At 70.7% G+C, this 43,383-nt stretch carries 43 protein-coding genes; 29 read left to right on the forward strand and 14 right to left on the reverse strand.

Translation table 11 applies throughout. From position 1 onward, the window contains the following. Positions 1-385: 385 nt before the first annotated feature. The 4 genes from HB662_RS28230 to HB662_RS28245 all read right to left on the reverse strand — a co-directional run bounded on the left by HB662_RS28230 (position 386) and on the right by HB662_RS28245 (position 4,216). The gene (locus tag HB662_RS28230; protein WP_245185978.1) at positions 386-1,357 is read right to left on the reverse strand and encodes a Bug family tripartite tricarboxylate transporter substrate binding protein; all 972 of its coding nucleotides are present in this window, start codon (positions 1,355-1,357) and stop codon (positions 386-388) included. Between the two features lie 112 nt (positions 1,358-1,469). Further along, entirely contained in the window at positions 1,470-2,441 is a 972-nt protein-coding gene (locus HB662_RS28235; protein WP_245185979.1) for a tripartite tricarboxylate transporter substrate binding protein, read from the reverse strand. Between the two features lie 88 nt (positions 2,442-2,529). Further along, positions 2,530-3,675 (reverse strand): MFS transporter, encoded by a 1,146-nt coding sequence (locus tag HB662_RS28240; protein ID WP_168055328.1) that lies wholly within the window; start codon positions 3,673-3,675, stop codon positions 2,530-2,532. Positions 3,676-3,772: 97 nt separating this feature from the next. Further along, positions 3,773-4,216, reverse strand: coding sequence for a hypothetical protein (locus HB662_RS28245; RefSeq protein ID WP_168055330.1), 444 nt, complete (start codon positions 4,214-4,216; stop codon positions 3,773-3,775). A gap of 312 nt (positions 4,217-4,528) precedes the next feature. On the opposite strand from HB662_RS28245, the gene HB662_RS28250 reads away from it, so the two are divergent. Then, positions 4,529-5,203 carry a trypsin-like peptidase domain-containing protein gene (locus tag HB662_RS28250; RefSeq protein WP_168055332.1) on the forward strand — a complete coding sequence of 225 codons (675 nt, stop codon included), beginning with the start codon at positions 4,529-4,531 and terminating at the stop codon, positions 5,201-5,203. A 245-nt stretch (positions 5,204-5,448) separates the two neighbouring features. Continuing rightward, on the forward strand, positions 5,449-5,901 hold the full coding sequence (locus tag HB662_RS28255) for a septal ring lytic transglycosylase RlpA family protein (RefSeq protein ID WP_245185981.1): 453 nt from the start codon (positions 5,449-5,451) through the stop codon (positions 5,899-5,901). A 12-nt stretch (positions 5,902-5,913) separates the two neighbouring features. Here HB662_RS28255 and HB662_RS28260 read toward each other — a convergent pair whose 3' ends face one another. Further along, positions 5,914-6,153 (reverse strand): DUF1127 domain-containing protein, encoded by a 240-nt coding sequence (locus HB662_RS28260; RefSeq protein ID WP_168055334.1) that lies wholly within the window; start codon positions 6,151-6,153, stop codon positions 5,914-5,916. 109 nt (positions 6,154-6,262) lie between these two features. Between HB662_RS28260 and HB662_RS28265 the strand changes: the two genes are divergently transcribed. Beyond that, positions 6,263-7,213, forward strand: coding sequence for a LysR family transcriptional regulator (locus tag HB662_RS28265; protein ID WP_245185982.1), 951 nt, complete (start codon positions 6,263-6,265; stop codon positions 7,211-7,213). Positions 7,214-7,228: 15 nt separating this feature from the next. Here HB662_RS28265 and HB662_RS28270 read toward each other — a convergent pair whose 3' ends face one another. From HB662_RS28270 to HB662_RS28290, 5 genes are all read right to left on the reverse strand, one after another. Next, a complete protein-coding gene (locus HB662_RS28270) occupies positions 7,229-7,834 on the reverse strand; it encodes a DUF882 domain-containing protein (protein WP_168055336.1) in 606 nt (201 codons plus the stop codon). Beyond that, positions 7,834-9,405: a L,D-transpeptidase family protein gene (locus HB662_RS28275; protein ID WP_168055338.1), complete on the reverse strand. Its 1,572-nt coding sequence runs from the start codon at positions 9,403-9,405 to the stop codon at positions 7,834-7,836. Before HB662_RS28275 ends, HB662_RS28270 begins: the two co-directional genes overlap by 1 nt. A gap of 104 nt (positions 9,406-9,509) precedes the next feature. Then, a complete protein-coding gene (locus HB662_RS28280; protein ID WP_342449606.1) occupies positions 9,510-10,259 on the reverse strand; it encodes an SDR family oxidoreductase in 750 nt (249 codons plus the stop codon). 44 nt (positions 10,260-10,303) lie between these two features. Next, positions 10,304-10,546, reverse strand: a complete 243-nt coding sequence (locus HB662_RS28285; protein WP_168055340.1) for a hypothetical protein — start codon at positions 10,544-10,546, stop codon at positions 10,304-10,306. Between the two features lie 48 nt (positions 10,547-10,594). Then, complete coding sequence (locus HB662_RS28290) at positions 10,595-10,840, reverse strand: hypothetical protein (protein WP_168055342.1); 246 nt, start codon at positions 10,838-10,840, stop codon at positions 10,595-10,597. 178 nt (positions 10,841-11,018) lie between these two features. Here HB662_RS28290 and HB662_RS28295 point away from each other — a divergent pair, with 178 nt between their 5' ends. From HB662_RS28295 to HB662_RS28310, 4 genes are read left to right on the forward strand one after another with little or no spacing between them, the layout of a single operon-like run. Beyond that, complete coding sequence (locus HB662_RS28295) at positions 11,019-12,125, forward strand: Ldh family oxidoreductase (protein ID WP_168055344.1); 1,107 nt, start codon at positions 11,019-11,021, stop codon at positions 12,123-12,125. Between the two features lie 12 nt (positions 12,126-12,137). Next, on the forward strand, positions 12,138-13,031 hold the full coding sequence (locus HB662_RS28300) for an isocitrate lyase/PEP mutase family protein (RefSeq protein WP_168055346.1): 894 nt from the start codon (positions 12,138-12,140) through the stop codon (positions 13,029-13,031). Next, complete coding sequence (locus HB662_RS28305) at positions 13,031-13,762, forward strand: haloacid dehalogenase type II (protein ID WP_168055348.1); 732 nt, start codon at positions 13,031-13,033, stop codon at positions 13,760-13,762. Before HB662_RS28300 ends, HB662_RS28305 begins: the two co-directional genes overlap by 1 nt. Before the next feature lie 48 nt (positions 13,763-13,810). After that, positions 13,811-15,001: a class I SAM-dependent methyltransferase gene (locus HB662_RS28310; RefSeq protein ID WP_168055350.1), complete on the forward strand. Its 1,191-nt coding sequence runs from the start codon at positions 13,811-13,813 to the stop codon at positions 14,999-15,001. A 130-nt stretch (positions 15,002-15,131) separates the two neighbouring features. Here the strand turns inward: HB662_RS28310 and HB662_RS28315 are convergent, their stop codons facing one another. Next, the gene (locus HB662_RS28315) at positions 15,132-15,962 is read right to left on the reverse strand and encodes a ChaN family lipoprotein (RefSeq protein ID WP_168055352.1); all 831 of its coding nucleotides are present in this window, start codon (positions 15,960-15,962) and stop codon (positions 15,132-15,134) included. 96 nt (positions 15,963-16,058) lie between these two features. Then, the gene (locus HB662_RS28320) at positions 16,059-17,051 is read right to left on the reverse strand and encodes a Bug family tripartite tricarboxylate transporter substrate binding protein (protein ID WP_245185983.1); all 993 of its coding nucleotides are present in this window, start codon (positions 17,049-17,051) and stop codon (positions 16,059-16,061) included. 108 nt (positions 17,052-17,159) lie between these two features. On the opposite strand from HB662_RS28320, the gene HB662_RS28325 reads away from it, so the two are divergent. From HB662_RS28325 to HB662_RS28355, 7 genes are all read left to right on the forward strand, one after another. After that, complete coding sequence (locus HB662_RS28325) at positions 17,160-17,879, forward strand: DUF1028 domain-containing protein (RefSeq protein ID WP_168055354.1); 720 nt, start codon at positions 17,160-17,162, stop codon at positions 17,877-17,879. A gap of 10 nt (positions 17,880-17,889) precedes the next feature. Next, positions 17,890-19,101 carry an MFS transporter gene (locus HB662_RS28330; protein ID WP_168055356.1) on the forward strand — a complete coding sequence of 404 codons (1,212 nt, stop codon included), beginning with the start codon at positions 17,890-17,892 and terminating at the stop codon, positions 19,099-19,101. Between the two features lie 30 nt (positions 19,102-19,131). Beyond that, complete coding sequence (locus HB662_RS28335; RefSeq protein WP_168055358.1) at positions 19,132-20,097, forward strand: Gfo/Idh/MocA family protein; 966 nt, start codon at positions 19,132-19,134, stop codon at positions 20,095-20,097. Then, a complete protein-coding gene (locus tag HB662_RS28340) occupies positions 20,087-20,734 on the forward strand; it encodes a histidine phosphatase family protein (RefSeq protein WP_168055360.1) in 648 nt (215 codons plus the stop codon). The genes HB662_RS28335 and HB662_RS28340 overlap by 11 nt, the downstream gene beginning before the upstream one ends. Before the next feature lie 147 nt (positions 20,735-20,881). Beyond that, the gene (locus HB662_RS28345) at positions 20,882-21,958 is read left to right on the forward strand and encodes a sensor histidine kinase (protein WP_168055362.1); all 1,077 of its coding nucleotides are present in this window, start codon (positions 20,882-20,884) and stop codon (positions 21,956-21,958) included. A gap of 27 nt (positions 21,959-21,985) precedes the next feature. Beyond that, positions 21,986-22,657, forward strand: coding sequence for a class I SAM-dependent methyltransferase (locus HB662_RS28350; RefSeq protein ID WP_168055364.1), 672 nt, complete (start codon positions 21,986-21,988; stop codon positions 22,655-22,657). A gap of 63 nt (positions 22,658-22,720) precedes the next feature. Next, positions 22,721-23,614, forward strand: coding sequence for an aminoglycoside phosphotransferase family protein (locus HB662_RS28355; RefSeq protein WP_168055366.1), 894 nt, complete (start codon positions 22,721-22,723; stop codon positions 23,612-23,614). On the opposite strand, the gene pobA is transcribed toward HB662_RS28355, so the two are convergent. Next, entirely contained in the window at positions 23,602-24,786 is a 1,185-nt protein-coding gene (pobA, locus tag HB662_RS28360) for a 4-hydroxybenzoate 3-monooxygenase (protein ID WP_168055368.1), read from the reverse strand. The two genes, HB662_RS28355 and pobA, sit on opposite strands and share 13 nt — an antisense overlap. 285 nt (positions 24,787-25,071) lie before the next feature. Here pobA and HB662_RS28365 point away from each other — a divergent pair, with 285 nt between their 5' ends. The 14 genes from HB662_RS28365 to HB662_RS28430 all read left to right on the forward strand — a co-directional run bounded on the left by HB662_RS28365 (position 25,072) and on the right by HB662_RS28430 (position 41,524). Then, positions 25,072-26,427 carry an esterase-like activity of phytase family protein gene (locus HB662_RS28365; protein WP_168055370.1) on the forward strand — a complete coding sequence of 452 codons (1,356 nt, stop codon included), beginning with the start codon at positions 25,072-25,074 and terminating at the stop codon, positions 26,425-26,427. 30 nt (positions 26,428-26,457) lie between these two features. After that, positions 26,458-27,372, forward strand: a complete 915-nt coding sequence (gene phnD, locus HB662_RS28370; RefSeq protein WP_168055372.1) for a phosphate/phosphite/phosphonate ABC transporter substrate-binding protein — start codon at positions 26,458-26,460, stop codon at positions 27,370-27,372. 32 nt (positions 27,373-27,404) lie between these two features. Continuing rightward, positions 27,405-28,256, forward strand: coding sequence for a phosphonate ABC transporter, permease protein PhnE (gene phnE, locus HB662_RS28375; protein WP_342449607.1), 852 nt, complete (start codon positions 27,405-27,407; stop codon positions 28,254-28,256). Then, positions 28,253-29,017, forward strand: coding sequence for a phosphonate ABC transporter, permease protein PhnE (phnE, locus tag HB662_RS28380; RefSeq protein ID WP_245185984.1), 765 nt, complete (start codon positions 28,253-28,255; stop codon positions 29,015-29,017). Before phnE (HB662_RS28375) ends, phnE (HB662_RS28380) begins: the two co-directional genes overlap by 4 nt. Beyond that, on the forward strand, positions 29,014-29,673 hold the full coding sequence (locus tag HB662_RS28385; protein WP_168055376.1) for an LbetaH domain-containing protein: 660 nt from the start codon (positions 29,014-29,016) through the stop codon (positions 29,671-29,673). Before phnE (HB662_RS28380) ends, HB662_RS28385 begins: the two co-directional genes overlap by 4 nt. A gap of 68 nt (positions 29,674-29,741) precedes the next feature. After that, on the forward strand, positions 29,742-31,298 hold the full coding sequence (gene pehA / locus HB662_RS28390) for a phosphoric/sulfuric ester hydrolase PehA (protein WP_168055378.1): 1,557 nt from the start codon (positions 29,742-29,744) through the stop codon (positions 31,296-31,298). A gap of 11 nt (positions 31,299-31,309) precedes the next feature. Further along, a complete protein-coding gene (locus HB662_RS28395) occupies positions 31,310-32,932 on the forward strand; it encodes an ABC transporter substrate-binding protein (RefSeq protein ID WP_168055380.1) in 1,623 nt (540 codons plus the stop codon). 2 nt (positions 32,933-32,934) lie between these two features. Beyond that, the gene (locus HB662_RS28400) at positions 32,935-34,518 is read left to right on the forward strand and encodes an ABC transporter substrate-binding protein (RefSeq protein WP_168055382.1); all 1,584 of its coding nucleotides are present in this window, start codon (positions 32,935-32,937) and stop codon (positions 34,516-34,518) included. Between the two features lie 4 nt (positions 34,519-34,522). Beyond that, a complete protein-coding gene (locus HB662_RS28405; RefSeq protein WP_168055384.1) occupies positions 34,523-36,091 on the forward strand; it encodes an ABC transporter substrate-binding protein in 1,569 nt (522 codons plus the stop codon). A 2-nt stretch (positions 36,092-36,093) separates the two neighbouring features. After that, a complete protein-coding gene (locus HB662_RS28410; protein WP_168055386.1) occupies positions 36,094-37,713 on the forward strand; it encodes an ABC transporter substrate-binding protein in 1,620 nt (539 codons plus the stop codon). After that, a complete protein-coding gene (locus HB662_RS28415) occupies positions 37,710-38,693 on the forward strand; it encodes an ABC transporter ATP-binding protein (RefSeq protein ID WP_168055388.1) in 984 nt (327 codons plus the stop codon). The genes HB662_RS28410 and HB662_RS28415 overlap by 4 nt, the downstream gene beginning before the upstream one ends. Continuing rightward, complete coding sequence (locus HB662_RS28420) at positions 38,690-39,700, forward strand: ABC transporter ATP-binding protein (RefSeq protein WP_168055390.1); 1,011 nt, start codon at positions 38,690-38,692, stop codon at positions 39,698-39,700. The genes HB662_RS28415 and HB662_RS28420 overlap by 4 nt, the downstream gene beginning before the upstream one ends. Before the next feature lies 1 nt (position 39,701). Further along, positions 39,702-40,643 (forward strand): ABC transporter permease, encoded by a 942-nt coding sequence (locus HB662_RS28425; protein WP_168055392.1) that lies wholly within the window; start codon positions 39,702-39,704, stop codon positions 40,641-40,643. A 2-nt stretch (positions 40,644-40,645) separates the two neighbouring features. Beyond that, positions 40,646-41,524, forward strand: a complete 879-nt coding sequence (locus HB662_RS28430) for an ABC transporter permease (protein WP_168055394.1) — start codon at positions 40,646-40,648, stop codon at positions 41,522-41,524. A 6-nt stretch (positions 41,525-41,530) separates the two neighbouring features. Here HB662_RS28430 and HB662_RS28435 read toward each other — a convergent pair whose 3' ends face one another. Next, positions 41,531-41,740 (reverse strand): hypothetical protein, encoded by a 210-nt coding sequence (locus HB662_RS28435; RefSeq protein ID WP_168055396.1) that lies wholly within the window; start codon positions 41,738-41,740, stop codon positions 41,531-41,533. Between the two features lie 120 nt (positions 41,741-41,860). On the opposite strand from HB662_RS28435, the gene HB662_RS28440 reads away from it, so the two are divergent. After that, on the forward strand, positions 41,861-43,285 hold the full coding sequence (locus tag HB662_RS28440; RefSeq protein ID WP_168055398.1) for an alkaline phosphatase family protein: 1,425 nt from the start codon (positions 41,861-41,863) through the stop codon (positions 43,283-43,285). Positions 43,286-43,383 lie beyond the last annotated feature (98 nt).

Consider the following 43,383-nt stretch of genomic DNA (forward strand, 5'->3'; position numbering starts at 1 on the left):
TTCCCCCCGCAAACCCGCAACCCACCTTCGTGAGCCACAGCGCAAGAGCCAAAGAGCAAACCAAATACTCTTCCCTCAACAGATATACAGCTTGAAAGAACGGTGGGACCGATGGGCCGGCACCCCGTGGGGCGCCAGCTTCTTTGTCCCGTCTACCTCCGCCTTGGCGGGCCGATGAACTTAGCGAGTGTCTCGCTTCGTTTCAAGTGGCTGCCTCGTCGTCGGTGGGCGCTTTCTAATGTCGGGGTGGCCTCCTGTCAAATGCCCCCTCCAGCCCCCTGCCCCACCCCGGAAACCCAGGTCCCGCCTCGCTCCGGCACGCAAAAGGGGCGGCCCCGGCGGGCCGCCCCTGTCATCGAAGCGCATTTTTTCCGAGGAAAAAGTTTCAGCTGTCGACGCGGATGTTGTTGTCGCGGATCACCGCCCCCCACCGCTCGATCTCCGCCGCCACGAAGGTCCGCGCCTCCGCCGGCGTGGAGGCCACGATGTCGCAGCCCTGCTCCTCGATACGGGACTTCACCGCCGGCTCGTTCAGAACCTGCTTCAGCGCGGCGTGCATGCGGTCCACGATCGGCTGCGGCGTGCCCGCCCGGCCGAAGAAGCCCCACCAGGTCGGCGCCTCGAAATTGCCGAAGCCCTGCTGCGCGAAGCTCTGCGTGCCCGGCACGTGCCGCGTCTCCCCGCGCGTCGTCACGCCGAGCGGCCGCAGCGTGCCGGCCCGGATATGCTGGGAGACGATGACCACATTGGTCATGAACAGCGGAATCTCGCCTGCAACCGCCGCGGTCACGGCGGGTCCGCCGCCACGGTAGGGCACATGGGTCAGCTTGAAGCCGTTCTGCTGCTGCAGCAGCGTGGTGGCGATATGCGCCAGCCCGCCGACGCCGGATGTCGCGTAGTTCAGCCGCTCCGGGTCCTGCTTCGCGGCCTCCATCACCTCCCGGAAATTGCGGAAGGGGGTGTCCTTGTGTGCCGTCATCACCAGCGGGCCGGTGGCGACCAGGCTGACCGGGACCAGATCCTCCATGGTCTTGTAGTTCAGCCGCAGCAGGGTCTGGTTCGGCGCCTCATTGTCATAGGCCAGCATCCAGGCGCTGCCATCCGCCGGCGCCCGGGCCATTTCGGAGGCGCCGATCGAGCCCGAGGCACCGCCGCGGTTCTCGATCACCACCGACTGCCCGAGCACGGCCGCGAGCCGCGGCTGGAACAGGCGGGCAACCGTGTCCGTGGACCCGCCCGGCGCCCAGGGCACGATCAGCCGGATCGGCCGGTCCGGCCAGCTTCCCTGGGCACGCAGAACCGTCGGCGCTGCCAGGCCCAGGGCCGCCAGGGTCATCACTTTGCGACGCTGCATCATGTGCAGGACTCCTCCCGTTATTCGTTTCCGAGCCAAACTAGAAGCGCCGGCCCCGCTTCGCCAAGCCCGCACTTCGATCCCACCCTCAGCCGCCAGATGGCCGGGTGGCGCATCAGCTATCCGCGCGGATGTTGTTGTCGCGGATCACGGCGCCCCATTTCTCGATCTCGGCGCGCACGAAGGCCTCGGTTTCCGCCGGGGTGGAGCCGACGATGTCGGCGCCCTGCTCCGCCATCCGCGCCTGCACATTGGCCTCCGCCAGCACCTGCTTCACCGCCTGCTGCATGCGGCTCACGATCGGCGCCGGGATCCCTGCCGGGCCGACCAGCAGCCAGTAGGTCAGCGCCTCGAAATCCGGGAAGCCCTGCCGGGTGAAGGGCACCACGCCGGGCAGGTAGCGACTGTCGGTCTTCTGGGTCAGGCCCAGCGGCCGCAGCGCGCCGGCGCGGATATGCGGCAGGATGATCACGATATTGGACATGAACAACGGCACGTGGCCGGCCAGCGCGTCCTGCAGCGCCGGGCCGCCGCCACGGTAGGGCACGTGTTCCAGCCGGAAGTCGCCGCGCTGCTGCAGCAGTACCGTGGCGATGTGGGCGCCGCTGCCGACCCCGGTGGTGGCGTAGTTCAGCGTCTGCGGCCGCGCCCGCGCGGCCTCCACCATCTGGCCGAAATTCTGGAACGGGGTGGAGGGGTGGGTCACCAACGCATAGGGACAGGTGCCGACCAGCGTGCAGAAGGAAAATGCCTGCATCACCCGGTAGGGAAGCTGCATCAGCGTCTCGTTGGTGGCCAGGGTGTCGTTTGCCAGCAGCCAGGTGTAGCCATCCGGCGCCGCCCGAGCTGTCTCGGACGACCCGACGGAGCCCGAGGCCCCTGCCCGGTTCTCCACCACCACCGGCCGGCCCAGCAATTCGGTCAGCTTCGGTTGCAGGATCCGCGCCACGGTGTCGTTCGACCCGCCGGGCGGATAGGGCACGATGATGCGGATCGGCCGGTCCGGCCAGGACCCCTGCGCGCGGCCGATGGACGGCATGGCGAGCAGCGCTGCGGTCGGTGCGGCCAGCAAGGTGCGACGTTGCATCGCTTATTGTCTCCGTTTCCCTGGCGCATTGCGGCATGCCAGGGCGCGCCGATCAAGCGGTGATCCGTAGGCCCGCCATAGCCAAGGCCTATCGCGGCGCCCGGAAGGCGCGCAGCGCCAGCGCCGCCCCGGCCAGTGCCAGCATGGCGCCGGCAAGGCCGGTCCAGGCCAGCCCCACGGCCGCGATCACCACGCCGCCATAGGCCGCGCCGCTGCCCTGCCCGGCCAGGATGAAGGCGCCATTCAGCGCCAGCGCCACCGAGCGGTCCTGCGGTGCCAGCCCCATCAGCCGTGCCTGCACCAGCGGCGCCAGCGCGAACAGGGAGGCGGAGCCGGCGAAGACCAGCAGGCTAAGCGGTGCCACATGCCAAAGCGCCGGCGATTGCGCCAGCAGTGCCGAATAGCCGAGCAGTGCCAGCGTCAGCACCAGGAACAGCGCCACCGGCACCCGCGCCCCGCCGTCATCCGCCAGCCGGCCACCCAGGCCGATGCCGAGCAGGCTGCCGAGTCCCACGAAGACCTGGACGGCGCCGATCCCGGACCCCTCGATCCGCGTGGTCGCCGTGACGATCGGCCCGAGATAGGCGGCGATGCAGAACAGCCCGGCGAAGGCCAGCAGGCTGGTGCCCAGCACCGCGATGATATCGGGCCGCAGCGCCATCCGCAGCGAGCCGGCGCCGCCGCGATCCGTGCTCGGCAGGCGCGGCAACCCCAGCCAGACCGCCATCGCCGCCACCGCCGCCAGGCTGCCGGAGAAGACGAAGGTGGCGCGCCAGCCCAGCGCGCCGCCGATCGCGGTGCCGAGCGGAATGCCGAAGGAGAAGGCGAGGGTCAGCCCGGCCATCACCGTCGCGATCGCCCGCCCACGCTGCGCCGCCGGCACCAGCATCGATGCCGCGACCGCAGGCAGCACCAGTGCCGCGGCCAGCGCCGTCACCACGCGGAGCGCCAAAGCGGTGGCGAAATCCGGCACGGCCGCGGTGGCCAGGTTGAGCAGCGCGATCAGCCCGAGGCCCACCGCCAGCAGCAGCCGCCGATCCACCCGCGCGGTCAGCGCCGCGATCGGCGGGCCGGCGATGGCGAAGGTCAGCGCATAGCTGGCGGCGAGCTGCCCGGCCGTGGCCAGGCTTACCCCCAGATCCTCCGCCATGCGGGCGATCAGGCCGGTGAAGGCGTAGGCGCCGGTCGCGGCCGCGAATTGTGCGCCCGTCAGCAGCCAGACTCGGCGATCCATCCTCACCCCCGCACCCGCCTTGCGCGGCGCGCCGCGGTGACCCCGCCCTATATATGTGCGGGAACCATATGTGCAGGGACGGCCGCTTCAGGCCGGCTCAGTGGGACCAGGGATCGCCCAGCCGAAGCCCGGCCCGGCGAAAGGCGCAGCCGAGCGCGATGGAGGCCCCGGTGGCGGCATAGGCCTGGTAGGGCGGAAGCCGCCGCAACAGGCAGGCCAGCGCTTCCCGCCGCGGCCCGCGCTGGGCGCAGGCGACGGCCAGCAGCAGGGCCGGCTCCTCCCCCACCAGCCGGGGGCACAGCGGGCAGCCCAGCGTCAGCGGGTGCTGGGCCAGGGTACGGAGCAGCGCGTCCAGCGGTTCCGCCGCGCCCATCGCATCCTCCGTCGCCAGCAGCCGTCGCACCGCCAGCAGGGCCGGCTGGCCCTGCCGGGCGGCGGCGGCCCAGGCACGTGCGGAATCGATCAGCAGCCTTTCGGCAACCGGCAGCGCATCCGCTTCCGCGCCGGTCCAGGGCCAATTGGGAAGGCCGGTTGTCGCCATGGAATCGCTCCTGCCTGATGCGCCATCGCTACCGCAGTTGCGAGTCATTCGCAAACACTACTGCAGGGGCGGCGCGATTCAGGAAGCGGAAACCCCGCGCGGGGCAGCCTGCCGGCACATGCGGTCCAGGATGTTCCCATGCGATCCACGCGCCAGCCGCGCCCGCCACGCCCGCCACGCGCGCCACGCGCGCCCCGAGCGCCCCGAGCGCCCCGAGCGCCCCGAGCGCCCCGAGCGCCACGCCTTCCACGCCTGCCGGCCCTCTGCGCCGAGGCCGCGCGGCTCCTCGGCTTCCTGTCGGCTGGCCTGGTTGTGGGCCTTCTCCTCGGCGCCTGTACCCGGCTACCGGCAGAGGAGGCACGCGGTGGCCCCGCCGCCGCCGCCGCCAGCTTCGGCTTCGCGGCGCTGTCCAGCCATGGCGTTCCGCTCGGCTCCGCCGTGGCGGTGGCGCCGGATCGGCTGCTGACCAACGCCCACGTCCTGCCGGAAGGCCTGACCACCCTGCAGGCACAGCGCGGCGATGCCGCGGTGACGGTCACGGCCCTGGTGCTGGCCCGCAGCCCGGCGCTGGATCTGGCGGTGCTGCGGGTCTCGCCCGGTGTGTTCAAACCGGTGCCGCGGCAGGCGGCCGCCCCGGCGACCGGCCAGCGCATCTGGGCCATCGGCGCGCCCTCGGCTGGTCCGGCGCTGGCAGAGGGGGTGGTTGAGCAGCCAGACGCCGTGCTGGCCGGCCGCGGCCCGGGCTTCATCGCGCGAATCGGCGCGCTGATGGGCTACTCGGGTGGCGCGGCCCTGGATGCTCAGGGCCGTCTCCGGGGCCTGGTGACCGCCCAGCTGGGTGCCGGAAGTTCTCCCGCGCTGGCCGCACTGACCGGATTGGATCCCGCAGTGTTTTCACCTTCGCGTGACCAGCGTAAGGTTTTCGTCCTATCCATTGACGCCGCGATACGCGAATCCAACCGGATCGCCCCGCCTGGCCTACCCTGATGCACTCCGTGCTTGACCCACCAGCCTAGCTGCGGCCCTTACAGACGGCCGCCCCCCCAAAGCCGGCGGAACTACCACCGCGACGCACCCCCCGGCGCGCCGCCTCTTCGCCAAAGGCACACGCAACCTCGGGTTCCTGCCCGGGGCGTGCCACCGGTTCGACCGCCGGCCTCGCCCGGACACAGCTCGGACCGCGTGCCAACGAGGCCGCTCCTGACTCCGGGTGGCGTGAAGGAGGATATGGATTGCCAAACCTGCCCATGCGGCGCCTCGCGCTGCTGGCCTGCCTGGCCCTTGCTGCCGCTGCCCCGCTGCCGAGCGTCGCGAATGATTTCGCGCCCCAGCGCGGCATTGCTTCCTATTACCACCCCACCTACTTCACCGGCCGCCCTATGGCCAACGGAGATCGTTTCGATCCCAGGTCAAACTCCGCCGCGCACCGCACCCTGCCCTTCGGCACCCTGGTCGAGGTGACGAATCTACGGAACGGGCGGACGCGCACCGTGGTGATCGAGGATCGTGGCCCCTTCATCGACGGCCGGATCATCGACCTCTCGCCGCGCATCGCCGAGGAACTCGGCATGCGCGACGCCGGGCTTGCCCGGGTGGAGGTGCGGCCGATCAGCCAGGCCGACCTGCTGATGGAGGCCTATAACAGCCGCCAGCCGATGATCGAGGTCGCCGAACAGATGGATTGAGGCCCCCGGGCCTCACATCCCGCGCGGACCGGTATCCCACGGCGCGCGCGCCGCTTCGGTCAGCGCATCGCAGCGGCTGATGCCGATATCCTTCAGCATCCGCTCATCCATCTCCGCCAATTGCCGGCGGGTGGTGATGACGCGCAACGTGACGGCGAGCCAGTCCAGCCAGCCACGGGCGGCCGGCGCGCGCCGCGCGACAGGGTGAAGGTTCCGCCGCACGCCATCGGGCGAGAGCAAGAAACCGGACATCGGGGCATTCCTTCTGCTGGTCGATCTGCCGCCAGCATCGGTTGCGCGCCACCATCAGTAAAACGAGTTATATTGACGGAGCGCATCATGGTCCTTGATGATGCTCCGCATGGCACCGATGGCCCCCCGGGCGCTTGCCCTCGACCCCGACCTGCTGCGCGCCTTCGTGCTGATCGCCGAGGGCGGGTCCTTCACCCGGGCGGCGGATCGCCTGGGCCGCACGCAATCCGCCGTTTCCATGCAGATCCGCCGGCTTGAGGATCTGCTGGGCCAGCCGCTGCTGGTCCGCACGCACCGGGGCGTGCAGACCACGCCGCAGGGCGGCTGGCTGCTGGAACGCGCTCGCGACCTGCTGCTGCTGAACGACGAGATCATCGGCAATTTCCGCGCCCCGCCGATGGTCGGCAATGTGCGGCTCGGCACGCCGGATGACTATGCGCTGAACTGGCTGCCCAACATCCTGGCCCGCTTCGCCGAGGCGCATCCGGCGGTGGAGCTGGACGTCACCTGCCTGAATTCGGACGTGCTGGTGGACAAGTTCCGCGACGGGCAGCTCGACCTGACCCTGGTCAGCGAGGGGCAGGAACCGCCGGGCGTGCAGGCGCAGCGCATCTGGCGCGGGCCGCTGCGCTGGGTCGGCAGCCCGACGCATGGCCTGCACCGGCGCGATCCCCTGCCCCTGGCCCTGTCCCGCCCGAATGAGAACCCCGCCCGCCCCGACCACGCCTGCGCCTGGCGCAGCGCGGCGCTGGAGGCACTTCAGGAAGCCGGGCGGCCGGCGCGCGTCACCTATAATTCCGCGACGCAGACCGGCTGCTTCACCGTGGCGCTCGCGGGCCTGGCGCTGACCGTCAGCACGCCTACCACGCTGCCGCTGGGCCTGGCCTGGATGGGTGAGGCGGAGGGCCTGCCGCCCTTGCCGGACATGGGCATCCTGCTGCTGCGCCAGCCGGCGGCGCGCGGCGTGCCGGCCGTCGATGCGCTGGCGGAGCACATCACCGAGGGCTTCCGGCGCGCGACGGATGGCAACCTGGCGCTGACCGGGACGATCGCGGCCTGACCGGGCCGCGCCCGCCTACCAGCGCCGGACCGGACCGCAATCCAGGTGAACGAAGCCGTCCCGCTGATACAGACCGACGCCGCCCAGCCGCATATCCGCTGCGAGCCGCGCGAGCTGCATGGAGTTGCGCCCGGGCAGGCGGCAATCCGCTGCCATGCCCGACATGTGCAGGGAGACGCGGGAGACGCGGGTGCTGCGGCGGGCGTTGCCGGCATTGGTCTCCGGCGTGCGGTAGCCGCTGACCACCTCGAAGCTCTCGTCGCTGTCCATCTGGCGCGCCACGGTGGACATCACGTCGAACAGGCGCGGGTCCATCGGCGTGGTTTCCGCCCGCGACAGGTCGCGGAACACGAAGTCCAGCCGGCGCAGCGCCTCCCGGTCGTACCGGCCATCGCGGAAATAGACGCCGGAGAAGCTGTCATTGGTCACCTGGCGCCGCACCCGCAGGCTACGCGTGGCACCCTGCGCCAGCACCGGGCCTGCCGCCACGGCACCGGCGCCGGCCAGCACCGCCGCCAGCAACCCGCGCCGCGGCACCGCATGCTCAGGCACCAGCGCCTCCGGCCCGCAGCAGGGGCAGGCGCCGGACCACAGGCCGCCATGGCCAAAGGAGCGCCGCATCAGCGCGCCACCTGACGTGCGAGCCCCGCCACCAGGGGCCGGGGTGCCGTTGCCATGGCGCGGGCATAGGCCGCATCGAGGCGGTAGATGTCCGGCCGGATCCGCACCCGGCCACCCGCTTCCACCATAACCGTGTTGTAGTGCAGCCGGACGGGTAGGCTGCGGCCCAGCGAGATCACGCTGGTGGACCGGCTGGCCAGAGCCCGCTCGGCGCGCGGCAGGTTCCAGCCCGGGGTGTTTTCCAGCAGCACCGCCATCAGCTGGTTCGGCTCCGCCAGGCGAATGCAGCCCGAGGAGAAGGCGCGGTCCGGCCGGCGGAACAGGTGCCGGTCGGGCGTGTCGTGCAGGAAGATGTCCTCGTTGTTCGGCATGATGAACTTCAGCCGCCCGAGCGCCGAGGAATCGCCCGCATCCTGCCGCACGAAATAGGGGAAGCGGCGACCGTTGATGCTGGACCAGTCGATGGTCCGCGGGTCGATCTCCATCCGCTCCCCACCAACCACGGTGAAGACGCGGAAGCCGCGTTCCATCATCGCCTGGGGGTCGCGGCGGAAGCGCGGCAGCAGGTCTTCCCGCGCATTGCGCTCCGGCACGCCCCAGGGCGGGTTGAACTGCAGGGCGGTCAGCCGCACCGCCATCATCGGCGTGGCGCGGTCCGGCCGGCCGACGATGACGGCCATGGAGAGGATCTCGCGGTCGCCTTCCATCACCTGCAGGCGGTAGTCGGGGACATTCACCTCCACCCGGCGCTCGGCGGGCGGCGGGGCTGCGGCGCGGCGCATGTCCAGCGCGACGCGGAGCTGGTCCACCCGCGCGGTCAGCGGCCGATTCAGCAGGCCGATGGTTATGCGGCCGACGCGGCCATCCACCTGCAGCCCGTTGTCGCCCTGCCAGCGGCGCACCGCCTCCTCAAGCACCGGGTCGTACAGCGCGCCGGCATCCGGGGCGGCGGCCAGCACCGGGTCCTCCACCGCGATCCGGGCGCGCAGCAGCGGCACCCGCAGGGGGTCGACCATGCCCGGGTCGATCGTCGTCTCGCCCGGGATCGGCGAGAAGGGCGTCGCCGCGATCTGCCGCTGGCGCGCCAGTTCCGCCTTCAGCGCCGCCGCACCCTGCGGCCGAAGCGCCGCGCGATCGATCAAGGCCGCCGGGTCGGGCGTGGTCGCGAGTTCGGTGAGCCAGGCCTGCACATCGAGGGCGGAATGGTCGCGCCGCAGGTCCGGCCGGCCCGGCATGTCGCGCACCCGGCCCAGCAGCAGGTCCGACAGCGCGGCGGCGGACGCCGCATGCAGCCCCGTGCGATAGCTGGCGGGGTCGCTGGCGGCCAGGGCGCTGTCCGGGATGCCGTAGTGGCGCGGGTCCAGCCCGTCCTCCTCCAGCCGCAGCAGGCGGTCCACCAGGCGCAGCAGCGCATCGGTCGCCGGCAGAGGCGCGAAGCCGGGCGCGGCACCCTGCTGCGCCGCGACCGGCAGGTTGATGGGCTGGACGCCACGTGGGGCGACCTGGGCTGACGCCGGGGCTGCGACCAGGGCGAGGGCTGCGGCGAGGAGCGGCCGGCGTTCGATCTGCATGGGCCTGAAATACCGAAGCGGGCCCCGGGTTGCAAACACCTCGTTGGTTTCAGCCATTTCGCGACAACACTTTAACTGATCCCTCCGGAACTAATCCCTCTGGATCAACGTCCACCCCCCACCGGCAGCACCGCCCCGGTGACATAGGCGCTGGCCGGCGACAGCAGGAACAGGATGGTCTCCGCCACCTCCTCCGGCGTGCCCATGCGGCGCAGCGGGATGTTCGGCACGATGCGGTCGATACGCTCCGGAATGCCGGCGCTGGCGTGGATGTCCGTGTCGATCATGCCGGGGGCCACGGCGTTGACGCGGATACCCTCCCCGGCCAGTTCCCGCGCCAGCCCCAGCACCAGGCTGTCCACCGCCCCCTTGCTCGCGGCGTAATGCACGAATTCGAAGGCCGAGCCGATCTGCGCGGCGCGGGAGGAAACGGCGACGATGCCGCCGCCCTGCCCACCGCGCCCCGTCGCCATCCGCGCCGCCGCATGCCGGCAGGCGCTGGCGAGACCGAGCACATTCACCCGGAACACCTCCGCCCAGGTCTCGTCGGTGGAGGCAAGGAAGTCGGAGGCCGGGCCGGTGATGCCGGCATTGGCTACCAGCGCATCCAGCCGCCCGAAGCGGCGATCCAGCGCCGCGAAGGCACGCGCGGTGGCGACCGCATCGCCGGCATCCGCCTGCACCAGTTCGACCGCCGCGCCGGCTTCCCGGCAGGCCGCGGCGGTGGCCTGCGCCGCATCCTCTCCGCCGCGCCAGGTCAGCAGCAGGTCATGTCCGCGCGCCGCCGCAAGCCGCGCCACCGCGGCGCCGATACCGCGCCCGGCGCCCGTCACCAGCATCACTGGCCTGCTCACATTCCCCACTCCCCGCTTCTGGTGCCGCCACCAGAGCGCGAAGCTCAGCCAAGCGCCAGATACAGCAACCAGGCGATCAGCGCCGCCAGCCCGAGAACGACCGCGCCGGAGCCCATGACGGCCAGACCCTCGCCACGGCGCTCACCTTCCTCCGGCTTCGCGATGGGGCGGGAGGGCGGCATGGCGACGCGCGGCGTGAAGGGATCGGGGCGCGAGGGCGGCAGCGCCCGATCCACAGGCTGCATCCTCGGGCGTTCAGGCGCGATCGGGTAGGGCTGGTCAGACATGGACTGGCTCCTTGCCGGGGGATCCCCATGGCAAGGTCAACGCGCCGTTCAGCCCGAAGTGAGCAGCCAGCCGAGTAAAAGAATGCCCGCGGCGGCCACCGCCATACCCTTCAGCGTCGCCCAGACCTCGGACCGGCTGCCGGCCGTCTCCGCTTCCTCCGGCAGGTAGTTCGGGCGCTGCGGCAATTCGGCATGGGCGAAGGGATCGCGCCGCGGCGGCGCGGCCGGAAGAAGCCGCGCGACGCCCGCCCGGTCGCCGCCCTGCGTCGCTTCCGTGGAATGTCGTCCGGACATGTCGGGTGCCTCCGCTGCCGTTTCGAACAGGTGCGGACCACGCTATCAGGCACGCAGGGCGCGGCACAATCATGTTGATTCTAATACAAAATCCGCGCCGCCGCCTGACCCCAGATTGACGGCCCGCCCGCACCGGTGCACCCCTTGCGGCCTTGGGAATACGGAAACGACGAAGACCATGCGGGCAAGTGCGGACAGCGTGCGGGCACAGATCCTTGCCATCCTGGATGCCTGGGGCATGCCGGGGGACCTTGCGGCGGAAACCGCGGAGGTGATGCTGGATACCGACCTCGCCGGCGTGGACAGCCACGGCATCGGCATGCTGGCGAGCTATGAGGGCATGCGCCATGTCGGCCAGGTGAAGCTGGATGCGCGGCCGCGGATCGAACGCGATTCCGGCGCGGTGGCCCTGGTGGATGGCGGCGCCGGGCTGGGCCATCCGGCGGCCGCCTTCGCCATGCGGCTGGCGATCCAGCGCGCGAAGCAGCACGGCATCGGCGCCGTCGCCGTGCGCAACAGCCACCATTTCGGCGCGGCCGGCTGGTATGTGAAGCTGGCCGCGAAATCCGGCTGCATCGGCCTGGTGACCAGCGGCACGCGCACCATGGCGATGGTGCCGACGCATGGCGCCGTTCCGGTGCTCGGCACCAACCCCATCGCCTTCGCCGCCCCCGGCCAGCGCCAGCCGCCGGTGGTGCTGGACATGGCGACCACCACGGCGGCGGCCAACAAGGTTCGCGCCAAGGCGCTGCGCAACAAGCCGATCCCGGCCGGCTGGGTGATGGACGGCGCCGGCAACCCGGTGACCGACGGCGCCGCCGCCGTGGCGCAGGTGTTCGAGAAGCCGGAGGGCGGCCTCTCCCCGGTCGGCGGCACGCCGGACATGGCCAGCCACAAGGGCTACGGCCTGGCGCTAATGGCGCATATCCTGGGCGCGACGCTGTCCGGCGCCTCCTTCTCGCCGATCCGGGTGCGGACGCAGCGGCCGGAGGATCCGGACGATATCGGCCATTTCATGCTGGCGATCGACCCCACCGCCTTCCGGCCGGCGGGCGATTTCGAGCAGGATCTGGACCAGGCTGTGGATGTGCTGCGCGCCACCCCGCCGGCCGACCCGGCGCAGCCGGTGCTGGTGCCGGGCGACCCGGAACGCGCGGAACATGCCGACCGCAGCGCGCATGGCATTCCGATCCCGGCCGGGTTGGAAGCGCAGATCCGCGCCATCGCCGAACGTGCCAATGTGCCTTTCCTGCTGAAGACCGCCCCCGCTTCTGCAAACGCCTGAAGGAACCGACCCATGCCGCATCCCTCGCTCCGCCAGGCGCTCGCCGCCGATGAGTTCATCCTCGCCCCGGGCGTGTTCGACATGATCTCGGCCAAGGTCGCCGATGGCATGGGGTTCAAGGCGCTGTATGCCACCGGCTTCGGCGTCACCGCGTCCCATCTCGGGCTGCCGGATGCGGGGATTGCCACCTACACCGACATGGTCTCCCGCATGGGCACCATTGCGCGCGGCTGCACGACGCCGGTGATCGCGGATGCCGATACCGGCTATGGCGGCCTGCTGAACGTGCGCCACGCGGTGCGCGGCTATGAGGATGCGGGCGTCACCGCCATCCAGATCGAAGACCAGGAAGTGCCGAAGAAATGCGGCCACACGCCCGGCCGCAAGGTGATCCCGGCGGAGGAGATGGCGCTGAAGATCCGCGTCGCCGTCGAGGCCCGCCGCAGCGAGGATTTCCTGATCATCGCCCGCACCGACAGCCGCACCAGCCTCGGCCTTGAGGAAGCGATCCGCCGCGGCAAGATCTTTGCCGAGGCCGGCGCCGACGTGATCTTCATCGAAAGCCCCGAGAGCGAGGCTGAGATGGCCGAGGTCGGCCGGCAGATCAAGAAGCCGCTGTTTGCCAACATGGTGGAAGGCGGATGCACGCCGATCGTCCCGGCGGACCGGCTGCACGCCATGGGCTACCGCATCGCCATCTACCCGGCGGTGGGCTTCCTGACCGTCGCCGCCGCGCTGACCAAGGCCTATGGCCAGCTCAAGGCCGATGGCCATTCCAACAACATGGGCGTCAACGACGCCTACAGCTTTGCCCGGATGTGCGAGCTGATGGGCTTCCCCGATGTCTGGGCCTTCGACAAGAAGTGGGCCGAGGAAGCCGGCAACCTGCCGAAGGCTGCCGAGTGATGGCGGCGCAACCGCACGGCATCCAGGCGCTGCTGTTCGACGTCTTCGGCACAGTCGTCGATTGGCGATCCTCCATCGCGCGGGATGCCGCGCCCTTCCTCGCCCGGCACCTGCCGGGCCTGGAGGGCGCGGCCTTCGCCGCTGCCTGGCGCCGCCGCTACCAGCCGGCGATGGAGGCGGTGCGGACGGGCGCACGGCCCTTCACCAAGCTCGACATCCTGCACCGGGAGAACCTGGAGGGGGTGCTGCGCGATCACGGGCTGGACCCCGCCAGCCTGCCGGAAGCGGAGCTGGATGGGCTGAACCGCCTCTGGCACCGGCTGGACCCCTGGCCGGACAGCGTGGCGGGGCTGCACCGGTTGAAGGCGCGCTTCATCATCGCGCCGCTGTCGAACGGCAATATCGCGCTGCTGCTGAACATGGCCAAGCGCGCCGGCCTGCCCTGGGATGCGATCCTCGGCGCCGAAGCCTCCCAGGCCTACAAGCCGAACCGGGAGGCCTATCTGCGGACGGCGGATATCCTCGGCCTGCCGCCGGAGGCCTGCATGCTGGTGGCCGCCCATAATGGCGACCTGGCGGCGGCAAGGCGCTGCGGCTTCCGCACCGCCTTCATCGCCCGGCCCACCGAATACGGGCCGGAGCAGGCGAAGGACCTGGCGGCGGAGCAGGATTGGGACTTCGTCGCGCCGAGCTTCCCGGCGCTGGCCGACCAGCTCGGTTGCCCCGCTTGAAGCGCCCCGCTTAACTGGCGCCGCATCGCAGCAGGCGCCCGAGACCGCATGTCCTTTCCGCATGACGACACCGCCTGGGCCGAGACCGCCCAGTTCCTGCGTGGCCGCCTGACGCCGGCGGATAGGGTGGTGGCACCCGACCCGTTCCGCTGGGCGATCCCGCGCGCCGAGCCCTTCGCCGCCGCCACGGGCCGGGCGCCGGCGGATTTCGCCTGGGTCGTAGCCCACAAGGGCGAGTTGGACCGTATCCCGCGCGGCTTCCTCGATGCGCTGCCGCGGGACGCCGTGCCGGTCTTCGCCAACCCGGTCTTCGTCGTCTTCGCCCGCACCGCCAGCCCGGGCCTGCCGGACCTGACCGAAACGGACCATTTTCGCGCCTTCGAGGCCAACCGCCTCGCCCTGCCGCCGGAGCCTGAGCCCGAACCGGCGGCTGTGCCCGAACCGCCGCCGGCCGTGGCCGAGGCCCCGGCGCGCCCGCTGCCCGCTGCCCGGCCGCCCAGCCCACCGCGCCCGCCCCGGTCGCCGCCCCGCATCAGCGAGATGCCACCGCGCCCCTGGCTGTTGCCCGGCGGCACGCCCGGCCCGGCGCGGGAGGCAGCCTTCCAGGCGGAGTTGGACCGGCTGGTGGCCGAGTATCTCGGCGAGGCGCGGGAGGAGGTGGTGCTCGATATCGCCTGCGGTCCCGGCCGCCTGGGCGGGCTGCTGCCCGGCGCCGCCCGCATCACCGGCACCGACCAGTCGCAGGCGGCGCTGGATGCGGCGGCGATCCGCCATGGCGGCGACCAGCGCTTCGATTTCATCCGCATGGACGCCGCCCGGCTGAGCTTTCCGGAGGCGAGCTTCGACACCGCCCTGCTGCTGGACAGCCTGGAGATGCTGCCCGACCCCGCCGCCGCCCTGGCCGAGGCCGCCCGCGTGCTGGCGCGCGGTGGCCGGCTGATGCTCTCGGCGATGAACCGCGACAGCCTGGCGCTCCGCGCGCGGCGCCGGCTGGGTGGGGAGGTGCCGCCGCTCGGCTTCACGCTGGCGGAGGTCACCGGGATGCTGCGTGCCGTCGGGCTGACGGTGACGCGCAGCGATGGCTGCTTCCTGTCGCCCGGCTGGGCCCTGCCCGGCGCCGCCCCCGGCCTGGCGGCGCTGGAGGAGGATCCGGAATTCATCGAGGCCGCCCGCCGCCTCGGCCGCCGGGCGGGGCCGGAGGATTCGCTGGCCTTCGTGCTGCTGGCGCGGAAGGGTTAGGCCTCCACTGCGGGGGAGAAAATCGGGTGAGCCGGGCGTGTAAGGCTCCGAGCGCTTCCCAATTTGCACAGCCCCCCTCACCCAAACCCTCTCCCCCCTTGCGGGTGGAGAGGGCTTCGTCAGTGGCGTGTCAGGCCTTCGGCGCCCGCGCCACAGGCTCCTCCGGCCGGTCCAGCCGGAACACCGCCTCCGCGATGCCGGCCATCTCCGCCGGGTCCAGCGCCGCCGCCTCGCTCGGTGCCAGCACCGCGACATCGGTGATGCCGAGGTCGCGGAGCTGGTGCGGCGTGCCATGGCCGTAGTCCAGGTGGCCGCGGCCGATGATGCCGACGACCTGCGGCGGCGGTCCCTCCGCCACGGCGATATGGCGCGCGATGTTGCAGGCGAAGGCGCGGTCCCAGACCTGCTGGGCGCGCAGGAAGCGGTCCGTGATGTCGGACTCGGCGCGGCCGGTCAGCCGGGCGATATATGCACGATGGCCCTCGGTCGGCGGCGCGGACGGGGTCAGGCCGTCCCGCTCCGCCTCCGGCACCGAGTCCCAACCTTCCTTGCCGACGCGGGTGACCAGCGGGCGGTGGCAGTTCAGCGCCAGCATGGGCACCGCCTGCTGCCGGCAGAAATGGAACAGCGGCAGGTAGATCTCGGGCGGGAAGCCCCACACCGTCTCCCACTCCACTTCGCGCAGGAAGTCCGCGGTGCGCAGTTCGCCCGCCACCCATCGGTCCAGCACCGGCTGGACGCGGCGCGGAAACATCTCGAACCCCACCGCGAGGTTCGGGCGCAGCAGGTGCAGGCAGGTGGTGACCTGCAACTGCCAGCGGTGGATTTCCGCCACATCATGCGTCTCGCCCAGCAGCACCGCCTGGCGGGTGGCCAGGCTGCGCATCAGGCCGGGTGCATCGAGCAGCGCGCCGGTGGAAGGGTCCATCCATCGGGCGCGGGGATGCGGAATGGCGGTCATGCGGTGCCTCGATTCAATGCGAATGATTCTCATTCACATGAAGCGGCGCCACGCGGAAGCCCCCCGCCGCGCCGGGCGGCGGGGGGCTGAGGCGCCTCAGCCGCTGGCGATGCCGCCCTGGCGGATGATCGGCGTCCAGCGCGCCACCTCCCGCGCGATGTGGGCGGCGAAATCGGCGGGGGAGCCGCCGACCACCGTGCCGGCCTGCGTGTCGAAGATGCGCTGCTTCACATCCGGCATGGCGGCGATGCGGCCGAACACCTGGTTGATCTCCCGCGCCAGCCCGGCATCCATGCCGGCGGGCGCGACGATGCCGTGCCAGACCGCCACCTCGAAGCCCGGCATCACGGTGGAGATGGCGGGCGTGTTCGGCAGCAGCGGCGTGCCGGCGGCATTGCCCACCGCGATCGCCTTTGCATTGCCCTGGCGGATCTGCCCGATGCCGGAGGAGACGGTGGGGAAGCCGAATTGCGCGTCGCCACGGATCAGCGCCGTCACCATCTCGGCGCCCGATCGGTAGGGCACATGCACCATGCTGATGCCGGCTTCCTTCAGGAACAGCGCCATGAACAGGTGGCTGCCATTGCCGTTGCCGGCGGAAGAATAGGTGAAGCCATCCGGCCGCGCCTTCGCCTGCTCGATCACCTGCTGCACCGTGGTGGCGGTGACGGTCGGATGCGCCATCAGCACCGCCGGCAGGTTCACCAAGTGGATGATCGGGGTGAAGGCGGTGGGCGGCTCGTAGCTCAGGCTCGGGATCAGTTCCTTGCCGATGGCGTTGGCGCCGACATCGGCCATCATCAGCGTCAGCCCATCCGGCTTCTCCCGCGCCACGGCCGCGCCGGCGATGGTGCCGCCGGCGCCGGGGCGGTTCTCCACCACCAGGGTCTGCCCGCCGGTCACTTCGGGGAATTTCGCCGCGACGGTGCGCGACAGCGTGTCGATCGCGCCGCCGGCGCCGAAGGGCACGATCAGGCGGATCGGCCGGTCCGGCCAGCCGGACTGGGCGCGGGCGATGGCCGGCGCGGCAAGCAGCCCGATGCTCGCCAGAACGTGGCGGCGCAGCAGATTGATCGACTTGATCGACATATTTCATTCCTCCCTTGAGACGTTGCGACCAAAATGACCCAGCAAGGGCTGGCGCGCAATCACGGAAGGACATGTAGTGTGGCCCGCCTCGTGAGTCGGATGCTTGCCATGACCTGGTCCATCGTCGCCCATGACCCGGAGACCGGCGCCTTTGCCGTGGCCGTAACCACATGCGCCTTCGCCGTCGGGGCCTCATGCCCCTTCGTCCGATCCGGTGTCGGCGCCGTCTCCACCCAATCCATGACCAATCGCTACCTCGGCCCGGTGGTGCTGGATGGCATGGCGCGTGGCCTGTCGCCCGCCGTCGCGATCGAGAGCGCCATGGCGGGGGATGAGGGGCGCGGGCTGCGCCAGATCCATGCGGTGGACCGGCATGGCCGCAGTGCCGCCTATACCGGCGGGAACTGCGTGGAATGGTGCGGCGACGTCACCTCCGCCCATGTCTCCTTCGCCGGCAACATGCTGGCCGGCCCGGCGGTGCTGGCGGACACCTACGCCGCCTTCGTCACCAACCCGGACCTGAAGCTGGCCGAGCGGATGCTGGCGGCGCTGGATGCCGGGGAGGCTGCGGGCGGCGACCGGCGGGGCCGGCAATCCGCGGCGCTGGTGCTGACCACGACTGAGGATTTCCCGGACCTTTCGCTGCGCGTGGATGACCACCCGCTGCCGCTGGTGGAACTGCGCCGGCTGTATGGCGTGTGGCTGCGCGAACGTGCGCCCGGGCTGCGCGACCAGCCTTCGCGCGCGCGGCCCGCCGGGCTGATCGACCTCGACACCATCGAGGCGCGCTGGATGGCAAAGGGGCTCGACCTGCGGCTGCGGCGGTGATCCGCGGGCGATGCTGAAACCCTGGGTCGCGGCACTTTCCGCCACGCTGCTGATGCAGACCGTCGGCACCTTCCTCAACCAGTCGCTACCGGTTGTGGCGCCGCTGATGACGGCGGATCTGGGGCTGCGGCCGGAGACGATCGGCAACTTCGCCAGCGTCAACACGCTCGGCGCCATCCTGTTCCTGCTGTTCGGCACGCCGCTGGTGGCACGTTTCGGGCCGCTGCGGATGCTCCAGGCGGGCGCGGTGCTGGGCTGCCTGGCGCTGCTGACGGCGGCCGCCGGAATTGTCTGGCTGCTGCCCTTCGCGGCGCTGCTGATGGGCATCGGCTATGGCCCGACAGGGCCGGCCGGTAGCCGCATCCTCCAGGCCACCGCGCCGCCGCGGCACCGCGTGCTGATCTTTTCCGTCAAGCAGGCCGGCGCGCCGGCCGGCGGGGCGCTGGCCGGGCTGGTGGCGGCGCCGATGGCGGCGGCCTTCGGCTGGCAGGTGGCACTGCTCACCGGCATCGGCGTTGCGCTGGTCTGCGCCGTGCTGATCCAGCCGCTGCGTCCGCAACTGGATGCGGAGCGGGAGCCGGCGCGGCCACTGCGCGACGCCTTTTCCCCCCGCCGCCTGGCCGCGCCGGTAAATGCGCTGCGGATGCATCGCGTGCTGCCGCCGCTGACCCTGCAGGCCTTCGCCTTCGCCGCGTTGCAGGGCAGCCTGTTCGCCTTCACCGTCACCTGGCTGGTGCAGGAGCACGGCTTCAGCCTGACCAGCGCCGGCAGCCTGTTCGCCGCGATGCAGGTGGCCGGCGTGGTCGGGCGGCTGGCGCTCGGCTGGGCGGCGGATCGCATCGGCGATGCCACGCGCAGCCTGGCGGTGCATGGGCTGGTGGCGGCGGGCCTGTCCGCGCTCTGGGTCAGCTTCGGGCCGGGCGCGCATTGGGCCCTGGCCCTGGCGCTGGCGATCGGCGCCGGCTTCACCGCCGCGAGCTGGAACGGCATCTTCCTGGCCGAGGTCGCCCGCGTGGCGCCGCCGGACCGTGTGGCGGAAGCATCCTCCGGCGCCATCCTGCTGTGCTTCCTGGGCTATCTAACGGCGCCGAGCGCCTTCGCCTGGACCGTCACCGGCACCGGAAGCTGGACCCTGCCCTACTACGTCGCCTGCGGCCTGTTGGCCGTGGTATCCCTGGTGGTGCTGGCGCTGCGGGCTGGACGCGACGCGGACAGGGGCTAAATCAGCCCATCAGTCGTAAAGGGGGTCCGCATGGCGGTCGCGTTGGGCATCGTCGGCTTCGGCATCATGGGGGAACGCCTGCTGCGCGCGGCACTGAACCATGACCAGGCGGAGATCCGCCCCGTGGCGGTGTGGGACCCGAGCCCCGAAGCGGCCGCCAGGCTGGCCGCCATCGCGCCCGGCCTGCCGATGCTGGACAGTCCGGCGGCGGTGATCGCGGCCTGCGAGGCGCTGTACATCGCCTCCCCGCCCAGCTCTCACCTGGAGCACGCCGGCGCCGCCTTCGCCGCCGGCCGCGCCGCCTTCCTGGAGAAGCCGCTGGCCGCGGACCTTGTGGCGGCGCGCAGCTTCGTGGATGCGGCGGAGGACAGCCATGCCCGCGCCGCGGTGAACTTCCCCATGGCCTCCTCCCCCGCCGTGGCGCAGCTTCGCGCCTGGCGCGAGGGGCTGGGCGCGCCGCGGGCGCTGACCATCCACGCCGAATTCGCCACCTGGCCGCGCGGCTGGCAGCACGCCGCCGCCGGCTGGCTGGCGAAGCGCGCGGAGGGCGGCTTCACGCGGGAGGTGCTGTCCCACTTCCTGTTCCTGACCCGCCGCCAGCTCGGCAAGCTGGTGCTGCTGGAGCGGTCCGCCGAATTCCCCGAAGGCGACGGGGCGGAGACGGCGGTGCATGCCCGGCTGCTGGCCGGCGACACGCAGGTCACCCTCTCCGGCCAGGTCGGCGGCACCGATCGCGACGAGGGCAATGAATGGCGGCTGGAGGCCGAGGCCGGCAGCATCCGGCTGCGCGACTGGTCGCTGGCGGAGCGGCTGGAGGCCGACGGTACCTTCCGCCCGGCGCCGGATGCGCTGCCGAATGAAAAGATGCGCCCGATGGTGCTGCGCGGCCAGCTGTCCAAGCTCGCCGCCCTGACCCGCGGCGAACCCCAGGACCTCGCCACGTTGCGGGAGGCGCTGGAGGTGCAGGAGGTGGTGGAGGGCATCCTTGGCGCCTGACCGCCGCACGCTTCTCCTCGCGCTGCTGGCCCTCCCCGCCGCGGCGCAGACCCGCCTGCAGCCGCACACGGACCACAGCGCCGAGGGCGCGGCGCTGGTGGCGCGGCTGCGGCAGGGCGGGCTGGTGCTGTTCTTCCGCCACGCCGACACGCGCGGCGAGCCCTGCGACCGCAGCTACCGCCTCGGCGACCGCCCCGGCCAGCGCAACCTGTCGCCGGAGGGCCGCGCGCAATCGCTGCGCATCGGCGCGAGGCTGGCCGAGCTCGGCATCCCGGTGACGCGGCCGGTGCTGGCCGGGCCGGTGTTCCGGGCGCGGGACACGGCGGAGCTGGCCTTCGGCGCGGCGGATGTGACGGTCACCGACAGCCTGCTGGCGGATGACTATGCCGGCGGGCGGCTGGGCTGGGTGCTGGCGGAACATCGCCGCCTGTTCGCCGCCCCCGTGCCGCCCGGCACCAACAGGATCCTGGTCGGCCACCGCACGCCGGCCATCATGGTCGCCGGGCCGCAGGTCGGTGGCCGCGCCTTCCCGGAGGGTGCCGCGCTGGTGCTGGCACCGCGAGGCGCGGAATTCGAGGCGCTCGGCATATTGGATATGGTGCCCCTGCCCGGCGGCGGGTTCCACGAGTGCGGATGAACGGCGAATGACGAAGTTCTGACGAGACCGCGCAGGAAACCGCAGGCGGGGCTGGATGCTTGGTCTGGCATGTCCTTGACGGCCCACGCAGACACACACGACCTCCTCGCGCAACAGACAGCGCTCGCTCGCTTCGGCGAGTTCGCCTTGCGCGCCGATGACCTCGACCAGATCCTGCACGAGGCCTGCCGGCTGGTAGCCGAGGCGCTGGGCACCGAGCTGGCCAAGGTGGTCGCGCTCGGCGCCGATGGCCGGACGCTGACGGTACGCGCCGGCATCGGCTGGCGCGACGAGGTGGACGGCGTCACCACGGACATCACATGCGGGCCGGAAGGCCTGGCGCTGCGCAGCGGGGCGGCTGTGGTCTCGCCCAACCTGGCACAGGAGCAGCGCTTCGATGTGCCGGACTTCGTCCGCGAACATGGCTGCCAGGCCACCGTCTGCGTCGTGATCGTCGGCGTCGACGGCACGGCGCCCTATGGCGTGCTGCAGGTGGACAGCCGCCGGCCGCAGGCCTTCGGCGAACAGGACGTCGCCTTCCTGCAGAGCTACGCCAACCTTCTCGCCGCCGCCGTCGGGCGGCTGCGCGCCAATGCCCGGCTGCGGCGCAAGGCCGACGACAATGAAAGGCTGCTGCGCGAATTGCAGCACCGGGTGAAGAACAACCTGCAGGTCATTGTGGCCATCCTGGACCTGCAGTCGCGCCAGCTGCGGACCCCGGAAAGCCGTGCGGCGATGCGCGGCGTCGCCAGGCGGGTGGAGGCGCTGCGCCTGCTGCACGACAAGCTGCACCTGTCCGGGGAAGTGGATGAACTCGACCTCGGCGAGTACCTGGCGCAGCTCAGCGCCGGCCTGCTCAGCTTCCATGAGGGCAGCACGGCGCGCGTGCAATTGGCGCTGGAGGTGGAGCCCGGGCTGGTGGTGTCGCCGGACCAGGCAGCGCCGCTCGGCCTCGCGGTGAATGAGTTCATCACCAATAGCCTGAAGCATGCCTTCGGCGACCGGGTCGGCCGCATCGGCCTGACGCTTGCCGCCGCGCCGGCGCAACGTGCCCTGCTGCGGCTTTGGGACGATGGCCGCGGGCTGCCCGAGCCGCGGCCGAAGAACGGCACCGGCATGCGGATGATCGAGAGCTTCGGCCGCCAGCTCGGCTCGGCCGTGCACTGGTCCTCCGACGGGACCGGCACGCGACTGGAGATGACGATCCGCCTGCGCGGCACCTGAGGCGAGCGGATGGAAGGGGGAGCGGGCATGGACATGGACCCGGCATCGCACGCGGCCTGGCTCGGCGAGCCTGGGCGGATCTTCGACATCGACCAGGTGCAAGGCCTGGCCGCCGCGCTATCCTCGGCCGAATATGCACAGGCCCATATGCAGGGCGCTCCGCGTTTCGCCGACAAGGACGCGCTGCTGCGCCACGCGGCCGGCCTGGCCCCGGCGGAAGGGCTCGTGCTGGAATTCGGCGTCTTCGCCGGCCGCAGCATCAACCTGCTCGCGGAATGCCTGCCCGGTCGCCCGATCCACGGCTTCGATTCCTTCGAGGGCCTGCCCGAGGGCTGGCGCCCCGGCTTCGGCCCCGGCGCCTTCGCCCTGCCCGCCCCGCCGGAGGTCCCGCCGGGCGTGGAGCTGGTGGTCGGCTGGTTCGACCGTACCCTACCCGGCTTCCTGGACGACCACCCCGGCCCGGCCGCGCTGCTGCATGTGGATTGCGACCTGTATTCCTCGACCCAGACCGTGCTGGCCCAGCTTCGGGACCGCATCGGCGCGGGCACGATCCTGGTCTTCGACGAGTACTTCAACTACCCGGGCTGGCAGCAGCACGAGCATCGCGCCTTCCGGGAATTCGCCGCCGGCGGCCGCGCCTATGAATATGTCGGGCTGGTGCCGTCGGACCAGCAGGTGGCGGTGCGGATGCTGCGCTAGCCGGCCGGCGCAACCCAAGCTTCACGCCAGGGCAGGCGGGCGGGCTTGCTACAGGCGGCCGCGATGTCACCGAACACCCCCAGCCTGTGCGATGCGGCCCTGGCCCGCCGCCTGGTCCAGACCCAGTTCCCGCAATGGGGTGGCCTGCCGGTGCGCCCGGTGGCGGAAGGCGGGCAGAACAACCTGACCTTCCGCCTGGGCGCGCATCTGCTGATCCGCCTGCCGAGCGCGGAGCGCTACGTGGCGCAGGTGGCCAAGGAACAGGCCTGGCTGCCGCGCCTCGCCCCGCACCTGCCGCTGCCGATCCCCCGGCCGATCGCCTTGGGCGCGCCCGGGGACGGCTTTCGCTGGCCGTGGTCGATCTATGACTGGATCATCGGCGATGTCGCCCGCCCGGAACGCATCCGCGACCCGCAGGGCCTGGCCGAGGATCTGGCCGGCTTCCTGCTGGCGTTGCAGGCGATCGACCCGACGGACGGCCCGGCCGCGGGGGCACACAACTTCCATCGTGGCGGGGCGCTGGCCGTCTATGATGCGGAAACGCGCGCGGCGATCGCCGGACTGGGCGACGAGATCGATGCCCCGGCGGCCCTGGCGATCTGGGACGCCGCGCTGGCCTCCGCCTGGGACGCACCGCCGGTCTGGATCCATGGCGATGTGGCGCCGGGCAACCTGCTGCTGCGCGCGGGGCGGCTCTGCGCCGTGATCGATTTCGGCAATATGGGCGTCGGCGACCCGGCCTGCGACCTGGTTCCGGCCTGGACCATGTTCGACCCGCCGGCCCGCCAGCGCTTCCGCAACAGCCTGGCCCTGGACCCCGGCACCTGGGACCGGGCGCGCGGCTGGGCGCTGTGGAAGGCGCTGATCACCTGGCGGGCGCCGGACCCGGCTGGGCCGGCGGCGCGGCGCGTGGTGGCGGCGCTGCTGGCGGAGCGGGGCTGCGGCTACACCTCGTAGGGCAGGCCCACATAATTCTCCGCCAGCGTCGTCATCGCCGCGCGGCTGGTGGAAACATAGTCCAGCTCCGCCACCTGCACCCGGTGCTCGAAGAGGTCGGCGCCGTCGAAGCGGTGCAGCATGGAGGTCATCCACCAGGAGAAGCGCTGGCCCTTCCAGATGCGGCGCAGGCAGATCTCCGAATACTGCTCCAGCAGCGCCGCGTCGTTCTTCGCGAAGAAGCGCTCCAGCCCGCGGGCCAGGACGCGGATATCGGCGATGGCCAGGTTCATGCCCTTGGCGCCGGTCGGCGGCACGATGTGGGCGGCGTCGCCCGCCAGGAACAGGCGGCCATGGCGCATCGGCTCCACCACATAGCTCCGCATGGCGGTGACGCCCTTCTGGAAGATTTTCCCTTCTTGCAATTCCTCCCCGCAGCCCAGGCGCTTGTGCAATTCGGCCCAGATCCGGTCATCGGGCCAAAGCGCCAGGTCTTCATCCGGCGCGCATTGCAGATACAGCCGGCTGATCGTCTCCGACCGCATGGTGGCGAGGGCAAAACCGTCCTGGTGGCGTGCGTAGATCAGCTCCTCCGACACCGGCTTCGAATGCGCCAGGATGCCGAGCCAGGCGAAGGGGTAGATGCGGTCATAGACCCGGATGATGTCCTCCGGGATGGCGCCGCGGCAGATGCCGTGGAAGCCGTCGCAGCCGCCGATGAAGACGCAATCCAGCAGCTGCGCCTGGCCTTCATGGGTGAAGCTGATGCGCGGGCTGTCGCTGGTCACGTCATGCACGGCGACATCGGCCACCTCGAACAGGATCGGCGGGTTGCCCCAACGGGTGCCGGCGGCCAGGCGCGCGGCGATCAGGTCCTTCACCACTTCCTGCTGCCCGTAGATGGTGACCACCTTGCCGGTGAGGTCGGTCAGCGGGATACGGTGGCCGGCGCCGTCGAAGCGCAGCTCGATGCCATGATGCGCCAGGCCCTGGCGGTGCAGGCGCTCCGCCACCCCGGCCTCGGTCAGGGTATCGACGCTGCCCTGTTCCAGCAGCCCGGCCCGCACCCGTTCCTCGACATAGGCGCGGGACCGCGCCTCCAGCACCACGCTGTCGATGCCGGCCAGATGCAGCAGGTGGGACAGCAGCAGCCCCGCGGGGCCCGCGCCGATGATGCCAACCTGGGTCCTCATGGTCTGGTCTCCCCCCCCTGATCCGCCGCCTGGCCGAATGCTGTCCCGGGCGGCTTCGCAATGGCCGCGCGGCCCGATTGTTCTATCGCATAACGATCCTGCTGTCGCCCGCGCCCGGCAAGCCTCGAACCGCTTAGAAAACCGACCTTCCGCCGCCCCCTCCGGATGACCTGGGCAGCGATCCGTCCGGCATCACGCACCGTCCCCACACCGTCACCCCGGCGTCAAGCGAGTGTCACACGCGATGGCTAAAGCCGCTGCACGTGCCAGCAGGGAGTTTCGCCCATGCGCCGCCTGATCCTCGCCACAGCCCTTGCCTTCAGCCTGCCCGCCAGCGCCGATGAGCGCTTCGAGGCCACGCTTGCCGGCCATGCGCTGATGCCGGCCGCGACCATGGTGCTGCCGCCGGCCGATGCGCCGCGCCAGCTTCTGGTCTCCGGCCGCTTCGTGGGCCCCGGCAACCAGCGCGTCGATGCCATCGGCAGCCTGCCGGGCATGACGGGAACCGGCCGCCCCACCGGCATCGCCCGGCCGCTGGTCGGCCAGCCCTACCAGGGCATTTCCGGCATCAAGCCGGTGCCCGGCGCCGCGGGCGAGTACTGGCTGATCGCCGACAACGGCTTCGGCAACCGCCGCAACAGCGGCGATGCCATGCTGATGATCCACCGCGTGCGGCCCGACTGGCGCTCCGGCCAGGTGGCGCTCCTGGAGACCATCTTCCTCTCCGACCCCGAGCGCCAGGTGCCCTTCCGCATTGCCAATGAGACGACCGAGGCGCGCTACCTGACCGGCCACGACTTCGATCCGGAGAGCCTGCAGCCGGTCGGCGACGGCTTCTGGATCGGCGATGAATTCGGCCCCTTCCTGATCCATCTCGACCGCCAGGGCCGCGTCCGCCGCGTGGTGGAGACCCGGCTGGAGGGCGAGGTGATCCGGTCCCCGGACCATCCATCGCTGCAGGTCCCGGCCAGCCCCACCGCCGGCGTGCCCTTCCGCGTCCGCCGCTCCGGCGGCTTCGAAGGCATGGCGCTGTCGCCGGATGGCAGCCACCTCTACCCGATGATCGAGCAGCCCCTGTTCACCGCCGCCGGCCAGCCCGAAGGCGCCTTCATCCGCATCCTGGAATTCAACCTGGCACGCGGCGAATGGACCGGCCGCAGCCTGCGCTTCCAGCTTGCGCCGGGCGCCGTCGCGATCGGCGACTTCAACTTCATCGACGCGAACCGCGCCATGGTGATCGAGCGCGACGGCGGCGAGGGTGACGCCGCTTTGGCCTGCCCGCAGGGCCAGCGGCGCCCCGACTGCTTCGCCAATCCGGCGCGGGTGAAGCGGGTGACGCTGATCGACCTCAGCCAGACGGATGCCGAGGGCTTCGTGCGCAAGATCGGCCATCTCGACCTGCTGGCGATCCGCGATCCGGAGGGCCTGGCACGCCAGCATGGCGACCGCGCGCCGGATGCGCCGCGCGACCGCTTCAGCTTCCCCTTCGTCACCATCGAGAGCGTGGCGCGGGTGGATGACGAGCACATCGTCATGGCGAATGACAACAACCTGCCGGGCAGCGCCGGGCGGTTCCTGACGCGCGCGGACGACAACGAGATGATCCTGCTGCGCGTCCCCGAATTCCTGCAGGCCCGCTGAACGCGGCCCACGCCAATAAGGAAGATCCTCATGATCACACGTCGTACCACCCTGCTCGCCACCGGCGCTGTGCTGGCCGCGCCGCCGCTTGCCCGCGCCCAGTCCGGCTGGCGGGCGCAGTTCCGTGAGCTGCGCTACGGCATCATCTCCTCGGAGAACGAGCGCGATGCCATCGCGCGGCTGCAGGGCCTCGCCGCCCATGCCGAGCGCAAGCTGGGCGTGCCGATGCGCATCACCCGCGGCACGGACTACGCCGCCGTGGTGGAAGCGCTGCGCGCCAACCAGCTGGAATTCGCCCATCTCGGCCCGGCCGCCTATGCGCTGGCGCGCCGCGCCATGGGCGAACGCGTGGTGCCGCTGCTGCGCCACCGCGGGCGCGACGGCGCCGAAGGCTACTACTCCGTCATCTTCGTCAAGGCGGATAGCAGCGTCCAGTCGCTGGCCGACCTGCGCGGCCGGTCCTTCGCCTTCGCCGATCCGAACTCCGCCTCCGGCTTCGCCGCGCCGAGCTACTTCCTGCGCAAGGAAGGCGTGGAGCCGAGCACCTATTTCAGCCGTACCGGCTTCTCCGGCAACCATGAGCAGTCGGTGATCGCGGTGCTGAACGGCACCTACGATGCCGCCGCAACCTTCTGGAACAACGAGACCGCAGGCAACATCCAGCGCATGACGGAAAAGGGCATGATCCAGCCCGGCACCACGCGCATCATCTGGCGCAGCCCACTGATCCCGAACTCCCCCACCGTGACCCGCGCCGAGGTGCCGGAGGATCTGCGCCGTGACTTCGTCGCCATGATGAAGGCGCTGCCGACCGAGGCGCCCGAGGTGCTGCGCCAGCTCAGCACCAACACCGCCGGCTTCGCCGATGCGCGCAACGAGGATTATCTCGACGTCATCGCGATGACCGAGGACAACCAGAGCCGCCGCCGCGAGCGCCGGTCCTGAGCAGCGCACCGCACGCGCCCGGCAGCCCGGCGGTGGCGCTGGCCACCGCGGACTGGGCCGCGCGGTCACGGGCGCGCAGCCTTCGGGCGCTGGCCGGCACGCTGGTCTTCCTGGCCGCCATCGCCGTAGCCGGCCAGGTGGGCCAGGTAGATTTCGGCCGGCTGCTGGCCGGGCTGCCGATGGCCGCCGATTATATCGGCCGAACCCTGCCGGTGCTGCGCGCGGAGACCCTGGGTGCCGACATCGCCGAATGGTTCTGGGGTTTCGACCTGTGGGTCGGCCTGCTGCTGGACACCATCCTCATCGGCTATACCGGCACCGTGCTCGGCGGGGCCGCCGGGCTGCTGCTGTCCTTCCCCGCGGCGACAACGCTGGCGCCGCGCTGGGCGGTGGAGCTTTCCCGCCGCGTGCTGGAATTCGCGCGCACCGTGCCGACGCTCGTCTTCGCGCTGATCTTCGTCTACGCCTTCGGCCTCGGCCCGCTGGCCGGCGTGCTGGCCATTGCCCTGCACAGCATGGGCGCGCTCGGCAAGCTCTTCGCGGAGGTGCATGAGAATGCCGACCTGCGCACGGTGGATGCGGTGCGCGCCACCGGCGGAAGCTGGACGCAGGCGATGCGCTACGGCGTGCTGCCGCAATCCGTGCCCGGCGTGCTGTCCTTCGGCCTGCTGCGCTTCGAGATCAATGTGCGGGAGGCGAGCGTGCTCGGCCTGGTCGGCGCCGGCGGCATCGGGGAGGAGCTGTATCTCTCGGTCCGGCAATTCGAATATCCGGACATTTCCGCCATCCTGCTGCTGATCCTGGCGACCGTCATGTTGATCGACCAGATCTGCACATGGCTGCGCCATCGAATCCTGGGCGTGGAGGCGCTGCGCGTCGCATGACCCTTTCCCGCACACCCCTGTTGTTCGCCGGCGGCCTGCTGCTGCTGGCCCTCGGCCTCTGGCGCGTCGATGCCTCGCCGGCACGGCTGCTGGATGGGCTGGGCAAGCTCGGCTGGCTGGTGACTCTGATGTGGCCGCCCTCCCCCGGCGGCGCGCTGCGGGACCTGCTGGAGGCGCTGGCGGAGACGGTGGCGATGGCCTTCCTCGGCACGCTGCTGGCCGCCCTCGTCGCGCTGCCGCTGTGCTTCCTCGGCGCGGGCAATGTCATTGCCAGCACGCTGCTGCGCTTCACCGTGCGGCGCAGCTATGACGGGCTGCGCGCGGTGGACAGCCTGGTCTGGGCGCTGATCTTCGTCTCCGCCGTCGGCATGGGGCCCTTCGCGGGCATCCTGGCGCTGGCGCTGCCCGATATCGGGCTGCTGGCCAAGATCTTCTCCGAGGCCATCGAATCCGCGGATCGTCGCCAGGTGGAGGGTGTGCGCGCCTCCGGTGGGTCGCGGCTGCACGCCATCCGCTACGGGCTGGTGCCGCAGGCGGCACCGGTGATGCTGTCCCAGCTGCTCTATACCTTCGAGAGCAACACGCGGTCCGCCACCATCCTCGGCGTGGTCGGCGCCGGCGGCATCGGGCTTGCGCTCGGCGACCGAATCCGGCTGAACAATTGGGACGAGGTGGCGTTCATCGTGCTGCTCATCCTCGTCACCGTCGCCATCATCGACTGGGGCAGCCGCAGGCTGCGATTGAGGCTGATCCGCGCATGACCGTCTACCAAGATCCCGCCACCGCGAAGAAGACACTGGGGCTGGAACCCTGCATCGACCCGACCGCCAGCGTGCGCGACACGCGCTTCGGCATCTATACCGAGGTCGGCGCCCGCACCTCCATCGCGGAGACGGAATTCGGCGACTACTCCTACGTCGTGCATGACAGCCAGATCATCTATGCGACGATCGGAAAGTTCTGCTCCATCGCCAGCCATACGCGGATCAACCCGGGCAACCACCCGCTGGACCGCGTGGCGCTGAACCACTTCACCTATCGCGCCAGCGCCTATGGCCTCGGCCCGGACGATGCCGGCTTCTTCGATTGGCGGCGCGGCGCGCATGTGACGCTGGGGCATGATGTATGGCTCGGCCACGGCGTCATCGTGCTGCCGGGCGTGTCCATCGGCACGGGTGCGGCGATCGGCGCCGGCGCGGTGGTGACGAAGGATATCCCGCCCTTCGCCATCGCGGTCGGCAATCCGGCCCGCGTGCTGCGCTTCCGCTTCAGCGAGGCCGTGCGCGAAAGCCTGCAGAGGATCGCCTGGTGGGACTGGCCGCGGGAGCAATTGGCGAGCGGTCTGGACGACATGAGGAACATGTCCGCAGAGTCCTTCTGCGAGAAATACGATCTCGCCTTCTGTCACGAAGTCTAAGCGCCACCGTCACACGACGGACGCGGTTCGCCGGTTAAGCCCCGCCGCATCGAATGGAGCGGTGCAGCATGGCCAGGCGGAAGAACGTTCTTCTTATTGTTGTTGACCAGTGGCGTGCGGATTTCGTGCCCGCCCTGGGCGCGGATTTTCTGCGCACGCCGAACCTGGACCGCCTGTGCCGCGAAGGCGTCACCTTCCGTAACCATGTCACCAACACCGTGCCCTGCGGCCCGGCGCGCGCCAGCCTGCTGACCGGCCTGTACCTGATGAACCATCGCGCCGTGCAGAACACGGTGCCGCTGGATGCACGCCACACCAACCTCGGCAAGCAGCTGCGCCTGATCGGCTACGACCCGGCGCTGATCGGCTACACCACCACCACGCCGGACCCGCGCACCACCGGCCCGCGCGATCCGCGCTTCACCACGCTCGGCGACCTGATGGACGGTTTCCGCAGCGTCGGCGCCTTCGAGCCGAACATGGATGGGTATTTCGGCTGGCTGGCGCACCAGGGCTACGAACTGCCGGCGAAGCGCGAGGATATCTGGCTGCCGGAAGGCGTGGACGCCGTGCCGGGCGCCACCAACCGCCCGTCCCGCATCCCGAAGGAGCTGTCGGACACAACCTTCTTCACCGAGAAGGCGCTGACCTACCTGAAGGGCAAGGGCGAGAAGCCCTGGTTCCTGCATCTCGGCTACTACCGCCCGCATCCCCCCTTCATCGCGCCCGCGCCCTACAACACCATGTACGACCCGGCGGACATGCCCGCCCCCGTGCGCGCCCCGCGCTGGGAGGAAGAGTCCGAACAGCACCCGCTGCTGCGCCACTACCTGCGCGCCATCGGCCAGGCGTCCTTCTTCCGCGGCGCCCAGGGCGCCGGCTCCGGCCTCGACGAGGCCAGCATTCGCCAGATGCGCGCCAGCTACTGCGGCCTGATGACCGAGATCGACGACGCGCTGGGCCGCGTCTTCGCCTATCTCGAACAGACCGGGCAGTGGGATGACACCACCATCATCTTCACCTCCGACCATGGCGAGCAGCTCGGCGACCATTGGCTGCTCGGCAAGCTCGGCTATTTCGACGAGAGCTTCCGCATCCCGCTGGTGGTCAAGGGTGCCGGCGCGCAGGCCGGGCTGATCGACGACACGCTGACCGAAAGCGTGGACGTGATGCCGACCATCCTCGACCTGCTCGGCGGCGAAGTGCCGCGCGCCTGCGACGGCCGCTCACTGTTGCCGGTACTGGCCGGCGAGAAGCCCGCCGATTGGCGCGACCTGCACCACTACGAATACGATTTCCGCGACATCCACTACTCCCAGCCCGAGACCGCGCTGGGGCTGACCATGGACACCTCCAGCCTCTGCGTCGTGCAGGATGCGGAGTACAAATACGTCCACTTCGCCGCCCTGCCGCCGCTGTTCTTCGACCTGACGCGCGACCCGAACCAGTTCGAAAACCGCGCCGATGACCCCAAATACGCGACCCGCGTGAAGGACTACGCGCAGCGCGCCCTGTCGCTGCGGCTGCGCCGCGCCGAACGCACCCTCACCCATTTCCGCGCCACGCCGCAGGGCCTGGACGAGCGCCGCCCGGCGCCGCCCGCGCTGCGCGCCGCCGCAGAATAAGGAGCACCCCGATGCAGATCTCCCGCCGCCTCATCCTCGCCACGCCGGCGCTGGCGCTGCCGCGCTTCGCCATCGCGCAGGGCGACAACCGCCCCTCCATCACCATCGCCGTGCAGAAGGTGGTGAACAGCAACACCCTCGAAGTGCTGCGCGAGCAGTCCAATGTGGGCGAGCGCGTGTTCTTCTCCTCCCTGTGGGAGGGCCTCATCGGCCGCGACTGGCTCGGCCAGCTTGGTGAGGTGCCGGGCCTGGCTACCGAATGGCGCCGCATCTCCGACCAGGTGGTCGAACTCAAGCTGCGCCCCGGCGTGCGCTTCCACAACGGGGATGAGATGACGGCGGAGGACGTGGTGTTCTCCTTCTCCCGCGACCGCATGTTCGGCAATACGCTGGCCACCGCGCAGGGCCGCACCATCCCGATCGGCGAGGGCATGCCCGCGCCGCGCGCCGGCAAGGAACTGCCGCCGGAAGTGCCCGCCGTCGCGCGCCGTTCCTGGCCGGCGCTGGAGCGTGTGGAGGCCGTGGACAAGTACACGGTGCGCTTCCACAACGCGACGCCGGACGTGACGCTGGAAGGCCGCCTCTCGCGCTACGGCAGCGAGATCATGAGCCGCCGCGGCTTCGAGGAAGCGGCGAACTGGCTGGAATGGGCGCGCAAGCCGATCACCACCGGCCCGTACATGGTGGCCGAATATCGCCCGGACGTCTCGCTGACGCTGGTGGCGCATGACGGCTACTGGGGCGGCCGCCCGCCGCTGAAGCAGATCCGCTTCGTCGAGGTGCCGGAGGTTTCCTCCCGCATCAACGGCCTGCTCTCCGGCCAGTACCAGTTCGCCTGCGACCTGCCGCCGGACCAGATCCCGGGCATCGAGAGCAACGCGGCCTTCGAAGTGCAGGGCGGCACCATCCTCAACCACCGCCTGATCTGCTTCGACAAGAACTTCCCGGCGCTGCGCGATGCGCGTGTGCGCCGTGCCATCACGCATTCCATGGATCGCCAAGCGATCGTGGACAGCCTCTGGGCCGGCCGCACGGAAGTGCCGAAGGGCCTGCAGTGGCCGTATTACGGCGAGATGTTCCACGCCGACTGGTCGGTGCCCGCCTTCGACCCGGCGCTGGCCCGCCGCCTGCTGCGGGAAGCGAACTACCGCGGCGAGCCTATCCCGTACCGCCTGCTGAACAACTACTACACCAACCAGAACGCCACCGCGCAGGTGCTAGTCGAGATGTGGCGCCAGGTCGGCCTGAACATCCAGATCGAGATGAAGGAGAACTGGTCGCAGATCCTGGAGCGCAGCCCGACGCGCGCCGTGCGCGACTGGTCCAACAGCGCACCCTTCAACGACCCGGTCTCCTCCCTGGTCAACCAGCACGGCCCGAACGGCCAGCAGCAGCAGGTTGGCGAGTGGACGAATGAGGAGATGAACCGCCTGTCGGTCGAGCTGGAGACCAGCACGGACCGCCCGCGCCGCCGCGCCGCCTTCCGCCGCATGCTGGAGATCGCGGAGCGCGAGGACCCCGCCTATACCGTGATCCACCAGAACGCGACCTTCACCGCCAAGCGCAAGGACATCCGCTGGAAGGCGAGCCCGGCCTTCGCGATGGACTTCCGCGCCAACAACTGGGGGGCCTGAGCATGCTCCGCCGCCGCACCCTGCTGGCCGCTGCGCCGATCGGCGCGGCGGCGGCTGCCCTGCCTCGCTTCGCCATCGCCCAGGGCGATCAGCGGCCCGTCGTCACCATCGCCGTGCAGAAGATCGGCAACAACGGCACGCTGGATATCCTGCGGGAAGCCAGCAATGTCGGCACGCGCTGGTACAACCTCTACAAGGAACCGTTGATCGACACGGACTGGACCGGCGACCTCGCACTGCGCCCGGGCCTGGCCACCGCCTGGCGACGGATCGACGAACGCACGGTTGAGCTCGATCTGCGTGACGACGTGCGTTTCCATGACGGCACGAAGCTGACAGCGGAACACGTCGCCTTCACCTTCAGCGCCGAGCGCATGTTCGGCCGCGCGGGCCTGACCGGCCCCGCCGCCCCGCCGCCGGAAGTCGCCGCCGGCGCACGTGGCACCTTCCCGGGCTTCGAGAAGGTGGAGATCCTCGGCCCGCACCGCCTGCGCTGGGTCAACCGCACCGGCGACGTGACGCTGGAAGGCCGCCTTTCGCATCGCGCCGGCAGCATCATCCCCGGCGAGGCCTTCGCGCGTGCCGGCGGCTGGGCTCCGTTCTTCCAGATGCCGATCGGCACCGGCCCCTATCGCGTCGCCGAGTGGCGCATCGACAGCCGCCTGGTGCTGGAAGCCTTCGACGATTACTGGGGCGGCCGCCCGCCGATACGTCAGATCCGCTTCCTGGAAGTGCCTGAGCTGTCATCCCGCATCAACGGCATGTTCGCCGGCGAATACGACTTCGCCTGCGACATCACGCCCGACCAGATCACGACCATCGAACGCGATCCGCGCTTCGAGGTGGTGGGCGGCGTCATCATGAACCACCGCGTCACGCATTTCGACACGACGCATCCGGTGCTGGAGAACCCGCTGGTGCGCCGCGCCATGACGCATGCGGTGGACCGGAAGGCGATCGTGGACAGCCTCTGGGCCGGCCGCACGGAGATCCCCGCCGGCCTGCAATTCCCCTTCTTCGAAGGCATGATGGCGCAGGGCTGGTCCGTGCCGCGCTTCGATGTGGCCGAAGCCCGCCGCCTGCTGCGCGAGGCGAATTACCGCGGCGATCCGATCCCGTATCGCATGCTGAACAACTACTACACCAACCAGACCGCGACCGGTCAGGTGATGATGGAGATGTGGCGCGCCGCCGGGCTGAACGTGCAGATGCAGATGGTGGAGAATTGGGGCCAGGTGCAGGCCGCCGGCCTCGGCCGCGGCATGTTCGAGCACTCCGTCACCAGCTTCTTCAACGACCCCGTCTCCTTCATCCCGACCACCTATGGCCCGCGCGGCTCGCTCAGCCGCAACGGCATGTGGAAGAACGCGGAATTCATGGCCCTGGTGCCGCAGCTGGAATCCGGCACGGACCGCGCTCAGCGCGCCGCCATCTGGGCGCGCATGCTGCAGATCATGGAACGCGAGGATCCGGTGGTGAACGTCATCCACCAGACCGCGAATTTCACCGCCAAGCGCCGCAACATCGCCTGGCGTCCGGCCAAGTCCTTCGTGATGGATTTCCGCCGCCAGAACTGGGGGACCTGAGCCCATGAAAATTTCCCGCCGTTCCGCGCTCAAGCTGGGCGCGGCCAGCCTGGCGCTGCCCGCCCCCGCCATTGCCCAGGCCGACAGCCGGCCGACGGTGACAGTCGCGGTGCAGAACATCAGCACCTCCAATACGCTGGAGATGCTGCGCGAGCAGTCCAATGTCGGCACGCGCATCTTCCGCAACTATGTGGAGCCGCTGGTCGATACCGACTGGGTCGGCGACATGTCGCTGCAGCCGGGCCTCGCCACCGCCTGGGAACGCGTCGATGACCGCACCGTGGATTTCACGCTGCGCCAGGGCGTGCGCTTCCACAATGGCGATGCCTTCACCGCCGATGACGTCGCCTTCTCCTTCGGCCCGGACCGCATGTGGGGCGGCGGCGCGAAGGAAGTGCCGACCGCCGTCGTCCAGGGCGCGCGCCGCATCTTCCCGGGCTTCGAGCGGATCGAGGTGCTGGGGCCGCATCGCGTGCGCGTAGTGAACAGCGTGCCGGACATCGTGCTGGAAGGCCGCATGGCGCGCACCGCCGCCGTCATCGCCAACCGCCGCGCCTTCATGGCCGCACCGTCCTGGATGGAATGGGCGCGCAAGCCGGTTGGCACCGGCCCCTACAGCATCGCGGAATACCGCCCGGACCAGATGCTGACTCTCGATGCCTTCGACGCGCATTGGCAGGGCCGCCCGCCGATCCGCCGCCTGCGCTTCGCGGAGGTGCCGGAAGTGGCAAGCCGCGTGAACATGCTGGTCTCCGGCGAGGCGCAATTTGCCTCCGACATTCCGCCGGACCAGATCGAGCGCATCGCCAGCGATCCGCGCTTCGAGGTTGCGGGCGGGCCGATCAACAACACCCGGTACCTGGTCTTCAACCAGGCGCATCCGGTGCTGGCCAATCCGCTGATCCGCCGCGCGATGAGCCACAGCATCGACCGCGAGGCGATCGTCGCCGCGCTGTGGGGCGGCCGCACCACGGTGCCGCGCGGCCTGCAATGGGAATTCTACGCGGATATGTACCTGGCCGATGTCGAGGTGCCGAAATTCGACCCGGCCGAGGCGCGCCGCCTGCTGCGCGAGGCCGGCTATCGCGGGGAGGCCATCCCCTATCGCTGCCTGAACAACTACTACACCAACCAGACCGCGACCGCGCAGATCAACGTCGAAGGCTGGCGCGCCGTCGGCCTGAATGTCGAGCTGCAGATGGTCGAGAACTGGGGCCAGATCCAGGCCGGAGACAAGACCAGCCGCGGCGTGCATGACTGGTCCGCCGCCGCGGCCGTCAACGATCCCTCGATCCAGATGTCCGGCACCTGGGGCCGCGCCGGCGCGCCCTGGCTGCGCGAACAGTATCGCAACGAGGAATTCGGCACGCTGGCCGATGAGCTGGAAACCAGCATGGACCGGCCGCGCCGCCGCATCGTCTGGCGCCGCATGCTCGAGATCATCGAGCGCGAGGATCCGGGCTACGTCGTCCTGCATCGCAACGCCAACTTCACCGCCAAGCGCCGCGACATCGCCTGGCGCGCCGCGCAGTCCTTCGTGATGGACTTTCGCGCGAGCAATTGGGGAGCCTGACCATGACCACCCTCACCCGCCGCACCGCCTTCGGGCTCGCCGGCGTATCGCTGATCCTGCCGCGCTTCGCCATCGCGCAGGCGGACCAGCGCCCGACCATCACCATCGCGGTGCAGAAGCTGGCGAACACGAATACGCTGGAGCCGCTGCGCGAGCAGTCCAATGTCGGCACGCGCACCTGGCACAGCTATGCCGAGACGCTGATCGAGCAGAGCTGGACCGGCGATCTCGGCCTGAAGCCGGCGCTCGCCGAATCCTGGCGCCGCATCGATGACCGCACGGTAGAGCTTTCGCTGCGCCGCGGCGTGCGCTTCCATGATGGGCGGGAGATGACGGCCGAGGACGTCGCCTTCTCCTTCAGCGCGGAGCGCATGGGCTGGGGCATGACGGTGGAGCAGGCGCGCAACCTGTTCGCCGTGATCCCCGGCCAGAACCCCGGCCGCACGCCGCCGCCCGAGGTGCTCGCCGTCGCCCGCCGCACCTACCCGGCCTTCGAGCGCATCGAGATCGTGGACCGCCACACGGTGCGCTTCGTCAACAAGGTGCCGGACGTCACGCTGGAAGGCCGCATCAGCCGCAATGTCGGCGCGATCTTCTCCCGCGACGCCTTCGAGAAGGCTGGCTCCTGGCTCGACTGGGCGCGCCGTCCGGTCGGCACCGGCCCCTATCGCGTGGCGGAATTCCGCCCCGACCAGTCGCTGATCCTGGAAGCCTTCGACGAGTACTGGGGCGGCCGCCCGCCGATCGCGCGGCTGCGCTTCATGGAAGTGCCGGAGGTGGCCTCCCGCATCAACATGCTGCTGTCCGGTGAGGCCGACTTCGCCTGCGACATGCCGCCCGACCAGATCGCGACGGTGGAACGCAACCCGCGCCACCAGGTGGTCGGCGGCCCGATCATGAACCACCGCCTGACGGTGTTCGACAAGAACCACCCGGTTCTCGCCAACCCGCTGGTGCGCCGCGCCTTCACCCACAGCATCGATCGCGACGCCATCACCGCGGCGCTCTGGGATGGCCGCGCGCCGGTTCCGAAGGGGCTGCAATTCCCCTTCTATGGCGAGATGTTCCACCAGGATTGGGAAGCGCCGAAATACGACCTCGTCGAGGCCCGCCGCCTGCTGCGGGAGGCGAATTATCGCGGCGAGGCCATCCCCTATCGCCTGCTGAACAACTACTACACGAACCAGACGGCGACCGCGCAGATCCTGGTCGAGGGCTGGCGCCAGGTCGGGCTGAACGTGCAGATCGAGATGCGGGAGAATTTCCCGCAGGTCCTCTCCCGCGAAGGCCAACGCGGCGTGCGGGACTGGTCGAACAGCGCCAGCTTCAACGACCCAACCGCCTCCATCACTTCGCAGCACGGGCCGCAGGGCCAGCAATGGCAGATCGGCGAATGGCGCAACGAGGAATTCGGCCGCCTGTCCGGTGAGCTGGAAACCAGCACGGACCGCGCCCGCCGCCGCGTGGTGTTCCGCCGGTTGCTGGAGATCGCGGAGCGCGAGGACCCCGCCTACACCGTGCTGCACCAATCGGTGAACCTGACGGCCAAGCGCCGCGACATCGCCTGGAACGCCGCGCAATCCTTCAGCATGGACTTCCGCAGCCGGAACTGGGGCGCATGAGCGCGCCGCTGGTCTCCCTCAAGGGGCTGCGCGTCGCCTTCGACGAACAGCCCGCGCTGCGCGGCATCGACCTGGATGTGGCGCCGGGTGAATCCGTCGGCCTGGTCGGGGAATCCGGCTGCGGCAAGTCGGTCACCTGGCTCGCCGCGCTGGGGTTGCTGCCGGGCCGCGCCAGCGTCACCGGCAGCGTGAAGCTGCAGGGCGAGGAACTGCTGCATGCCCGGCCGGATGTGCTGGACCGCGTGCGCGGCGGCCGCATCGCCATGATCTTCCAGGACCCGGCCAGCAGCCTCAACCCGGTGCACCGCATCGGCAAGCAGATCACGGAAGCGCTGCGCCTGCATCGCGGCATGGATGGTCCGCAGGCGCGGGCGGAAGCGAAGCGCCTGCTGGACCAGGTGGGCATCCCGGATGCCGCGCGCCGCCTCGATGCCTGGCCGCACGAGCTCTCCGGCGGGCAGAACCAGCGGGTCATGATCGCCATCGCCCTCGCTGGCCGTCCCGAATTGCTGGTGGCGGATGAGCCCACCACGGCGCTGGACGTGACCATCCAGGCGCAGATCCTGACCCTGCTGCAGGACCTGCGGAAGGAGACCGGCATGGCGCTGGTGCTGATCTCCCACGATCTCGGCGTGGTCGCCGACAGCTGTGAGCGGGTCTGCGTCATGTATGCCGGACGCATCGTCGAACAGGCGCCGAGCGCGCGGCTTTTCGAGGCGCCGGCGCATCCCTACACGCGCGGCCTGCTCGGCGCGCTGCCGCCGCTGCATGGCCCGCGCCGCAAGCTCTCCGCCATTCCCGGCGGCGTGCCGGAACCCTGGGCGATGCCGCCGGGCTGCGCCTTCGCGCCGCGCTGCGCCATGCATGTCTCCGCCTGCGACGCGGCGGTGCCGGAGCCGGTGGGGCTGGCGCGCAACCATCGCGCCGCCTGCATCCGCGCCACCATCCCCTTCCCCCAGGACCAGGTGGCCTACGCATGAGAACCGGTGGAGAGCTTCTGGTCGCAGAGGGTATCACCCGGCGCTACGCCATGCGCCGCGGCGTGCTGGGCAAGTCCGTCGAGGTGCGCGCCGTGGATGGCGTGTCGCTGAAGCTGGAACGCGGCCGTACGCTGGGCCTCGTCGGTGAATCCGGCTGCGGCAAATCCACCACCGGCCGCCTCGTGCTGGGGTTGGAGCGGCCCGATGAGGGGCACGTGGAGTTCGAGGGCAAGGCGATGCCGGCGCCGAACACCGAAGCCTGGCGTCGCGCCCGCGCGCGCATGCAGATGGTGTTCCAGGACCCGCTCGGCGCGCTGGACCGCCGCCTGCCGATCGGCACCCAGGTGGCGGAGCCGCTGGAGATCCACAATATCGGCACGCCCGCCGAACGCGCAGAACGCACGACGGAGCTGCTGCGTGGCGTCGGCCTGCGGCCGGACCAGGCGGCGCGCTACCCGCACGAGCTGTCCGGCGGCCAGCGCCAGCGCGCCGTGCTCGCCCGCGCGCTCGCTACCAACCCCGCCTTGCTGGTCTGCGACGAGCCGATCAGCGCGCTGGATGTCTCCATCCAGGCGCAGGTGATGAACCTGCTGGTGGATCTGCAATCCAGCCTCGGCCTCGGCATCCTGTTCATCAGCCATGACCTGCGCGCGGTGCGGCAGGTCAGCCACCGGGTCGCCGTGATGTACCTCGGCCGCATCGTCGAGGAAGGCGAGCCGGATGAGGTGTTGCACGAGCCGGCGCACCCCTATGCGCAGGCCCTGGTCTCCGCCATTCCGCATCCGGGCAAGGTCGGCCGGGGCATCGTGCTGCAGGGCGACCCGCCCAATCCGGCGGACCGCCCCTCCGGCTGCGCCTTCCACCCGCGCTGCGCCTTCGCCACCGAATTGTGCGCGCGCGAAACCCCCGTGCTGAAGCCGCGCAGTGGCGATGGCCGCATGGTGGCCTGCCATGTCGCGCAGGGCGAAGTCGCCCCCGGCAACGGCGTATTGAAGGAAGCCGCCTGAGATGATCCGTTTCCTCGGCAGCCGCCTGCTGCGCGCCGCCATCACCATCATCATGGTGGTGACATTCGCCTTCATCGTGCTGCGCCTGTCCGGCGACCCGGCGCAGATCATCATGGGCGCCGATGCGCCGCCCGAGGCAGTGGATGCCTTCCGCACCGCCTGGGGCCTCGACCAGCCCGTGCTGCTGCAATATTTCCACTACTTCGGCGCCATCCTGCAGGGCGACCTGGGACGGTCCATGCGCGACGGGCGCGACGCCATCGTGCTGGTGGCGGAGCGGATTCCGGCGACGCTGGCGCTCACCATCCCGGCGCTGATCATCAAGCTCGGCCTCGGCATCCCGGCCGGTATCACCGCGGCGCTGCACCGCAATTCCTTCATCGACCGGGCGGTGATGCTGCTGGCCGTCGCCGGCTTCACCGTGCCGTCCTTCGTGCTCGGCCTGCTGCTGGTGCTGGTCTTTGCCGTGCAGCTCGGCTGGCTGCCCTCCGGCGGGCAGGAAAGCTGGCGGCATGCGATCCTGCCGATCATCACCATGGGCGTGGGCGGTGCCGCCGTGCTGGCGCGCTTCACCCGCAGCGCGATGCTGGAGGTGCTGGGCCAGCCCTATATCCGCACCGCCTCCGCCAAGGGCGTGCCGTGGCGCGCGGTGGTCTGGGGCCATGCGCTGCCGAATGCCGCCATCCCGACCGTCACCATCGTCGGCTTCATGGTCGGCAGCCTGATCGCCGGCGCGGTGGTGGTGGAGAGCGTCTTCTCCTGGCCCGGCGTCGGCCGGCTGCTGGTGGTCGCGGTGGCGAACCGGGACCTGGCGGTGGTGCAGTGCATCCTGCTGCTGGTCGCCGCCACCATGGTCACCGCCAACCTGGTGGTGGATCTGCTGTACGGGCTGCTGGACCCGCGGCTTCGCAACCAACCCAAGCGCGCGACGGGGGCCGCCTGACCATGTCCGACATCACCGCCCCCGCCGTTCTCAGCACCGCCCCGCCCCGCAAGGCGCGGCCGCTGCCGCCGCCCATGGTGCTGTTCGGGCTGGTCTGGCTGGCCTCCATGCTCGCCGTGGCGCTGCTCGCGGATGTGATCAGCCCCTATGCCTACACCGCGCTCGACCTGCGCAACCGCCTGTCGCCGCCGATCGGCATGGGCGGCAGCTGGCTGCATCCGCTGGGTACGGATGAGCTGGGGCGGGACGTGATGGCGCGGCTGATCTACTCGATCCGGATGAGCCTGCTGATCGCCTTCGGCGCCACCATCATCGGCGCCGTCATCGGCACCACGCTGGGCTTCCTGGCCGCCCATTTCCGCGGCTTCGTGGAGCAGGTGGTGCTCGCGCTGGTGGACTTCTCCGCCAGCCTGCCCTTCCTGATCCTGGCGCTGTCGGTGCTGGCTTTCTTCGGCAATTCGATGGTGCTGTTCATCTGCCTGCTCGGGCTGCATGCCTGGGAACGCTACGCCCGCATCGCGCGCGGCCTGGCGATCTCGGCCAATGGCCAGGGCTATGCGGCGGCGGTCCGGCAATTGGGCGCCTCGCCCTGGCGGATCTATGGCCGGCACGTGCTGCCGAACATCGCCTCCACGCTGATCGTGTCCATGACGCTGGCCTTCCCCGAGATCATCCTGCTGGAATCGGGGCTGTCCTTCCTCGGCCTCGGCGTGCAGCCGCCGGAGACCTCGCTGGGCTCGATGGTGGGCTACGGGCGGGAATATCTGACGCGGGCGCCCTGGATCCTGCTGGCGCCGGCCTTCACCATCATCCTGACGACGCTGTCCGTGTCCCTGATCGGCGACTGGCTGCGCGACCGGATGGATCCGACTTTGCGCTGAGGCCCGTTACGGGGCGTGCTGCCAGGCCGCCCCGTCCAGCAGACGGTCGATATGCAGCCGGGCTTCCGCCAGCAATTGCGGCAGGCCGCGCGGCACCCGGTTTCGCAGGATGGTGTTGCCGCCACGGCGCGGTAGCACGATCCGCAGCCGCCAGCCCGGGCCATGCGGCGCGGAGTGGATGCGGTGGCCCCGGTAGATGGTCGTACGCGCCGCCATGGAAGTGCCTCGACAACCCCCTCGCTTGTCCAAGCTTCGGCCCGACGGGCCCGCAAGGTCAAGCGCGGAATTTGCTGCACCCCGATGAAGAAACAATGACTGTTCGGAGACACTGACCGGATGCCCCGCTTCGTCCTCATCGCCCTCGACGGGCTGCGCCCGGATATGGTCTCGCCGGAAGCTACGCCGAACCTGGCCGTGCTCACCGCGTCGGGCACGCGCTTCGCCCATGCCCGCAGCGTGTTCCCCAGCGAGACGCGCGTCGCCACCCCTTCCCTCATCACCGGCTGCCGGCCGGGCGGGCACGGCATGGTGGCGAACACGCTGTTCGACGCCGCGGTGGCGCCGGACCGGCTGCTGCGGACCAAGCTGGTCGCTGACGTGCTCGCCATGGCGCAGGGCGCCGAAAGCCCGCTGGAGCGGCCGAGCCTGGGCGAGCGCCTGGCGAAGGCCGGGCGCAGCTTCGCCCTGGTCAGCGCCGGCACCGCGGGCGCGGCGCGGCTGCTGCATCCGGCGGCCGACCGCCTCGGCAGCTTTCGGTGGAATGTCGAGGATACCGAGGGTGCGACCGCGGCGCTGGTCCGCGCCGAGATCGGCGAGACCCCGCCGCATGCCGTGCCGAACCTCGGCCGCATCGCCCATGCCGGGCGGGTGCTGCTGGATCATGTGCTGCCGAAGCTGCGCCCGGATGTGGCGCTGCTCTGGCTGTCCGAGCCCGACATCGCCTTCCACTGGGGCGGCCTGCGTTCGCCCGAGGCGCAAGCCGGCTTGCGCGCATCGGATGCGGTGGTGGGCCAGGTGATGGCCTGGCGGGACGCGCAGCCGGATGCGGGGGAGATCGGCATCATCGTGCTGTCCGACCACGGCCATGTCACCGGCCGCGGCAAGCTGTCGCTGGCCGCCGAGCTGCGCCGCGCCGGGTTCAAGGCTGGAGCCGGAATGGCGACGGATGTGGATGTCGTGGTTGCCCCGGCGGCGGCACCCGGCCTGTGGTTCCGCGACCCCGCGCTGGCCCCGCAGGTGGCGGCGTTCCTGGCGACGCAGCCCTGGGCCGGGCCGCTGCTGGCGCGGGATGCCTCCATCCTGCCGGCGGGCCAGGCCATGGCGCTGTCCGTGCTCGGCAGCGGCCATCGCCGCAGTGCGGACCTGGTGGCGACCTTCGCCGGCTCCGCGGATGACGATGAATGGGGCCTGCCCGGCCATGCGCCCTTCGATGCGCCGGACGTGCCGGAAGGCGGCGGCATGCATGGCGGGCTGCACCGGGCGGAACTGGCGACGGTGCTGGTGATGCAGGGCGGCCGGTTCCGCCGCGGCGCCGTGGCGCAGGTGCCGGCCGACCTGACCGACATCGCGCCCACCGTGCTGCACCTGCTGGGCCTAGGCACCGAGGGCTGCGAGGGAAGGCCGCTGGACGCCGCATGGGATGCGGCGCGGGATGCGGCACCGATCACCGAGCGGCTGGAAATGCCGCGCGGCTTCGTGCTGGAGGCGATGCGGGCGGAGCCAGGCGGACGGCTCTACCCAACCGGGATGGTGCGGGCTTAGGTCGTGGACTCGTAACTGCGCGCCCAGAGGCGTGCGGCGGCGAGGTGGAGCGCGGCGAGGTAGTTCCGGGCGAGCTTGTCGAAGCGGGTGGCGACACG

Source organism: Falsiroseomonas frigidaquae (assembly GCF_012163145.1).
Taxonomy (GTDB): Bacteria; Pseudomonadota; Alphaproteobacteria; order Acetobacterales; family Acetobacteraceae; genus Falsiroseomonas; species Falsiroseomonas frigidaquae.

Excerpts from the sequence above, each read along its gene's own strand:
- HB662_RS28230 (WP_245185978.1), bottom strand. The coding sequence starts at position 1,357 with ATGATGCAGCGTCGCAAAGTGATGACCCTGGCGGCCCTGGGCCTGGCA.
- HB662_RS28235 (WP_245185979.1), bottom strand. The coding sequence starts at position 2,441 with ATGCAACGTCGCACCTTGCTGGCCGCACCGACCGCAGCGCTGCTCGCC.
- HB662_RS28240 (WP_168055328.1), bottom strand. The coding sequence starts at position 3,675 with ATGGATCGCCGAGTCTGGCTGCTGACGGGCGCACAATTCGCGGCCGCG.
- HB662_RS28245 (WP_168055330.1), bottom strand. The coding sequence starts at position 4,216 with ATGGCGACAACCGGCCTTCCCAATTGGCCCTGGACCGGCGCGGAAGCG.
- HB662_RS28260 (WP_168055334.1), bottom strand. The coding sequence starts at position 6,153 with ATGTCCGGTTTCTTGCTCTCGCCCGATGGCGTGCGGCGGAACCTTCAC.
- HB662_RS28265 (WP_245185982.1), top strand. The coding sequence starts at position 6,263 with ATGGCACCGATGGCCCCCCGGGCGCTTGCCCTCGACCCCGACCTGCTG.
- HB662_RS28270 (WP_168055336.1), bottom strand. The coding sequence starts at position 7,834 with ATGCGGCGCTCCTTTGGCCATGGCGGCCTGTGGTCCGGCGCCTGCCCC.
- HB662_RS28275 (WP_168055338.1), bottom strand. The coding sequence starts at position 9,405 with ATGCAGATCGAACGCCGGCCGCTCCTCGCCGCAGCCCTCGCCCTGGTC.
- HB662_RS28285 (WP_168055340.1), bottom strand. The coding sequence starts at position 10,546 with ATGTCTGACCAGCCCTACCCGATCGCGCCTGAACGCCCGAGGATGCAG.
- HB662_RS28290 (WP_168055342.1), bottom strand. The coding sequence starts at position 10,840 with ATGTCCGGACGACATTCCACGGAAGCGACGCAGGGCGGCGACCGGGCG.
- HB662_RS28295 (WP_168055344.1), top strand. The coding sequence starts at position 11,019 with ATGCGGGCAAGTGCGGACAGCGTGCGGGCACAGATCCTTGCCATCCTG.
- HB662_RS28300 (WP_168055346.1), top strand. The coding sequence starts at position 12,138 with ATGCCGCATCCCTCGCTCCGCCAGGCGCTCGCCGCCGATGAGTTCATC.
- HB662_RS28305 (WP_168055348.1), top strand. The coding sequence starts at position 13,031 with ATGGCGGCGCAACCGCACGGCATCCAGGCGCTGCTGTTCGACGTCTTC.
- HB662_RS28310 (WP_168055350.1), top strand. The coding sequence starts at position 13,811 with ATGTCCTTTCCGCATGACGACACCGCCTGGGCCGAGACCGCCCAGTTC.
- HB662_RS28315 (WP_168055352.1), bottom strand. The coding sequence starts at position 15,962 with ATGACCGCCATTCCGCATCCCCGCGCCCGATGGATGGACCCTTCCACC.
- HB662_RS28320 (WP_245185983.1), bottom strand. The coding sequence starts at position 17,051 with ATGTCGATCAAGTCGATCAATCTGCTGCGCCGCCACGTTCTGGCGAGC.
- HB662_RS28325 (WP_168055354.1), top strand. The coding sequence starts at position 17,160 with ATGACCTGGTCCATCGTCGCCCATGACCCGGAGACCGGCGCCTTTGCC.
- HB662_RS28330 (WP_168055356.1), top strand. The coding sequence starts at position 17,890 with ATGCTGAAACCCTGGGTCGCGGCACTTTCCGCCACGCTGCTGATGCAG.
- HB662_RS28335 (WP_168055358.1), top strand. The coding sequence starts at position 19,132 with ATGGCGGTCGCGTTGGGCATCGTCGGCTTCGGCATCATGGGGGAACGC.
- HB662_RS28350 (WP_168055364.1), top strand. The coding sequence starts at position 21,986 with ATGGACATGGACCCGGCATCGCACGCGGCCTGGCTCGGCGAGCCTGGG.
- HB662_RS28355 (WP_168055366.1), top strand. The coding sequence starts at position 22,721 with ATGTCACCGAACACCCCCAGCCTGTGCGATGCGGCCCTGGCCCGCCGC.
- pobA (WP_168055368.1), bottom strand. The coding sequence starts at position 24,786 with ATGAGGACCCAGGTTGGCATCATCGGCGCGGGCCCCGCGGGGCTGCTG.
- HB662_RS28365 (WP_168055370.1), top strand. The coding sequence starts at position 25,072 with ATGCGCCGCCTGATCCTCGCCACAGCCCTTGCCTTCAGCCTGCCCGCC.
- phnD (WP_168055372.1), top strand. The coding sequence starts at position 26,458 with ATGATCACACGTCGTACCACCCTGCTCGCCACCGGCGCTGTGCTGGCC.
- phnE (WP_245185984.1), top strand. The coding sequence starts at position 28,253 with ATGACCCTTTCCCGCACACCCCTGTTGTTCGCCGGCGGCCTGCTGCTG.
- HB662_RS28385 (WP_168055376.1), top strand. The coding sequence starts at position 29,014 with ATGACCGTCTACCAAGATCCCGCCACCGCGAAGAAGACACTGGGGCTG.
- pehA (WP_168055378.1), top strand. The coding sequence starts at position 29,742 with ATGGCCAGGCGGAAGAACGTTCTTCTTATTGTTGTTGACCAGTGGCGT.
- HB662_RS28395 (WP_168055380.1), top strand. The coding sequence starts at position 31,310 with ATGCAGATCTCCCGCCGCCTCATCCTCGCCACGCCGGCGCTGGCGCTG.
- HB662_RS28400 (WP_168055382.1), top strand. The coding sequence starts at position 32,935 with ATGCTCCGCCGCCGCACCCTGCTGGCCGCTGCGCCGATCGGCGCGGCG.
- HB662_RS28405 (WP_168055384.1), top strand. The coding sequence starts at position 34,523 with ATGAAAATTTCCCGCCGTTCCGCGCTCAAGCTGGGCGCGGCCAGCCTG.
- HB662_RS28410 (WP_168055386.1), top strand. The coding sequence starts at position 36,094 with ATGACCACCCTCACCCGCCGCACCGCCTTCGGGCTCGCCGGCGTATCG.
- HB662_RS28415 (WP_168055388.1), top strand. The coding sequence starts at position 37,710 with ATGAGCGCGCCGCTGGTCTCCCTCAAGGGGCTGCGCGTCGCCTTCGAC.
- HB662_RS28420 (WP_168055390.1), top strand. The coding sequence starts at position 38,690 with ATGAGAACCGGTGGAGAGCTTCTGGTCGCAGAGGGTATCACCCGGCGC.
- HB662_RS28425 (WP_168055392.1), top strand. The coding sequence starts at position 39,702 with ATGATCCGTTTCCTCGGCAGCCGCCTGCTGCGCGCCGCCATCACCATC.
- HB662_RS28430 (WP_168055394.1), top strand. The coding sequence starts at position 40,646 with ATGTCCGACATCACCGCCCCCGCCGTTCTCAGCACCGCCCCGCCCCGC.
- HB662_RS28435 (WP_168055396.1), bottom strand. The coding sequence starts at position 41,740 with ATGGCGGCGCGTACGACCATCTACCGGGGCCACCGCATCCACTCCGCG.
- HB662_RS28440 (WP_168055398.1), top strand. The coding sequence starts at position 41,861 with ATGCCCCGCTTCGTCCTCATCGCCCTCGACGGGCTGCGCCCGGATATG.